This is a genomic window from Aquitalea magnusonii, assembly GCF_002217795.2.
Classification (GTDB): Bacteria; Pseudomonadota; Gammaproteobacteria; order Burkholderiales; family Chromobacteriaceae; genus Aquitalea; species Aquitalea magnusonii_B.
The window spans coordinates 1667992-1725662 of sequence record NZ_AP018823.1 but is presented as its reverse complement, the minus strand read 5'-3'; the positions used below and the strand labels follow the sequence as shown (position 1 = coordinate 1725662).

Genomic DNA, 57671 nt, shown 5'->3' with positions numbered 1-57671 from the left:
CAGGGCTGATGTGGCGGCTGCCAGCGCAAACATGGTGCAGACAGCCGGGCCGCAGACAGCATAAATGCAAGCACCATGGCATGACTGGATGACAATCCGGCATGCCAGACTGCTTTCATGCTGATAACATCCCACCTGCGAGGCCACCTAGGCGGCATGGCAACACCAACCAGGAACTGGCTGCCCAGCATGCGCAAGCCAAGGCCAGACCATCACCAGACAGGTATCATGATGGCCGGGCAGGCAGACCACACCAGACAGCTTGACTATCAGCCACCAGACCAAGCGCAGGAAAACCGCGTCAACCACCAGCCAGGCTGGCTGACACGCCACAATGACCTTCCTGCCCTTGGCACACAGACAGCACCGGCTGTTGCAGGAGAATACCGTTCATGAAGTACATGATGCCCACTGTTTTCATCGTGGATGACGACCCGGCCGTACGCGACTCACTGGCCCTACTGATCATGGCGCAGGGCATGCGCACCGTCACCTTCGCCAGCGCGATGGAATTCCTTGAAGGCTATACCGAAGGCGAAGTCGGTTGCCTGGTGCTGGATATCCGCATGCCGCAAATTACCGGCCTGGCCTTGCAGGAAAAGCTGGTGGAACGCGGCCTGAGCATTCCCATTGTCTTCATCACCGGCCACGGCGATATCGAGCAGTGCCGCCGTGCCTTCCAGTCCGGTGCCATCGACTTCCTCACCAAGCCGATCGACCAGAACCGCCTGATCGACAGCCTGCGCAAAGGCATTCGCATGAGCATCGACCAGTTGCAGCAGGATGAAGAAACCCAGGAAGTGATGAACCAGCTAGACCGCATCAGCGGTCGTGAACGCGAGGTACTGGAGCTGGTGGCCGACGGCCTGTCCAGCAAGGAAATCGCCCGCCAGCTCGACCTATCGCCGCGCACCATCGAAGTACACCGCGCCAACCTGTTCAGCAAGCTGGGCGTAGACTCACTGGCCGACCTGATCCGCTTCTATCTGAAAGCACTGGAAGCCACCGGCAAAAAACGCAGCGAAGAGTCTTTTTTGAACGAAACCGCCCCAAGGCAGTAGAATCGCCCACATGGAAAGACTGTTCAAACATGTCTGCCTGGTGGCAAGACACAGCAAACCGCAAGTGGTGGAATCGCTGCGCACCCTGGCCGACCATCTGGCCGCTGCCGGCGTCACCGTATTCGTGGACAAGGAAAGCGCCACCCAGACCGAGGCAGGCCCGCATCAACTGATCGAACGCAGCGACATGGGCAAGCTGGCTGACCTGGTGATCGTGCTGGGCGGGGATGGCACCATGCTGTCCATTGCCCGCCAATTGGCCCCTTACCGGGTACCACTGGTCGGCATCAACCAGGGCCGGTTGGGCTTCATGACCGACATTCCGCGTCATGAAATGCTGGAGGCCATCGATGCCATCCTGGGCGGCAATTTCGTGCCGGAAAACCGCATCCTGCTGCAAGCATCGGTAATTCGCGAAGACGCCGAAGTCGCCAATGCGCTGGCCTTCAACGACATCGTATTCAGCCGCGGCGCCGTGGGTTCGATGATCGAATTCGAAGTCTTCATCGACAACCAGTTTGTCTACAGCCAGCGCTCGGACGGCCTGATTGTCTCCACCCCCACCGGTTCCACCGCCTACTCGCTGGCCGCTGGCGGCCCCATCCTGCACCCCACGCTGCAGGCGATTGCGCTGGTGCCCATCTGCCCGCAGTCGCTCAATAACCGCCCCATTGCGGTGAACGACTCCTGCGAAGTGGAATTCATGCTGACCCGCGGCCTGGACGCGCGCGTGCATTTTGACGGCCAGTCGCACTGCGACCTGATGGAAATGGACCGCGTGCTGATTCGCCGCTACCGCAACCCGCTGCGCATCCTGCACCCGGTGGGTTACAACTACTACGACATGCTGCGCCACAAGCTTCACTGGGGCGAGCGCCTGCTCTGACACGCACATACCATGCTGCTATCCCTTCTGGTCAAAGACTTCGTCATCGTTGACAGCATTGCGCTGGACTTCTCGCCCGGTTTTACCGTACTGACCGGTGAAACCGGGGCTGGCAAATCCATCCTGCTGGATGCCCTCGGCCTCTTGCTGGGCGACCGCGCCGAAGGCTCGCTGGTGCGCGAGGGAGCCGAACGCGCCGAAATCAGCGCCGAATTCGACAGCCGCCAGCGCCCGGAAATCAAAGCCTGGCTGCAGGAAAACGCCCTGTCCGGCGATGACGACATCGTGCTGATCCGCCGTGTACTGGACAAATCCGGCCGCTCGCGCAGCTTCATCAACGGTCAACCGGCCACCCTGGCCCAGCTCAAACAACTGGGTGAGTTTCTGGTCGACATCCACGGCCAGCACGCCCACCAATCATTGGTGAAAGCCGAAGCCCAGCGCGAACTGCTGGATGCCTACGCAGGCTGCAGTTCACTGGCCCGCGAAGTGCATCAGGCCTGGCAGGAATGGCAAGCCGCCCGCAAAGCGCGCAGCGATGCCGACAAGCTGTCACGCGAATCCGAAGTGGAACGCGAACGGCTCACCTGGCAGATCAACGAACTGAGCGAGCTGGGCCTGCAGCAGGATGAATGGGCGGGCCTCAACCAAAGCCATTCCCGCCTGGCCAATGCCGCCGAGCTGGTACAAAGCGCGCAGTACGCGGTGGATACCCTGTCCGAGATGGAGGGCAACTGCCTGTCCGTGCTCACCCAGGTACAAAGCCGCCTGAGCAAGCTGGCCAACCTCGACCCACGGCTGGCCGACACCCTGTCGCTGCTGGATTCGGTGGATGCCGAACTGCGCGAAGTCGTCTACAGCCTGCGCGACTACGCCAGCGACATCGACGAAGACCCCGGCCAGCTGCAACAGGTGGAAAGCCGCATCGACAGCCTGATGAGCATGGCGCGCAAATACCGCGTGCAGCCGCAGGAACTGCCGCTCAAGCTGGCCGACTGGCAAGCCCAGTTGGCCGCGCTGGAAGCCTCCACCGACAGCGAAGCCCTGGCATTGGCCGAAACCGCCAGCCTGTCGCGCTACCGCACCCTGGCCGAAGCCCTGTCCGGCAAGCGTCGTCAGGCCGCCAGCGAACTGTCCGCCCGCATCAGCAAGGAAATGCAGCAGCTGGCCATGAGCAGCGCCCGCTTCGCCATCGAACTGGCGGCCCTGGCCGAACCCGGCGCCCATGGCCTGGAATCCATCGAATACCTGGTGGCAGCCAATGCCGGCACCAGCCTGCGTCCGCTGGCCAAGGTGGCCTCCGGCGGCGAACTGTCACGCATCAGCCTGGCCATGCAAGTGGTGATCAGCCAGGTGGCCAGCGTACCGACGCTGATTTTCGACGAAGTGGATGTAGGGATAGGCGGACGCGTGGCCGAAGTCATCGGCCATATGCTGAAGCAACTGGGCCAGCGTTATCAGGTACTGTGCATCACCCACCTGCCCCAGGTGGCCTCCTGCGGTGAGCAGCACTGGCAAGTCAGCAAGCGCGAAGAAAAGAAACGCGTGGTCAGCCGCATCACCCCGCTGGATGCCGAGCAGCGCGTGCTGGAAATCGCCCGCATGCTGGGCGGTGCCGAGCTCACCCAGACCACCCGCCAGCATGCCGCAGAAATGCTGGAAATGAACCGCGCCACCCCCTAGCCAAAACGGCCTGGGGCGGTTATGATTGCGTCCTCTTCGCCAATGGTGCCAAGCACCGCTGGCCTGGATACTGCGGAGGTTTGGGTGAGTGGTTTAAACCAGCAGTCTTGAAAACTGCCGACGGGAAACCGTCCGTGGGTTCGAATCCCACAGCCTCCGCCATTAATTGCCATTAAGGCCCTGATTTTTCAGGGCTTTTTTTTCATTTAAAAATACTCAGTATGCCATTAAGTATGCCATTTACCATCAATGTTCTTACACACCATTGGACGTCAAGTTGATTTTGAGTTGCGTCTGAAAAGTTGTGGTTTAGCAACATGCGCTGGTGCCTTAGGCACTTCAGCATGTAGTCATCAAGAACGACCGCCAAATTTTGTTGATGCTGACGCACATTTTCGGTGATTTACCCCATCAACAAAGTAAGGCTATTCGCACTCAGCGCCAGCCCGCCATGCCATGGCAAGATCTTCCCCAGTTTTATGTCGATCATTTCAAGGCACGAAAAACCTATGACATCACACGCTCTACCCTTCTGTTCCTGATTCTGACCGCAGCACGCTCGGGTGAAGTGCGCGGGATGACCTGGAGTGAAGTCGACCTGAAAGCTAAGGTCTGGGTCATTCCTCCAGATCGCATGAAAGCAAAAGTTCAGCACCGCGTTCCATTGAGTGATGTCGCCATTGAAATTCTTCGTCACCAGATAGGACTACATCAAGAACTGGTCTTCCCCTCGCCTCTAGATTCAGTTGTCTTGTCAGACATGGTTCTCACGGCATACCTGCGGCGCGTACGCGCTCCCAGCGATGTTGAGGGGCGGGTTGCGACGGCACACGAATTCCGCTCAAGCTTCCGTGACTGGTGCAGTGAGAATGGCTTTGCGCGGGACCTAGCAGAACGCGCATTAGCCCATACAGTGGAAAACAAGGTCGAAGCCGCCTACCACCGTACTGACCTGCTTGAGCAGCGACGCCCCATGATGGACGCATGGGCCTCATTCATCACAGGAAGATGACTTCGCAACACTCAGCTACATGGTAGCTCATAATGGAAGAATATAAATTTCAATTAAAAAACAATAACATAGATAATAAATTAGGAAAAACACTGTGGCAAAAGCAAAAAAAATGGGTTGTGTGACTTTCAAACCAACAAAGTGCAGAGTATTGTAAAAAACCAGCTTAGCTGGCGATTTTTACTTTATCCAAACAGGAGTGAGCATGGATCTCACAGCGACAAACGGGCTTTTAATGCCGGACATCACCTATCTTTGCAACACATTCGCCGACTCAATCGAGAGTAGGTGGCCAGCGGTCCAAGCCATAGAAACAGATTCCGGACCTACCGCATCGGAAGCAGCAAAGGAAATTTACAATCAAGTTCAGAATCACATCCAAAAAGCAAAAAAAGTTCTAGAACCTATTGTTAGTTTTATAAAAAACCGCCAGCAGGCCGTAAATCTCTGTTCTCGCATTTCGTTGAGTGTGAAGCGTATTGGTACGCACCGTGCTCAGCGCAGTACCCGTCGTAGCTCTACCAAGCGTGCAAAACCATCGGGTTCATCCGACTCCGACGGAGGCCCCGCTGCGTCAGACACATCTGATCGACGTATCTTCTGCCGCACCTCCCTTCCGCATTACCTCAGTTTTTCCAGTAACACCGCAGTAAACTCCTCTAGTAAATCAATAGCACACTCCAGCAATGGCTATTTATGCCATGCTATTTCCACGCTACTCATCTGGCTCTATTACTTAGCTTTAATACCATTTCAATTCGACATACCAACCTCGTCACGCATGGGGGTGAGTCATGTCCGACGTCCCCCAGTATTGAGTAGCACGTGACTTTAGAGTCCAATCAACCCCATATGGAGATTGGACATGAAGAAACGTTTCACCGAAGAACAGATCATCGGCTTCCTGCGCGAAGCGGAAGCCGGCATGCCCGTTGCACAGTTGTGCCGCAAATACGCCTTCTCAGAAGCCAGCTATTACCTTTGGCGCAACAAATTCGGCGGAATGAATGTCTCCGAGGCCAAGCGTCTCAAGGAGCTGGAAACCGAGAATGCGCGCCTGAAGAAACTCCTGGCCGAGACCATGCTCGAGAACGAGATTGCCAAAGAGGCCTTGCGAAAAAAGTGGTGAGCGCACCGTCACGGCGGGAGTTGGTGCGCCATCTGGTGGGCAAAGGGCTCAGCGAGCGTCGATCGCTCCGTCTAGCCGACATGAGCCCCAGTTCATTCCGCTACCAACCCGCCACCGACCGTAATGTCGCCTTGAAAGCGCAGATCATCGCGCTCGCGCAACGGCACCGTCGCTACGGTGCTGGCATGATCTATTTGAAGCTGCGGCAGAGCGGCATGGTGGTCAATCACAAGCGGGTGGACCGGCTTTATGCTGAGGCAGGTCTGCAAATTCGCCGGCGTAAGCGCAAGAAAATTCCCGTGGCCGACCGTCATCCACTGGCTCGCCCTTTGGCGGCCAATCAGGTTTGGTCGATGGACTTTGTGTTCGACCGGACGGCGGAGGGGCGTGTCATCAAGAATCTGACGGTGGTCGATGATGCCACGCATGAGGCAGTCGCCATTGTTCCGGAACGTGCGATGGGAGGCCTGCATCTGACCCGCGTCCTTGACCAGTTGGCGAAGACACGTGGCTTGCCCAAAGCCATCAGGACCGATAACGGCAAGGAATTCTGCAGCCGAGTGATGTTGAGCTGGGCCCACGCTCATGGGGTTCAGCTCTTTCTCATCGAGCCGGGCAAGCCCAATCAGAACGCTTACATCGAATCCTTTAATGGGCGTTTCCGGGATGAGTGCCTGAACGAACACTGGTTCACCAGCCTGCGCCAGGCCCAGGTTGTCATCGAAGCCTGGCGAAGGGAATACAACAATGAAAGGCCGAAGAAAGCACTGGGTGGTTTGACGCCGGCAGCCTATGCCGAATCATTTGCGGAGAAATCAGGTAAATTAAGCTTGGACTCTAAAGCCCCCTGCTACTGAAAGTGGGGGGACGTCGTACCGTTATGCCCTGTACCGGACACCTGCTTCTCGGTACCAAACGGATTATAAGTAGATCCCAGTTTACTAGTTACTACCCACGAAGCGCCACCTAAAAATAATCGCGACTAAAATATCCACCCTTCCCACACCTGTACGTATCTACTATCGATAAAATTCCTGCAGCAATAGTAGCAGAGACAAGAGCACCCATGCTATGTCGTTTTACAAGATCAAAGGTTATAGGGTTAGTCTCAAACCCGAGAAGATTAAGAACTGGCGGCATCACAATAAAAAAAACTACAACCCCACAAGCAAATATAGATCCAAATAGAAATAAATTTAATAAAAATCGCCTAATTAAAAAAAACACCACTTTTAATATCACTTTGTCACATCTTTTATTGCATTTAAAAATAGTCACGCCTGAAGTGCCCATCACAGGCACGCAAGTATGTTTCATACGGAGAGAGTATTGATGCCACAATTAACCCGCAAAATATAACCGCATTCACATCTGCTTTAATAGCACTCCATGATGTTGGTTTTGTTTCATATCCAATCCAACTCAAAGCTGGAAGTAAAATAAAATATCCAAAAATAATACACAATAGAAAAATAAGTGAAAAAATAATAAAATTTAATATGAATTTTATTAAAAAATATTTAAGTATTTTTAACATACCTGCCTCATTTAAGGATGCTTCCTGTTTTCTCACTAGTAAATTCTTGTAGTAGATTACCGCCCAACGTACCTCCAAATCCCGGTATCGGACTTGGCCCTTGCCACGACTGTAAAGCCAATAGAGCCGAATAGATTATAGATAGAGGAACAATGTATCCCCAGGCCACATCCACTACAAATTAGTGAACATTAATTTCTCAATCTTTCTATCACATAAATTTCTTTACATCATTCCAAGACAAAACGATACCAATAACCACAGCAGTCACCATTAACCCTATCTCTCGCCAAATTATTGGCAGCAAATCAGGAAAGTTCCATTGCGGCAAAAATACGCCAGAACTTAACCAATGAAATACCGGACCCAACAACCACGCAACGATAAGGCCAATATTGCTCAACAAATAAAAAGAAGATGCATAGAGAATAAACTTCTTAAACATTTATCTTCCTCCATTTATTTTCGACTGACCCCAATCACCAGAGTATTCCTGTAACATACCGCCAATTCCTGTTCCAAAAATTTCCGGTGCTGGATTCTTTGGATTCCATCCCATGATGCCATATGGACCGACCGTCACCCAATCCGGCCTATACCACGGATTAAGGATAGCATTTCCATTCTTAGTAATAATACTACCTCCAGCGTAACCAATAGTACTACCTAAAGCAGCACCTAGCATACCTGGCATTGGAGCTTCACCTCTTACAGAAGAACCAACATAAGATGTAAGTGCATTAAACCCAACGGTCCCACTAAGTGTAGCTCCTGTAGTCCACCAACCAGCGGCACCACTCAATGCAACGCTGGACCAATCTATACTCTGTCCCGGTTTGGAATTGAAAATTTGATAACCATAATTTACACCAGCACCGAGCATTGCACTTATGGACTTTCCTACTGCCGTAGCTTCTGCGGAGACAGTTAACCCCCCACCTGCCGGCAAAAATAATACAGCTTCAGGATTAAACTCTTTCAACGGCTCTGACGCAGCCAACCGTTTAAAACTGAGATCTTCCAATGCTTTTTGGGTATCGCATGCAGCTTTATTGGCTGGCCCACACTCGGCTTTAGCTTTTTTGTAGGCTTCGTTTTCCTTCTCTGTAAATAACCAATTATTCGTCACCTCATTAAATGCTGTCCCTGCACCTGCCGTACCTCCCACTACGCCACCAGCAGCAGTACTGGCCAGCGTAACCAGGCTGTTGTATAGCGCCGGGTTATTCTCCAGCGTGATGCCGTTTTCTTTGAGCAGGCGGCTGGCTTCGACTGCGGTGAGGCTGCCGGTCAGGCGGCCTGCAGCATACCGCCAACCCCTGCGCCAAGAGTTGCCGAACCATAATCAGTCAAAATATATTAAAAAAAATCTTTAAAAAAATAAACAAAGAGAAATATAATGCAAAGCCAATAAACTATTTTCTCTAATTTATTAAATTTTTTATACCTTGTCTCTATAGGCATAATTCACCTCTTGCAAGTAGCACAAATCGTTACAGACGGATTATATGTGTAACCAGGAGTACCGACACCAAGCTCAACGCCAGTCGCACCTCCGATGGCATGCACTATATTCCCACCGACACCTACCGACTTTAAAAATGGTATAGGGACAAATGCGGAGAAAGACCACGCCCCTCCCTGAATAAAATTATCAACGTCCATTCCATTTTTTGCCCCAAATACATATCCATTTACAAATGAGAAGCCTGGCTTTGGCATACTAGACCAGTCCGTCCCTGCAATCGGTCTTGACTGACCATATGAATAATATATTGCACCCGTATAATTATTGACCACTTTGGATACATTACCAATCAATGGAATGTACCCAGTCGATGATGAATAATCGGGCTGCGGCAGTAGTTGATTTGGGGGATAGTAAGCATCATGGTCTTTGCTACCTATCACAACTGTATTCGCATTTTCTCGACTACTAAAATCACCATTTACATTAATCGCAATTTGTAACGCTTTGTCGTAATCAGCTTGACATTGTTGTGTTTTGCATCTCTTCTTGCCTTCAACGATAGCAGCCACTTGATGTGCCAGATCGTTATTCGTCACCTCATTAAACGCCGCCCCCGCCCCGGCACTGCCGCCCACCACCCCACCCGCTGCACTGCTGGCCAGCGTAACCAGGGTGTTGTATAGCGCCGGGTTGTTTTCCTGGGTGATGCCGTTTTCTTTGAGCAGGCGGCTGGCTTCGACTGCGCTGAGGCTGCCGGTCAAGCTGCCTGCGGCACCGGCTGCGCCACCGGTCAGGCCGCCGATGACGGTGTGCAGGCCAATGCGCAGTTTGCCTTGTTCGCCCCAGTCCTGATTGATTTGTTCGGCTTGGGCAAACAGTTGTTGGGCTTGTTGCTCCTGGCCGTCGGCGTGGGCTTGTTTGGCTTGTTCGATCAGTGCATTGGCTTGTTTGATCTGGGTTTCGGCGTATTTCCCTACCGCACTGCTGGCCTGCTGCCCAAAGGTTTGGGTAATCAGTGTTTGTGCGTCGATGTCTTGCTGCACTTTGTCGGCGTCGAAGATGCGCTGGATGCCGCTTTGCGGGTCGCCGGTGCGGGCGGCGCTGTTGCCGGCGATGCCGGCGATGCCGCTGATGCCGCTGATGCCGCTGCGGGTGTCGCTGCCGGCGCTGCCACTGTCGTTGCCAAAGCCGATGCCAGAGCCGGACGGGCTCCACATGCCTTGCAGGTTCATCGATGTGCCGATGTTGAGGCTGCTGCTGCTGGCGTTGTAGTCGGCCTGGTTGTGCAGGTCGGTCATGGCAAGCTGGCCGCCTGTTGCAAACTGGTTGTTGTGGTCCTGCACGGCTTGTTCGGTGCTGCTGATGACGCCGCCGGTGAGGGTGGTGTCGCCCTTGACCTTGACCTTGAAGCCTCCATCGCCCGCCAAGATGCCGCTTTGTTCGCCTACGCTGACAAAGTCGCTATTGACCTTGCTGTTGCTGGCACTGATGCTGCCGCCCATCATGCCGTAGCCAACAGAGAGGCTGCCGCCAACGCTTTGTTGCTTGCTGTCGTAGTGATTCTTGTCTTGCAGGCTTTCAATGCTGAGATTGCCGCCGGCATCGGCGCTAATCTGCTTGCCAGCGACGACCGCGCCTTTAAGCGCCAGGTCGCCGCCGCTGCTCAGGCTGACGTTCTCGCCGGCATTGAGATGGGTGTTGTTGTAGCTGACGCTGTCGCCATCGGCATGGCCCCGGCTCTTGGAGACGCTGGCATTCAGCATCAAGCCGCTGGTGCCGAAGCTAATGCCGATACTGCCGCTGCTGCCGGAGTTCTTGCCATGCTGCTGGTCGGCATCCTGGCTGGCCTGCAGCTGGATGCGGTTATCCGCGGCCAGTGCGATATCCTTGGCTGCTTTCAGGTCGCTGCCTTGAATCAGGATATTGCTGTCCTGGCCAGCGCCGGTGGCGACCAGATTGATGGAGCCTGCGGCAGTGATGCGGCTGCCCGCACTGGTATCCGACGACGATTCACTGTGTGATTTGTTGCTGCTACTGCCCACCGAAATGCTGATGTTGACACCGCCGGCTTTGTCAGCATTGCTGGCATCGCGGGTTTCTGGTTTGCCATCAGCACCGGTCTTGCCGGTTGCGATCTGGTTATCCTTGCCATCAATGGTGGTTCCCTGACCGGCTTCCACCGCTTTGTAGGCAGAGTAGGCCGACATGCCTGTACTGGCTGCGGCCAGCGCCTTCATGCGGGAATCGCTGGTATGGCTGGCTGCCTTGGACATTTGATCGGCGGTCTGGATGGCATTAACCACCGGACTGGAAAGGGCGAGGATCAGCCCGCTTTGCTTGAACCCGGTGTCGGTGACGTTCTGCGTGGTTTCCCGTGCTTCGGTGATGGCAATGTCTTTGGCCCGGATATTGACGTCGCCGCCGCCATTCACGCCCGTGGCCAGTACACTGCTGCCGGTCTGGGTGTATTTCTGGCCTGCTATCAGGGGTTCTAAGCCGGAACCCCGAAACACATGCCAAATTCAGCCAAACGCTTTTCAACAGAGGGTGTTTTGACCGCAGAAACCGCGTTAGCCGGCGCGACGGCCGGCGAGTGGGAACGCCATGACGGCCGTTTCGAGGCCACCTTGCAGCCCAGCTGGACGCAAGAACAAGCCATTGCGTTCGAGGTGGCCACCGAGAGCATCACGATGGTGATCGGCATCCTGCAAGGCGAAATCTACGACGCTGGCCAAGACCACGACAAGGTGTCCAGCCTCCGCACAGAAGTGTCCCATCTTAATCAAAGAGCACCTGCACCGTCATTACTGCTTCACCATCAACTGAGACTTGGCACAGTCTTCCCGCTTCAATAGGCAGAATTGACCCCACCATTAGCTCGGCGACCTCCTTGGCCTTTTCAGTTGAGTAGCCAGGAACGATTTTCTGAATCTCCGCAGCGGTTGCGTTGGGCGGAACGTTCTGCGGCGGGCAGCGGAGCACTATTGGCTTGCCTTTGTGGTTTGCTTGAATTCCAGGCGTGGTTTGGTCGTCGATTCCCTGTAGAACGGTGTCTCCACTAAACTTAAGAACGTATTTGTCATGAGAGAAATTCCCCTGAAGAACGCATAGTTCCGATTTAACTGAATCTTCACCTATCCGTAAGGCGGATGATTTGCATGCAGACTTGTTGGGAGTGGGCCGAATGACAAGCATCTCGTCGCTACTTGCGAAGCTTGAATAGGCCAATGCAATAAAAACGGCAACGAAAAAAGTAAACATCTTTGTAAATCGAAAAATCATTTCCTTATCCTAATCGTTATCGCTACAACGGTGTACCGAAAGCGTCCCGCCCCAGTCCCTAACGTGACATGCCCTTGTCCCGTTTCTGTTCCTTCTCTTGCACGATGCGCTCAAGGAAGGCTGCTTGCAACTTGGCAAACGGCTCCCCTCCTCGGGCAATCACTTGAATTAGGTCTCTCTGCTACTCCGCCAGTTTTTTCGCCTTGCCCCACTCGACCTTGAGCGAAGCCGCCTGCTGCTTGGCGTAAGCCTCAGTTAGATTTAAAAAACCTGGCTGGCTTATTTTGTCATGTCACTTTTACACCGGATGGCCGCAAGTCCCGATTTATGCAACAAAGCCCTTGTAACAGATACTGCCATGAAAACCAAGGCCATTGACTGGAGTCCAATCGCTAAAGTATCACTTCCTCCGTGAGCTGTTAAACCATATTTCCCGCGCCTGGTTAAGGCTAGGCTCATTTGCCCCTCCCTCCATATTCGGTTTTTTAAACTGAACCGGATCATCTTCCCAAAGACAAATTGGACATATCTCATAATCTCCCAAAACGGAAATTGTGCGATTGCCACAGCATGGGCACTCAACCATTTCTACAGAACTGTTATTCATTGATTTCTCCAGTAATTTAAACCGCCACTAGGCTTAAACATGGTCTTGGGGGCTCCTGAGGAGTTTTTGACAGCAAATACATTGTTCGTCGGGTCGTAAATTAGTACATCTCCATTACCCCTCACCTTTGTCAGTGCACCCGGCGGCGGGGAGCTTACAAAGCCTTGAGCAGCATCAACATATTCAGATGCATTTTTATATTCGGGAAACTCATTTCTGTGTTTTGCCCAATGTGCAACAGCATTGCCTGGAGCGGAAAGATTTTTGGTGGCAGACCAATCGCCTATCAGTGCATTTCCTTGATTATCTACTGTTATTTTTTTGATTGTTCCAAGCCCAACTGCCAATATAGATAGTTGCTGATTACTGATTCCCAGTCCTTTTGCATAGTCAGCAGCCGCATCAGCAAGAACCCCTTGTATCGGATTACCTGATGTCCCAGTTAACAGTGCATAACGCTCTTGTTCACTCAAAGGATGTCCGAAGAGTAGCTGTTCAAATCCAGCCCTCTTTGCATTGTCCATGGCATAGAATTGCTTTTCAAATGGGGTCTGCAAGCTTGGATTCTGACGAATTACATCCAAATAATAGCGAGTGTCAGTTTCTCTTGGAGTTTTGCTGTTACCAAAAGCCAAGTTTGCTACATCAACACCGCCCTGGGCCAAGTTCTGGATTTGATTATACGCAAGTGCCGCATCATTAATCTCTCGCATATGACTATCCAAACAAGATCTTGTCTGGCAGGCGCGCATAGCTTCTGAGTTGGCATCTGATAGTTTTGTAGCCTCGTCAACTGCAGTCTTCACACAACCACTATCATGCACAGCCCGACAAGCGGCCACTTTTTTTGCCAAGTCAGCGATCTGCTGATGCTTGAGATAATTATTTGTAACCTCATTGAATGCTGTACTGGCCCCCGCAGTGCCACCAACCGCTGCACCAGCTGCCGTTCCAGCCAATGTGACTAAGGCATTGTAAAGTGCGGGATTATTTTCTTGTGTAATACCGGAGGACTGAAGCAAGTCAGCGGCTTGTGCTGCCGTCAAACTCCCCGTCAAGCTGCCTGCAGCCCCTGATGCACCACCTGTCAGTCCACCTATAACGGTGTGAAGCCCAATACGGTAAGTACCGTTATCGCCCCACTGATCGCTGATCTGTTTGGCCTGAGCATCAAGACTGTCCGCTTCAGCATCATTCCCCTCAACCCGGGCCTTAATTGCCTTGTTCTGGATAACATTGGCCTCTTTCATCTTGTCGGCTGCATAGTCCCCCACCAGTTTGCTCGCCTGTTGACCGAAGGTCTGGGTGATCTGCGCTTGTGCGTCCACCTCCTTCTGTACCTTGTCCGCATCAAAGATCGGCTTAAGGCCAGTCTGCGCATCTCCCGTGCGGGCGACGGTATTGCCCGCCACGCCGCTGATGCCGCTGCGGGTGTCGCTGCCGGCGCTGCCACTGTCGTTGCCAAAGCCGATGCCAGAGCCGGACGGGCTCCAGGCACCCAGCGCGTTCATGGACGTGCCGACATTGATGCTCTCGCTGCTGGCCTGGTATTCCGCATGGTTGTGCAGGTCTGTCATGGCGAGCTTGCCGCCCGTTTCGAACTGGTTCTTTTGCGCCTGCACGGCCTGTTCGGTGCTGGTGATCACGCCGCCAGTGAGCGTGGTATCGCCTTTTACCTTGACGTTGAAGCCGCCATCGCCCGCCAAGATGCCGCTTTGTTCGCCTACGCTGACAAAGTCGCTATTGACCTTGCTGTTGCTGGCACTGATGCTGCCGCCCATCATGCCGTAGCCAACAGAGAGGCTGCCGCCAACGCTTTGTTGCTTGCTGTCGTAGTGATTCTTGTCTTGCAGGCTTTCAATGCTGAGATTGCCGCCGGCATCGGCGCTAATCTGCTTGCCAGCGACGACCGCGCCTTTAAGCGCCAGGTCGCCGCCGCTGCTCAGGCTGACGTTCTCGCCGGCATTGAGATGGGTGTTGTTGTAGCTGACGCTGTCGCCATCGGCATGGCCCCGGCTCTTGGAGACGCTGGCGTTCACCATCAGGCCACCGGTGCCGAAGCTAATGCCGATACTGCCGCTGCTGCCGGAGTTCTTGCCATGCTGCTGGTCGGCATCCTGGCTGGCCTGCAGCTGGATGCGGTTATCCGCGGCCAGTGCGATATCCTTGGCTGCTTTCAGGTCGCTGCCTTGAATCAGGATATTGCTGTCCTGGCCAGCGCCGGTGGCGACCAGATTGATGGAGCCTGCGGCAGTGATGCGGCTGCCCGCACTGGTATCCGACGACGATTCACTGTGTGATTTGTTGCTGCTACTGCCCACCGAAATGCTGATGTTGACACCGCCGGCTTTGTCAGCATTGCTGGCATCGCGGGTTTCTGGTTTGCCATCAGCACCGGTCTTGCCGGTTGCGATCTGGTTATCCTTGCCATCAATGGTGGTTCCCTGACCGGCTTCCACCGCTTTGTAGGCAGAGTAGGCCGACATGCCTGTACTGGCTGCGGCCAGTGCTTTCATGCGGGAATCGCTGGTATGGCTGGCTGCCTTGGACATTTGATCGGCAGTCTGGATGGCATTGACCACCGGACTGGAAAGGGCGAGGGTCAGCCCGCTTTGCTTGAGCCAGGTATCGGTGACGTTCTGCGTGGTTTCCCGTGCTTCGGTGATGGCAATGTCTTTGGCCCGGATATTGACGTCGCCGCCGCCATTCACGCCCGTGGCCAACACACTGCTGCCGGTCTGGGTGTATTGCTGACCTGCTACCAGCGTGACATCGCCAGAGATGGCACCAATGGTGCTCCCGGTGGCCTGGGTCACTTTGGTGCTGCCATCCTGGCCCTGTTCGCGGCTGCCGATGGTGATGCCAAAGCCGCCACTACCCATCAGGCCGGATTTTTTCTCAACGTGATGGTTGATGTACTCGTCAGTGGAGCGGGCTTCCTTGAGCGTCAGATTGCCACCCGCTTGCAGCAAGGTGCCTTGATCGCTGACCACCTGACTGCCGGTCAACGTCATGTCTCCACCGGCAACTGCTTTGACGGTCGTACCGGACACGCTACTACCTTTGGCGGTAGTTTGTTGGTCGTGATAGCGCTCGTCGATGGTCTTACTGGAAAAGATGCCTTTTTCCGTATGGTGACCCTGCCAGTCAACCGTACGTGTTTGTTGGCCGCTGTCCAGAGCAATGTTCTGGCCAGCCTGCAACAGGACTTGCCCTTTATCGCTAGAAAGATCCGCTGCTACGGCCCGGATGTCGCGACCAGCCACTACCGCCAGATCGCCTTGTGTATGAATGGTACTGCCTGCCTGATCTGTGGCGGCACTTTGAGACCAGTTGCCGCCATCCCAGAACAGGTTGTGTTGCTGAGAGGTATCTACTGTATTGATGGCGACATCCTGGCCAGCCTGCAGCAGGGTACTCCCCCCTTTTGCTTGGTTTTGCAATTGGGCCCCGGATAGGGTCAGGTTTTGCCCTGCCGAAACCAACATTTGTCCGGCACCGCCATCTACATACAAACCTGCAACCCGATCAACCGTCGTTTGTTGCAGCATCGTATTGCCACTACCCTGCTGTTGGCTGAAGGTGGTGCTAGCGACATTGATATCCCGACCGGCGGTCATCGCCAGGCTGTTGCCCGCCTGAACCGTGCCACCCTGGTTATTGATATCGGTGACAGCATTCAGTGCAACATCCTTGCCTTGCAATCGCCCGCTCAGATTACCCAGTGTGTCGGCATTGACGGCCAGCAACTGACGTCCGGCAATTGCCCCTTGATTATCCAGATTCTTGTTGAGATTGATCCTGACCTGATCAGCAGCCAGAATCGCACCGTTGTTCGCTAGGTCGCCAGGCTGCATCTTTACGTAAACCTGCGGTACCAATACTTGTTGGTGCTGTCCATTGGGCAAAGTCACTGTCTGGGCAACCAGCCAGACAATATCACTAGTGAGCAGGGCCATCTGCTCGGGCGTCAACGCAACCCCAGGCACCAGTTGATGGGCTGCCGCAAAGGTTTTGCCACTGTCCATGAGTGCACGATATTGATCTTCATCGCTGGCATAACCGGTCAGGAAGCGACGGCCAGTGAGTTGTGCTACCTGATCCCGAATCAGTTGCTGCTCGTAATAGCCATCACCCAGGCGTTTCGCGGTGGTGGCTGGATTTGCGTTGAGCCCGTTGAGCAAGTAATCGGACCCCAGCCATTGCTGCTGATTGGTGAAGGCCGGGTCGGTCTGTATCAGCGCCGCCACGCCATTGGGCGACAGGCTGAACAAGCTGTTGCTTGGCAAGTGGACATTGGGAGAACTGGTGATGATGGCTCCGGGGATGCCGCCGGAGCCGGGCTGCACGATCACCGTACCATTGCTGGATCCGCTGACATTGACAGTATTGCTACCAGGCTGCGGTGCCGCCAAAGGATTGGGACCGGTGCGCCCCTGATCCAGGTTGTTAGCGCTACCGGCGTTGATCGTCAGGCTGGTATTCCCCTGGATGCTGGCGGCCACGCTACCGATGGTTTCCCGGATATCGGCTTGCGGGTTGGCAAATGCACTACCAGCGTAGGTATAACTGGTGACATCAAAGTGGTGATCCCGATACAGAGTGGCTGCGGTATTCACCACCTTGCTACTGCCCACACCATTGCTGGCACTGTCAATCAGCAGATTTCCACCCGCAGCGATCTGGCCATAGCGATTGTCGAGCAACTGGCCTGGCTCCAACACCATATCGCCACCGGCACGAATGGAAGCAACAGCACCGGCATTGCTGGCCAATACATCATCTATAGCCGTGTGATGACTTACACGAGACCGTTCGTTCAAAGCCTCTTGTGTCGGGCTCTGTGTTCTGTTGACAATGGTGTGTGTTGGATCCGTCAGTTGATAGGGCCCGATCAACAACACGCAATTGCTACTGCAGCTACCGTACTGCGTGTCATAGCTTACGGCATCAGTCTGGTAGGAAAAATAAGGTGCTCCACCTGTGCCGCCCTGACCATGTAGCAGAGCAAAGGGGTCAAAGCCGTTAGGACTTTGGTCCGGATTGATCACACCATCCTGACGCAGGGTGTAATAAATAGTTTGGGTTTTCGGCTGATCGATGTTGATGCGCCAACGTTCTCCGGTCATGCCCCAGCCACGACCATTAGCAAAGAAAAAACTGCTGGTTTGCGGGCTGAGTTTGACCACCGCACGACCCAGTACCTTCCCATCCGGTGTGATTATCTGGTCGTTACTGACAATGTCGGCGGGGTCAACAAAATAGATTTGGGAAGCGCGATAGTTGGCTGAGGCATGAAGATCACCACCATTGTGGCCATTTCCTTGCCAGGCAGCCAGATTCATGTTGACGGTCTCGTCCAAGCTAGCCTGTTGGCTAATGGCAACCCGCAACCGCTCATTACGGACAGTGTCGGCACTGATCGCCATATTGCCCTTGGATTCAATGATAGCGGACTGATTGTCGACCAAAGCCGCACTGCCGCTGACCACTCCGTTCGCATCTACCACACCGCCAATTGCCATGGCACCATCGCTGTAGATCAACGCGTTTTCACCATTGGTGAGCCGGGTGGTGCCGATGGCCAGGTTCTGCCTGCCGGCGATAACGGCAGATTTGCCGTTTTCCTGCAGGTTATCGATCTGCGTGGCAGACAAGCGGATGTTGTCGCCGTATATCCTGCCGGAGCCGGCATTAAGAATTTGCTGTCCGGACTCTATCGACAGTGTGCCGCCGTCGATCAGGCCTCGGTTCTCTACCAGGCTATTGGCGGTCAGTGTCAGGTTGCTGGCACTGATTTCACCTTGGGCAGCATTATGAATATCATTGGCCTGCAACTGAGCCGAATTGCCCGCGCGTATTGCCGCCTGATTGTCCAGTCGCCCCGGTGTGCTGATGCTCAAATTGTGGCCGGCCTGAACATCTGCCTGCACTGAGAGATCTTGCAGCACGGACAGGCTCAGGTCTCGCCCTGCGCTCAGTGAACCGACGCCGGTCAAGCCGTTGGCGGTCAGCGCCAAATCCTGGCTGGCGGCGACGCTGCCGCCGTCCTGGCTTAGCGTGGTCGTTGCAAGGCTGATGGAACCGCCTGCTGCGATCTGTCCGCCGGCATTGTTGGTGGCACCACTCAATACGAGCTGTGCCGCCGAGTTGGTGAGGATGCTGCCCTGGGCATTATTCAGGCTATTGGTCTGCAGCGTCAGGCTGCCGGCCTGTATGCCCAACTGGGTATTGCGAGTGGCACTGTTGTCAACATCCCCAGCCGTCACCTCCAGATGCTGACCACTTTGCAGCAAACCCTGCTGGTTATTCAGCGCGCCCTGGTTCAGTTGTACCGTCAAATCGCCAGCGGATTGCAATTTACCTTGATGATTGTCGAGTGATCCGGTGCTAATGCTTGCCGTCCCCTCGCTCACCATCTGGCCCTGGTTGCTGACACTGCTTTGAGCTGTCACCTGCAGACCGGTTTTGCTGCCGATGTAGCCCGCCGCGTTGTCCAGGCTACCGGCCTTGAGCGTAAGTTGTCCGCCGCTGACCATACCCTGCGCGCCGCTATCCAGATTGCGAAGCTGTGCGCCCTGAGTGTCCACGGACAGGGATTGGGCGGCTTGAATGGCCCCTCGTTGATTCAGCAAGGCGCCGCTGTGAATGTCCACTTGTTGGGCGCTAATGGTGGAGTCGGTATTGCTCAGCTCTCCACTCTGTACTGTCAAAGCAGCGGCCTGAATCCGGCCGGCATTGCTATTGGTCAGTGTGGCGGTCGACAAGGTCATGTTGCCGCCGGCCAGTATCCCTTTCCCGCTGCCGCTTTCGGTATTGAGCAAGTTTTGACCTTGCGTGTTGAGGCTCAAGGCATTGCTGGCCGCAATCACCCCCTGCTGGTTATTCACCGCGCCGGTGGTGGCCGATACATTCGTGCCGACGATACTGCCCTGGCGGTTGTCCACTGCACCGCTGTTGATTGTCAGCTGAGCCGCGTAGACCTGACCGGCCTGATTGTTCATCGCACCGGCTTGCAGTTGGACATCACCCTGACTGCCAAGCTGGCCCTGGCTGTTGTCCAGTGTGGCACTGGTCAATTGCAAGAGCCCGCTCGATGCCAGTTTGCCGCCAACATTCAGAATACGATCGGTTTGAATATGCGCAGACGCTACGTTCAAACTACCACCGGTGTTATCCAGTTGACCACCACGGACCTGAAGGTTACGAAGCGCCATGGCGCCATAGTTGCTCAGCCCTTGGCTGCTGCTCAGGTCGATGCTGCCATTGGCAAGCAGACTCCCCTGGTTGCTTAACAAGCCCGCTACCGTGATTTCTCCATCGGGCAGGACCTCGGGCGCAACGGGTACGGTGGAAACGGCCGACGAACCGCCCGGCGTGACGGCGGGTAGATCCATGGTGACCGTGCTGCTGGATCCAGACTGCCCAGTCCCACCACTGCCCGAAGAATCCGGAATCATGCCGAGATTGCCGCTGCTTTGCATGCTGCCAGCAGACAGCGCTAGTCCCTGGCTGCCGGTTTGTCGTAACTGGCCCGCATTGGTCAAGGTGTTGGCAGCCAGTTGGAGCCGCTGTCCACTGACAATGCCCGTCGCTGCATTGCTGACGTCAGAGGCTTGTGCTTGAATTTGGCGTCCCGCGTTGATCACACCTTGATTGTTCAGAGCACCAGTAGACACTTGCATGTCCTTGGCTGACGACAGCGTACCGCTATTGTTCAGGGCCGTTGTCTGGACTGACAACGCACCACTCTCCTGGCTGGCAATCCTGCCGCTGTTGTCCAACCAGCCATTGGCTTGCAGCGTCAGGCCATCTTGCTGGGCAATAAGCTCGCCCGCATTGCGTGCGCCTACACCCTGTTCCGTGGCCAGCAAAGTGATCTTGCCGGCATACATGCCCCCCAACGCCGCCACGTCCAGCGCATAGCCTGGCACCGTACCCGTCGACGTGACGCTGCCCGACACTTCTCCATCCGCAGTCAAGGAATTACTGCCGACAACCACTTTCAATTGCTTGGCCCATAAGCCGGCATTCAGCTCGACGGCGCGCGCCAGTACCGTGGTGTAGTCGCTCTGGTTGTCGTTCAGCCCGCCCCCACGACTTGGACCATACCCGAACCAACACGATACCCCTCAAGACTACCTCCAGACAGAACGGGAGTGCCTGCGGCAAAAGTAGTACGACTGGCATTCAGTACGCTGACACCATCAAATACCAGGCCCGCCGGGTTGGCGATAATAAGGTCCGCTCTTGCGCCGGCGATCTCCAGAGTTCCTTTGATGATTGACGGGTTCTGGCTGTTGACTTGGTTGACGATCACCCGCGCATTACCGGTGCTTAGCCAAGGGTTCCCGCTGACCCAACCCGCGCTTTGTGTTTGTACGGAGGCGCGGCTATTGTTGAATACTGTTGCCGCCGTGGTGGTATTGAACTGGCTATACTGATTCATCGAGATCCCACCAGTTGTCGGGGTCTGGATATTGATCTGCACCGAGCCATTGGCCGTATTCAACACCGTAGGGCGTTGTGATGCCGGGGCGGTGGGGTCGGCAGTAATCTGTGCGAAGGCGGGCTGTCCCAGCGACAGCAACATTGTGACCACCAGCGGGCGCACCGTCCAATAAGTAGCCGATGACTGGGATCGCACTCTCAAGCCCCGCTGTCCGGCTACAGATGAGGCAATCTCAGGTACTGCCATGAGCATAGCGCGCAAGGCATTGAAAACGAGACGATAGCACTGCTGATTCATGATGAAGGTCCAAACAATTCGAATAAGGCGTCAGTTCAAAAGCTGGTAGTGAGGTTGACCCCCCCCGTAGTGCGCGGGGTTCTAAGATGCTCGGGATAGCCAAAAGGCTGGCTGACAAACAAGTCGTATGACACACCGAAGCATTGGCCTCTAACACCTAGCGTTCCACCCGCTAGGCGTTGCCCTTGCAACAAGGCTGCAGAAGGCCCGCTCACGCGGCCATAGTCGTAACCCAGATAAAACTCCATTCCGGCCTTGAACCAACCCAAATCGTTGCGCAGAAACCAGCCGCTTTCCGCACTCAACTGGTTCTCGCCGTTGTAACCGCGAACGGTATAGCGGCTGCCTATAGAAAACCTATCCTGAGGAATCAAAGGGGTATCGTTCCATTGCCCACGAAAGCTGGAATTCACGTGAAAAGATTCCCCAGCTAGACGAAATGGCACTTCTAACTGGGCATCCGCCAGATAAAGGCGCATGCGGGAAGTGCCTTCGTTGAAGGCCTCTTCCGGTGCGGGCTTGGATTGCAGCGCGCCCGTGCCCTGGCGGTATCTGAGATTGGTATCCAGGGTGGCGGCCCCCAGATACTCCCGATGGCTCAAACCGAACTCCCATCCCGCCATCCGCCGCTGTTGCACGTCAATTTCGGCATCATCAATGTAGCTATTGGCGGTTCGTTGCCACCCTTTGAGCGTCATGGACGTCTTACGTACGGCATCCCGATAGATCACGCGTGAAAGTAACAGCTCGTTGTTCTCGCTTTTGCCGTGGTACATGTAGCTCTGATAGGCCCCGGCAACCGATTGGCGGTACTCGTTATGGCTGAATGTCATGCCCAGCAACCAGTAGCCGACTGGCAGGCTGTAATGCAGCGTGTCGCTCCAACTTCCCCGATCTCCGGACTGCCCTCCGCCCAAGGACTGGTTGTGGGAGGCGTAGAAAAGATCATTAAGGGTCAACAGGTTGTCGGCGGATACGGTGACATTGCCTTGGTACAGCCCGGTAGACTGACTACCGCCGTCGTCAACCGACAGGGTCAGCCGATAAGGAATGCGCTCTTTCCACTGTATTTGCAGGTCACTCTGATTCGGTGCGGCATCCGGTCCTGTTGCCGGCATGATCTGAATATCCGCATCCGTGGTGGGCGTACGCTTGAAGTTCTCAAGGCCCTGCTCGATGTCGCGAACATTAAGAATGTCGCCCTCTTTTGCTGGCATGGCGTTCCACAGCGTGGCACGCGGCGAGGTGCCGTCGGCAAAACGGATGTGCTGTATCCGGCCCGGTAAAAACGTAAAGGTCAGTACACCTGTGGAAATATCCTGCGGTGCCAGCAAAACGCGTGACGTTACATAGCCGCGGCCAATCAACGCGTTTTGCATACGATCCTGAAGCTGACTGATAGCTTTCTGGCCCAGGCAGCGGCCCTCCAGGGCACCGTCATGAGCCTGCACAGCGGTGAGCAGCCAAGAGAATGCCGAAGCCTGATCCCCCACCACTTTGAGCTGTTGAATCTGGAAACAAGGAAATTCGTTGGCAGGAAGGGGATCCATTGCACTACCGGACATACCTTGCTGGAGGCGGACATCGGGCGCGATCTCCTGCTCTTGGCGCAGGCTGCGGGTCCGTTCTTGCTGACGAAGGAACTCCTGATCAGAGAGTGAGGTGGCGATAGCGTTAGGGGGGGAAAAGCTTACTATTAGCAGTAAGCTGCAGGTGTACAGAGGACGAAATACCATTTGTCAATTATTACTAATATTTTTTAATTAATTTACATTTTAAATGACATTGATATGTGGGGGTCAAGCGATCGCGGTGAGCTACATGCCAATCACTCTCAGTTAAAACAGACTGGGCAAAGAATAAAAAATTGAAATACCCACCGCGGCTGGCACAGCAAGTGTCTCTACGTGGAAATACGGAAACATCCAGAAATGTTGTTAAATGGCAACATTTTTACCAACAGATCCTGACAAATGTCTGATGCCTCATCTGGTTTGACCTTTGGAGAAAAGGTGGACTAGAGTTGTGCCGTGATCCGCCATTACCTTGACTCAATCAAAAACCCTTCTTTGCCCGAAGCAGGGCTTTATCGCTCTTCATTTCAGGTAGGAACACAGATGCCCAAACTCTTCATCACCGTTCCTGCCCTCCGCCGCACGGCGGATCATTAAGCGTTGCGCGCACACTTGGTGCTGGATGCTGCTCGAAATGAGCGTATGACGGTCAATCAAGCCGGAGAACTGGGCTGCTATCTCGAAACAGCTTGGCAAGGCGCGGTCCGGTCGTTCAAGTCGCCCCCGAACAAACTCTTGCAGGCCAAACTGGTGATGGTAGATCTGTTGAGCCAGTGCCTAGCGGAAGCCGATGCCATGACTATCACTGAACAGCAATGGCAGTGCCTTTGTGATGGTTTGAACTGTGCCGATGGTGTCTGGCAGCGCTTATCGGCCAACTCGCTGCTGGAAGCGATGCGCAGTATCCGGCAAGCCATTAGCCACGAAGACTAATCATTTAGCATTAAACAAGGTATGGTTAGCCTTTTAGCCCTGCCTCCGTATTTCCAATGCCCAGTGACAGCCAGATCGCTACAAAGAGACGCTGGTACCGTGAAGATGATAGGTGCCCCAATTGCATGAGTGGTCGAATCACCTTTCGCAGAAACCAGCAAGATGGCCGCGTTTTCTTTGGATGCTCCAACTACTATCGGTCTGCTTGCAAGTTCAATGCCGATATCCCTGAAAGACCCGGCTATGTCTACGTACTGGCCAACCCGGGCTATCATCAAAACGGCGTACCCATCCTCAAGATTGGTTACACCACCAACACGATGGTGGCGAGCCTGGCACAGATCAACAGCACAGGGGTGCCATTCGAATTCCAGGTGAAATATCAGGAGATAGTGTGGAAGGCATGGGCGACCATGCATCAAGCCCACAAGTCCTTGCACACCAAACGCCTGAATCCTGACAGTGACGAACGGGATTTTTTTGTCTGCACCATTGAAGAGGCGATCGCTGCCGTTAAGACTGCGGTCCAAGGAGATATCAGCTATAGAGCCGAGCGACCGCCAGTGCCTGACAAGGATGACGACGATGTCGACTCAGAGGCCTTGCAGGAGCCGGATGCTGCCGAGCAGGAGGCCGCAAGAAAAGCATGGTCCGAAAATACTCGAACAGATACTCCTGGTTATGTTTATGTGCTCACCAACGAGGTCTACCACTATCAGAATGCACCTCTCCTGAAGATTGGCTATACCGGCTGGGAGCCTCAGAATCGTGCCGATGCTTTGTATCATTGGGAGCATAAATCCCGTAACTACCGGGGCGTACCCCAGCGCTTTAACGTTGCTTTTTTCGCTCGCTTCGAGCATGCATTTGATGCTGAACAGCGGGTCCATGAGTTATTGAAAGCATCTCGCGTGAATCATCGGCGCGAGTTTTTTTCCTGCACGCTGGAAGAGGCAAAATTAGCCATTCAGGCTGAGCGAGATCGTGAAGTACTCCAAGACATCCCTGCTAAAATCATCCTCGACTCAAGTCCCGTTCAGGTTGAAAAGCAAGAGCTAGCGCCTCGCCCTGCACCTGCACCTGCACCTGCACCTGCACCTGCACCTGCACCTGCACCCATCATCGTCGCTCCCGTACGTCCTGAGCGTCCACCATTGGTGCTCTCGCCGACCACCAGCCATCATGTATCCCCCAAGCACTGGCGCCCTACCCGTCGGCAGGTCATTGCAGGCTTGATCCTTGCCGGCTTTGTTTCCGCAGTTGTGCCTGGCTATCATTTCTTATCCAATTGGCTCTCATCGTTACAGACGCCAGCCGCAACACAAGCACCAGCGCCGGCGCCGGCACCCCATCCCAAGCCCAAAAAAGCGCATGGGCATCCCAAAAAGAAGAAGAAAAAACACAAAACAGCAAAGGTTACACCGCCAGCCGAGGGCACACCCGAACCGCCCCCCCAATACGAGACACCTCAGCCCGCCGATATTGCGCCCTCCAATCAAGCGGGAGACGCGACTCCAGGCTGACGACGTGCACAATGATACCGAGGATCCTAGTTTCCCAGCAGGAATGGGCCATTTCCTGGTCCTGCTTGCCAAAGGTATCAAGCTAATTATTTTCAGACCTATATCACCCCCTTGAATCAGCACAGCGACTCCCGCCTCGGGGGTCTTTTATGCCCTGGCCTCCGTCTTGACGGGGGCCATTTTCATTGGAGTGATCTATGTCCCATCTCATCGAATCCATGGCCTTTGTCGGGGCCACGCCCTGGCATGGTCTGGGCAATCCGCTTTCTCCCCAACAACCTTTGGAAGTGTGGCTGACTGAAGCCGGCATGGACTGGCGTATCGAGCAGAGTGATGTCTTGTTCAACGTAGCCGACGACGGCATGCACATCCGGCCGTTTGCTGATTCCAAGGTGCTGTATCGCTCCGACTCTCTGGCACCACTGTCGGTGGTCTCGCCGCGTTACAAGGTGGTACAGCCGTCGGAAGTACTGGAGTTCTATCGCGACCTGGTCAGCGCCGGTGGCTTTGAGCTGGAAACCGCTGGGGTATTGAAGGGGGGCCGTAAACTGTGGGCACTGGCCAAGACAGGGCAGGAAGCCCTGCTCAAAGGCGGTGATCGGATGAAAGCCTATTTGCTGCTAGCCACCAGTTGTGATGGCACGCTATGCACAACCGCCCAGTTCACGTCGGTACGGGTGGTGTGCAACAACACCCTGCAGATGGCAGTGAAGGATAGAACCGGCGCGGTGAAGGTGCCCCACTCCACTGTGTTTGATCCGCAGTCCGTGAAGGATGCGCTGGGCCTTGGTCTGTCCGCTTGGGACCGCTTCATTGGGAACATCAAGCAGCTGTCGCAGCGCTCGGTTTCTCCTGAAGAAGCCTGTCAGTTCTTCCGCGAGGTGCTGGATGAGCCATTGGCGGAGGGTACGGAGGATGCAGTCACCTCGAAGGCACTGCAGCAGGTGTCGGCACTGTATAGCGGTGGTGGCATGGGTTCAATGCTAGCCGGTACTCGTGGTACGGCCTGGGGGCTGGTGAATGCGATGACCGAGTATGTGGATCATCGCCGTCGTGCTCGCAGTCAGGACTACCGGCTGGATTCCTCCTGGTTCGGTCAGGGTGCGCAACTCAAGGGCAAGGCGCTGGAACATGCACTGGCCTTGGTGGAGTGATGCCATGGCCTCCGTGCAATCCATTGCTTTGACCGCTGCGTGTTTAACGGCAGGGATGCGGGACTTCTGCTCCTGGAACGGCTTGGGTGTGGCATACGACGGTCCGGATGCCGAGCGCAGCCTGCTGGTGATCTGGGGTGCTGGCTGTCTGGAGCTGCATGACGAACTGGTGCAGTACGCGCCGATGGTGGCAGCCCTGGCAGATACCTTGTACGACCAGCTGAATCAGGCTGCACCGGGGGTGTGGCATTACGAAGTGACCGAAGCCCTGGGCAGTGCCATTGCCGAGTGGATCGTCTTGCATAATGGCCAGCCCCCTTCCCTCGATTGGGTCAAAGCCTGCCTGGTGCGGCTGGCTGGGGAATTCATGCTGCGTGGCCAGCCACAGCAGTGGCCGGCTATTCGTCAAATCCTGTTGACGCTCTCTCCTGAGCTGCCGGTAATCGTGCCGGTAGCACCATCGTGAATCTACGGTTGGTCTGATGTTGGCCTGATTCTGTCTTGTTGGTTCTGTTGTCCTGCCCTGCTGTCGTTTCTCTTGTTTCTACTCTCCCACAGCTTCCCCCTATCAAACCTATCGCCCGGTCAGCCTTGCTGCCGGGCTTTATGCCTTTATAAGGAGTGTTTTGCCATGGCTGAACGCTACGCACAGGCCATTCGTCTGGCCTCTACCCTGAAGTTGTCTCGTGATGAATGGCTGCGCATCCGGCAGCTGGGCATTGGTTCTTCCGATGCCGCCCCGTCCATTGGGCTGTCGCCCTACAAATGTCCGCTGTCACTGTGGCTGGAGAAGACGGGTCGCAAACAGCCGGAGGATCTGTCGGAGAAAGAGCCTGTCATCTGGGGCACGATTTTGGAACCCATCCTGGCCCGGGTGTATGCCGAGCGTACCGGTCGCAAGGTACGGCGGGTGAATGCAGTACTGCAGCACCCGAAGCACCGTTTCATGCTAGCCAATCTGGACCGGGAAGTGCGCTGTCCGGAGGAAGGCTGGGGCATTCTGGAAATCAAGACCGCCAGTTATCACTCAGCCCCGCAGTGGGAGGAAGGCATCCCGGTGGCCTATCAGTGTCAGGTACTGCATCAGCTGGCGGTGACTGGCCATGACTGGGCTGATGTAGCAGTGCTGATCGGTGGACAGGATTTCCGGATTTATCAGGTGAATCGCGATGAAAACAAGATCGCGGATCTGATCGCCCGAGAAACGGTGTTCTGGCAGCACGTGGTGCTGGACACCCAGCCAGCACCGGATGGGTCGGATGACGCGGCGTCAGCCTTGTCCTGGCTATTCCCACGTGATGATGGTCAGACCATCGATCTGTCGGAATCGATTGAGGGAAATCGACTGTTCTCAGCCTTGTTGGCAGAGCGGCAGCGTAAAGAGGATGCAGAGGCCAAGGAGGCGGCCATCCGGCAGCAGATCCAGAACGTGCTGGGTCATGCCTCTGCGGCTGTGTTTGAGTCTGGCCGTATCACCTGGAAGCGCGCCAAGGATCGCATTGCGCCTGATGTCGAACGCTTGTCGCAAGACCACCCCACCCTGCTGGCCCAGTACAGCAAGTCCATTGCCGGTTCCCGGCGCTTTGTCATTCAGACTGAAAGGAAAGCATCGTGATTAAAGGTCTCACCATTACCCCGCCCGTGATCGGGCGTATCAGCATTGGCAAGCTGGTGCAGAAACAAGAACGCTGGCTGCCGGAGAAAGACGACAGCTTTTCATTGACCACCCAGGTGCAGAGCCGGGATGGCTGGTTGCTGCATCCCTTGCACCAGGCGCTGTCGGAACAGGCACAAAACGGCAAGATCCGCGCCATTCCGATCCAGCTGCTGTTCAACGACAGCGAGCTGAATCTGCGTGCCGAATACAGTGCCTTCGACCGGAATAATGGGCGTCCGGTGTGTGTCGGTAACGGAGAGACAGCACGACGGGTAACCAGTCAGGGCATGGAGGAGATTGGCTGTGCCGGACCAGACCGTTGTCCCTTGGCCAAGGAGCTGGGCTGCAAGCTGTATGGTCGGCTCAACGTACAGGTGGAAGGTCAGCAGGATGAGCTAGGCAGCTTCATCTTCCGCACCACCGGCTACAACTCGGTGCGTACCCTGGCAGCACGGCTGAAGTATTACGAAGCAGCCAGTGGCGGTAATACCAAGCACCTGCCGCTGCTGTTACGTCTACGGGCCAAGAGCACCACTCAGTCGCACCGTACCCCGGTGTACTACGTGGATCTAACCTTGCGCGATGGCCAGACCTTGGCCGAAGCCGTCAGTACTGCACGCAAGGTAGCAGATGAACAGCTGGAAGCTGGTATCGACACTGCCGAACTGGAGCAAGCCGCCCGGCAGTTACTGCAGAACGGCCAGTTCGAGGATACCGAGGAGGAAGTACCGCTGCTGCTGGAGGAGTTTTATCCAGCAGTGGAAGGTGCTGGTGAACCGGAAGAGAAGCCGAAGGCGATGTCTCGCCCTACCCGGCTCTCTTCCAAGTTGGGTACCGTTAAGACGGCTTAGCCAGCCGGTTGGTCAGTTGTTCCACCATCGCCAGCACCATCTCCCGATCTGCACTATCCAGGCGGGCCAGCATCTGTGCCAAGTGCTGCGCCTGCTCGGCCGGGCGGTTGCTGGACTCCACCAGCAAGGCTGAAGCATCGCAGTGGAACAGACTGGCCAGTTCCAGCAGGCGGGCCACGGTCGGCATTACCAGTCCCCGCTCCATACGGGATACCGCTTCATTGCCGATCTTCAGTTGTTCCGCGACCTGTTCTTGGGTCAGTCCGGCGTCCTGCCGTCGTGCCGCAATCGCTTTGCCAACACTCAGGGACAGCGCGTCCACCTTTATTTTTGCCATCTTATTCTCCATTCCACTCGAATGGTGGCAAATCACCCCATTGACATGAACATCCCACAGGGATGATTATCAACCTATGCGGATGAATTAGCGCTTTTAAAGGCGGATTTGTCTTACAGACAAGGGGCGTCAGAAACACACCAGACGCCCTCCTCTGCCCAGACCAACCGTACGACTAGATCTCTCTTGGAGAAGAACCATGAAACACACGCTGATCATCGCGGCCCTACTGACCGCTGCGTCCTCAACCGCCTTCGCTGCCAAGGCTGGGGTAGGCAATTGCATTTATCCGAAGCACGACAACACCGTCGTGTACGAACAACCCAATACCGCACCGACAACCCGTATGAACAAGGTCGGATTGTTTGCGTTCACGGTAAAAGCAGTAGCACCCGGTGGTTGGGTTCGCCTGGAAACAGTGCCCAACTATAGCCTGCCCACGACGTCCCCCCGGTATTGAGTAGCACGTGACTTTAGAGTCCAATCAACCCCATATGGAGATTGGACATGAAGAAACGTTTCACCGAAGAACAGATCATCGGCTTCCTGCGCGAAGCGGAAGCCGGCATGCCCGTTGCACAGTTGTGCCGCAAATACGCCTTCTCAGAAGCCAGCTATTACCTTTGGCGCAACAAATTCGGCGGAATGAATGTCTCCGAGGCCAAGCGTCTCAAGGAGCTGGAAACCGAGAATGCGCGCCTGAAGAAACTCCTGGCCGAGACCATGCTCGAGAACGAGATTGCCAAAGAGGCCTTGCGAAAAAAGTGGTGAGCGCACCGTCACGGCGGGAGTTGGTGCGCCATCTGGTGGGCAAAGGGCTCAGCGAGCGTCGATCGCTCCGTCTAGCCGACATGAGCCCCAGTTCATTCCGCTACCAACCCGCCACCGACCGTAATGTCGCCTTGAAAGCGCAGATCATCGCGCTCGCGCAACGGCACCGTCGCTACGGTGCTGGCATGATCTATTTGAAGCTGCGGCAGAGCGGCATGGTGGTCAATCACAAGCGGGTGGACCGGCTTTATGCTGAGGCAGGTCTGCAAATTCGCCGGCGTAAGCGCAAGAAAATTCCCGTGGCCGACCGTCATCCACTGGCTCGCCCTTTGGCGGCCAATCAGGTTTGGTCGATGGACTTTGTGTTCGACCGGACGGCGGAGGGGCGTGTCATCAAGAATCTGACGGTGGTCGATGATGCCACGCATGAGGCAGTCGCCATTGTTCCGGAACGTGCGATGGGAGGCCTGCATCTGACCCGCGTCCTTGACCAGTTGGCGAAGACACGTGGCTTGCCCAAAGCCATCAGGACCGATAACGGCAAGGAATTCTGCAGCCGAGTGATGTTGAGCTGGGCCCACGCTCATGGGGTTCAGCTCTTTCTCATCGAGCCGGGCAAGCCCAATCAGAACGCTTACATCGAATCCTTTAATGGGCATTTCCGGGATGAGTGCCTGAACGAACACTGGTTCACCAGCCTGCGCCAGGCCCAGGTTGTCATCGAAGCCTGGCGAAGGGAATACAACAATGAAAGGCCGAAGAAAGCACTGGGTGGTTTGACGCCGGCAGCCTATGCCGAATCATTTGCGGAGAAATCAGGTAAATTAAGCTTGGACTCTAAAGCCCCCTGCTACTGAAAGTGGGGGGGACGTCGTAATCAGGCGCGTGGTTGGCAAAGACTTGGAGGCAGCACTTTTAGACCTGCGTAATTCAAAACGGTATCACGAAGAAACCCGTGAGTTCGTATCCCTCCTTGAAGGGCGGCGAGTCCTCTACGAAGGACTTGATATGGAATTTCCGCCCAGAGTTCTTGAGTCTCTGAGTCTAATACGTGAACGACTCACTCAGACTAGGGCACGTGTGAATCCAGATACACAGCTGTTTTCCGCGCTAACTACATTGCAGAAAGTCATCAATGACTTTCTTCGGTCCATTGGAAATGGATACGGATCTCACCATCTTGCGTTGCGATAGCGGCGACCCCGTTTGGAGAAAGTTTGCCGATGAACTCCAAAAGTTGCGATCCGAAATTGTCATCATCGTGAAGGTACTCTCTGGCGATGCTGGATATGGGCTGCGCTGGTTGTGAAGCGAGGACTATGAGACTCTGAGCAGTCGCTCATGGCTGATGGGGCGATGGACCGCTTCGGCCGAACTACTGTCTGCCAGGCTGACACATCGGCTGTTGGTCGGCCTAACCAGCCTTTCAACAGATGAGCAGAAAGGGCTGGTTTACACAGAAATCCGGACATGCCCTACCCAGGTAATGACAGAGCCACCCACCCCTCACGGGGCCGGTGGCTCTTGTTTTATGCCCTCAGCGTGGGCAGTTGGCGTGGCATCCGTGGCGATGGCTACAATCTTGTCTGTGGCTTGCTACTTCAGTGATCCTGTTGATCCTCATCCCAGTACCAGATCGTCGACCCATAACGAGAATCGGTAAAATCGGGCATGACCTCGCCTTGTGAGAAGCGACGACGGCTATCTGTTTGTGCCAGGGTCCACCAGTAGCCCGTGCGTGGGCAGGGCTGTTTGGCCTCTATGCGGCCACGCTGGATGGGTTGGCTGATGGGGTCACTCACCAATACCAAGGGGTGCCAGATAGCCTCTTCAGGAACACTGACGGCCTCCTCCAAGTAGTCCTCTTCTTTTATCGGCACACCATCCATTTCAGCAAAAGCGCGAGCGTACTCTGGCAAATATTTTTCCAGATGAAAGCGGAATAACGGGTGCATCAGCCGGCCTTGCTGAACAAACTCAAGATGCAGATGCTCCAATCCTTCGCTCAGCACTTGCTGGGGGACCCACACGCCATTGCGAGGGCAGACTTCCCCTGTTTTGCAACTGAGAGAGTAGTCCACCTCATATTTGGGATACTGCTCCAGGACGGGGATCAAACCGCGAGCTTGCCAAAAGCCAAGTGAATAAGTGGCTCCCTTTGAAAAGCCTTCATTCCGGCCAGAGCAATTGGTTTGCTCATTCCCCCACAACTTTCCATGCCGATAGGCATTGCCCAGTGCCTGCGCACCTACACCGCATAGGTTGGACATGTGCTCAAGCGCCATATTCCATGCGCGGTCCTCTTGCTGGGTGCGCCAGCCATATATATTCTGCTCGGCCAAGCCTCTGAAGTCGCGATCAGTGTCCGACAACTGGCCATACATTGGCATGTAGTCGCCATAGCGCACAAACTCGATGCGGCGCCGGATTTCCTCGGCATGGCTCAGATAGCGCGACACCCAACCGTCCAGATTGCCGATACCGTGGCCATCGTGCTTGGTCAACAGGCGATTGAACAGGTCTGCAAAGTCCTCGGTCGCCTGAGCACAAGCCTCGTAGTAGGGAATGGAAGTAAGGTAGTTCAGAAACCACGCTTCACGGTTGATGTCTCTCATTGCTTATCCAAATGTTGGGGAATCTCGATGACGATGCGCGCGGCTTCTTCCGCAGTCCAGTCGCTGAAACCCCAGTTGGTAGGGTATGGCCCCTTGATGTGAGGGTCGTTGATGGTGTCGCGCAAGCCGACTCGAACTTCTTCACCCAATATGTCCTTGAAATTGACACGGGTATCGATACGTCCGCCTGCGCTGACTGCCTCGCCGGTGGCCGGGTCGATGTTTGGCAGGGTTTTCTTGAATGTATCTCCTTGGGGGTAGAACAGGATTTGTTCGCCACCACCGGGCAAGTGATATGGACAACCATCGATTTCTTGCGAGGCTGCTGGCCCTTTCCAGCCATGTACCGTTTCACCTGGTTTCAGCTCATACACTACGTATTGTCCGTTCTGGTTCCAGTGCGGCCACACCACCAGCTTTTCGCGCCAGTCGGCTCGGCTCTTGAGCTGCTTGAAGGTTTCCTCACTAACCCAGAACGTACCGCCTCCACCGCTGGTAGGATCGACTACCCGGTATAGTTTTGCCGGGCCTTTTATGGCGGCTGGTATGATTTGACCCTTCTCAAATGTTTGTACTTGTCCCGGAGATAACTCTGGGTAATTCTCGCCAACAGATCTACGGGCAAGAACTCTATTGCGTAGCTCTATGGCTATGTCACCAGCCTCCTCCTTTGTTGGAGCGGGATGAGGTAATTTTTGATTAACTGTCTTGCGCACCCACTTCGGCGGATCCTTTTCAATCAGGATCACCGCGCTTTTCTGTGACATCGGTGCAATCCAGCCTCGGTTGATGGTGCGGCTATCCACAATCAGAGCATGATCTTCCAATCGCTTGCCTGCCGTCTTAAGCACTGTCTTCAGCGGCTGTACTGCCGACTGCATGCCATCCAGCACAGGCTTGCGAACCTTATCCAGCATGGCCAGAAATTCATCGATCTGATCTGCGGCACGGGGGGAACAATGCCATGGATGCGTTTTAACAGGGTCTGCAGTTGCTCCGTGGCCGCAGCGAACGTTTTTTTCAACTGTGACGCATCGATTTTATCCGCCAGTTTGATGAGCTCCGTTCCTGCGAAGCGAATCAGATTGGGTACTTTGCTGTCGGTTGCCCAGCGAACCAGGCGCGAGTCTTGCAGAAACTCGATGATCTTGGGCAGGGCCGCATCGACGGCTTTCGAAGTCGCCTGCGCCAACTTGGTGGCATTGGATAAGTCCGCAGCGTCTTTGACGAAGCGGCGCAGGTATACAAAAAGGATGCGTACCACGCCCTTGACCACCGTACCAGCCTCGGGAATCAGGCCGATCAGTGCCAGTGCAATAAATAGCAGGATCAGCTTGTCTTTGGGTTTTTTGTAGAGCTTGATCAGGTTGGCTACCAGATCCCGCAGAGTGGTCGCCACGCCTACACCGGGGATCAGCGAAATGAGCATGTCTGTGCCCACTTGGCCAATACTGCGATCGTCTTGGAAATCCCCTTTCAGCGTTCCCCATACCCACATGCCAAAGCCGGTATCGTCGGGTTTCTTCGCTCCCCGGAGCACACTCCATGCATCTAGATCCGACATCAAATCATTCCTGTCTTGTCTTGTGCCGCATATTGGGCCGCTTCTTTTTCGATCTCGCCGTGACTGCTGGCCATCAATTCGTCCAATCCGCCTTCATGCAGCGGATCTTTTGCCGCCGGGTCGTTGTGAATCGCCCCGGCTTCTCTAGACACTCTTGAGCCGTTGGAAATATTGCTTCTCAAACTCTACCGGCGATAGCCCGTTTGCGGAACCATGCCGGCGTTTCGGGTTGTAGAACATTTCGATGTAATCGAAGATATCCCGCCGGGCCTCCTCCCTGTCGTGATAGGTTTTGCGCTTGATGCGCTCCCGCTTCAGCAACTGGAAGAAACTCTCTGCCACGGCATTGTCGTGGCAGTTCCCACGCCGACTCATGCTGGGCACCAAGCGATGAGCTTTCAAGAAGTCCTGCCAATCGTAGCTACTGAACTGACTTCCTTGGTCGGAATGCACCAGTACCTCCTGCTTGGGCTGACGTCGCCATACCGCCATCAACAGGGCATTCAGCACCAGCTCTCTATCGATACGTGACTGCATCGACCAGCCAATCACCTGCCGCGAGAACAGGTCCAGCACCACCGCCAGGTACAACCACCCCTCATGCGTGCGGATATAAGTGATGTCGGTCACCCAAGCTTTATTCGGTTCATTCACGGTGAACTGGCGTTGCAGGTGGTTAGGTGCCACCACTGCCGGGCGGCCACGGTAATGCCCAGGACGCCGGTGGTAACCCGTCTGCGAACGTAAGCCTTCCTGCTTCATCAGCCGTGCCACACGATGTTTGCCGCAGCGCTCACCCTGAGCCTGCATGTCGTCATGCACCTTGCGATAGCCATAGACACCGCCACTTTCGAGCCATGCCTGCTTGATATACCCCAGCAAGCGCTGGTCTTCTCGAGCTCGCGGTGAGTACGGTGACGCTTTCCAGGCGTAGTAGCCACTGGGATGCACCGACATAACACGACACAGCCGTCGAATAGGGAACTGCTGCGCATGGGCCCGGATGAAGGCATACCTTACCCGGACTCCTTGGCAAAGTATGCGGCGGCCTTTTTTAGGATGTCGCGCTCCTCGGTGACCCGTTTGAGCTCTGCCTTGAGACGTCGTATTTCGGCTTGCTGGTCTGCGGGTTCGGCCGGTTGGGCGCGCTTGGGGTCGAAGCGTTTCAGCCATTGATACAGGCTGTGGGCAGATACGCCGAGGCGGCTGGCGACTTCGGCCACAGGGTAACCACGCTCGGTTAGCCAATCGCGCATGAAAGCGTCTGCGGGCGTGCTACTGGCGTCACATTCATACTCGACCGCAAGTTGTGTTCCGTATTCGGCAAACCGCTTGTTTTCAAGCTTCGCCAGCCGGTTTTTAAGTCCGAAGCGTGCCATTAGTGAAAACTCCCGCACTGTTCCAAAGCTTCGATACGGGCTTCGCGGTACAGCTTTGCCAGTTCCCGGCTAACGTCGGTTGCGCTTGCCAGCTTGGCGCGTGCGTATTGCTTGGGGACGGGGGGGCCACGTCATCTTCAACACTGGCGCGGCCCTGCGCGTCTTCGGGCTGCAAAAGTTGATCGTTATTCATGGGGGTATGCTCCAAAATCATTTACGTTGTGCAGATAGGGCGGCATCAATTTCGCGATTTACGCGCCTGCGCACTTCGTCTTGTGCGTAATGCTCTTGAACGTCGGAAACGTTCAATTGCTGCGCCGTAAGGTGCGTCAGCACTTGCAAAACCGACGGGTAAAATTCAGCGTTGCGGAATACTTCGCAGGCAATCCACTTCGATTCGAGAATGACCAACGTTGATACGCATCCAAGCTTCTTAATTTCGCGGTCAATGTCTTTGAAATATTCTTGGTTATCCATTTTCAATTCCTCTTCAAACTTCGTTGCCTGTTGCCCACAATCAGCCAGCCCGGCCAATCTGAAAATTTCAATCTGTCAGTAGCGAACGCCGGGGCGAACAGCGAACACCCCTAAAGGGTGTGTCTTCGGTTCGTTCGGTAGCCCGGTGCGAACGTGTTCGGTTGTTGTTCGCGTTCGTTCGCTTGTTCGCTTTGTCCGGGCCTGCCTTTTTGAATGACTTTGGCTATGCAGGCTTCGACAAGCTGCGCAGCCAGCCCGGCCATCCTTGGTCTGCTATGCCGCTAGTGGAGATTGTGACGGAGGGGGGAACGTCAGCATATTCAATGTCCATTGCCTCAAGGCGCTGCCGCCGTAGCGCCTTTTTCATGCTGCCAACCAGGGATGAGCTTACAAAATAGCGCTATTTATAAATATAAATTGTTTAAAGTGATTTAATTGTCATTTTTATGCCATTATGTTTTCATTGCGGGGAAATTCATTACAAAATTCAGGGATATACTCAATAACATTCAAAAAAACCGTGGTTGCCATCGCTATTGCTGCATCGCTTTCTGCATGTGGAACCATGAATAACTATCTGGCTGAAAAGAAAATTTCGGTTGAGTACTATCGTATTTATGATATCCAGACCTCGGCAACACGCCAGCAAGTTGCCAAAGCGGCTAGCAATGGATTGGGCAAGAATGTCAATGGAGCCCAAGAGGCCATGCCAATCGTCACGAGCAGTGAATTGCCTGAGAAACCTGGCCGGATTGATTTGGTAGATCCGTTTGCCAATGGCAACCTGGCTGGTCTTGCCGCATTTGCCGGCGGTGCCGGTGCCATTTCCATGAAGGTTGCCAAGTGTAATGGCGCGGTTTGGACCAGCCATGCCATCCGCAATATCAGTGGCAGTAATAATCTCAATATCTATGCTTGCCTTTACCAGTACAAGTCTGGTTTCCAATTGAATGAATACGCTGTCTTTACCAAATCGGAAGGTGGCCTGATGCAAATCAGCCGTGATATGGCCAACTCCATGGTTGGGACACCAGAAGAGTGGACCGAAAAAACACTGCTTGATGTGGTGAGAAATATCGGAGCAACAGTGAAGTCAAAAATTTCTCTCGTTGATGCCCAACCTGAAATTGCTGGCACCCCTTGGCTTGATCGTTAATCAGCCCAGGCATTCATTAACCATGCATAGCAAAGCGCAGCCAGGCTGCGCTTTTTCATTTCTGCCGCCCCGCCGACAGTAACTGCACTCTTTCCACCATGCATTGCCGGTACAGCGCTGCCCGTTGCCGGTAGCGCTGCACGAGGTCGTCCCAGTTATTGCTGTTGGGTAGCACAATAGTCGGCAGCGGACGGGTCAGGCCGGGTGGTGGCGATGGTCAAGCCCCAGCGCAAAAGTAGTGCCGCACCTGCGCAGTCAAGCCTGTTGGATGAGGTGCTGGCAGACCATCGGTCTGGTGGTCAATATGCGCGCCAGCACCGCCGTGGGCTCTGGCCAAGCTGATGTGGCAGCCAGCACGCTGGCTGTTGTTTGCCGACCAGCTTCCCGCGTCATGATCGGGGCCGACAAAGCGAGGACACGCACGGCTTTGTCCGCGCATATCGGTAGATGAAGGTGACGCCGGAAGGATGCGATATCCAGCCGCAATCTTGCATGGGCTTGTTACATGCTGAATGGGGCCATACCCAATGGCTAAGCCAGTCTCAGAACCACCTCATGGCCAGGGCTGGTTTGCGGCGATAGCGGCCGGCTGTTACTGCAAAGGTCAGCGCAGTCTGCACCGGAGGCGGCTGAACCTGCCGGTATTGAGCAGTTGGCGGCTTGAGCGGAGTTTACCTCCTGCGCTGCCGGCCAGAACGCGGTGAACTGTTGCGCAATGCTGTGTTCAAGCTCACGGCGTCGCTGGTATTGCGCACGTTTATTGGCGGGGATGTCTGCCAGTGGACGTTCTATACCGCTGGTTTTGAGCTGGAAGTGCCTATCATTGAGTCTGCAGCCGCCCAGCATCATCCAGAACGCATCGTAATCTGCCTGAATGGCAGTGTAGCGATGCCAGGCCGCCTGGTGTACATGAGAGCGGTTGCTGACTGCCAGTACAGTATCTATGCCCATTGGACGCGCCAGCGCATACAAGGCCTTCATCAGCAATACCTTGGGCATCAAACCATGCAGATCCTTGGTGACCGCGCGAAAATGTTCCCGCCCGCCTTGATGCCTTGGTCCCTGCAAACAGCCGATATAGATTCTGGCCATCTTTTCCTGATCGGTGCCAAAGGAAAAGGCTAGCGTGGCCAGGTGGTATCGGCTGGACTCCTCCTCCAGTGTGAGCATCAGCTCACCTTCTTTATCCATTGTTTGCGTCAGTGAAAGCTTGATGTGGTAGCGCATGCCACTCTTGCCTGCTATCGAGGCCATTCGCAGCACCTGATTTTGCAGCAATGACGAACGCAACGCGGCAGGCAAGCGCTCCAGGAACAAGGAAAAGTGCTGATGCAGCAGTTGCAGCTTGTTATGGCTGTCATAGTCTGCACACAAATAAGGACGCTGCAGTTTGTGCAGCCATTGCCGCTGTTGCGGCAGCGCTGCGGCCAGCTCCGGCTGTTCTTGCAAGAAGCGGAACCATTGTGCCGAGTGAGGCAGTTGAATCAGTGCGCGCAACAGGAACTTGGTGCGGCGCAGAAGGCAGATCTTGTTTCTGTCATGGCCATACAGATAGGTGGCATTCCACAGCGTGCTCAGCATAATTCGCTCCTTTGTGGGAAATATTCCCGCGTTTTTCAGAACTATACGTGGGAATTTTTCACACATCAATAAGCATGCTAGAATTGTCTGAACATTTTCTGCGTCCACAGCCATGCCCGATACGCCACCTGTTCCACATACTGAACGGCAATTTCTCAGCACCATCGAACACATGCTGCAGCCACTGGTTCGGCTCCTACTGGATCATGGTGTGAGTTATCCATTACAGATCGAGCTGCTCAAAGCCAGCTATGTGCATGTCGCGGACCGTCATTTCAGGCTGCAAGGCAAGGCGCAGACCGACAGTCGTATCAGTCTGATAACCGGTGTGCATCGTAAAGATGTCAAACGCCTGCGCAGTGATGGGCCGAAACCGGCAGCTCTTGATGCACCACTGGCGGCACAGGTACTTGGACGCTGGACAGGTGATGCCCGCTATCTTGATGAGCAGCAGCAGGCGCGCGTATTGCCACGCTTTGCCCGCCCTGGGCATGAGGTGTCTTTTGAAACCTTGGTGCAGTCAGTCAGTAAAGACATCCGTCCGCGAGCGCTGCTAGATGAGTGGCTGAATGCTGGAGTGGTGAGCCTGGATGAAAACGATGGCGTTCATCTGCATGCGAGCACGGCGGTACCCTTGGCCAGCACCCAGGACAAGCTTGAATTCATGGGGCGCAATGTACATGACCACCTGGCCGCCATCGGGGCCAATTTACGTGAAATGCCCTCCCCCTTCATGGAACGCTGCGTGTTCTATGACGGACTGACACCAGAACAAATCTCGGTCTTGCAGGCAGTTGCCACGCAACGCGCAATGGATGCCTTGCACGAGGTAAACCGGCTGGCGCAGCAAATGCTCGAATCAAATGGCGATGAGGTAGAACAAGGCGAGCGCTTTAATTTCGGGGTGTATTTCTATCATGAGGCCTCCGATGAACAAGCTCGCTAGGCTTAGCCTACTGATGCTCGCGCTAATGGGAGGCGCGGCAATGGCGGCACCGGTGTGTGAAATCGATCCGGTTTCACACAAGATACTTGTGCTGGAGAGTGATACCGGCCGCGGTGGCATCGGCGGCACTGGCAGCCCGGCCACCCCGGCATTGTCCGCCAAGGGCACAGGTGGCATCGGCGGCAGCGGTGCGCCGACCCCCCCGGCACTGGCTGCCAATGGCAGCGGCGGCATCGGAGGAACTGGCGCACCAGTCCGGGTACCGTTCGCAGGACGCGTAATGTTTGCCCACGGAACCGTACTGGCGGAAAACAGTGTGGGTGGAGCACGCAAGCTCAGCTCAGGCCAACCGGTCTGTGAAGGGGACAGTATCGATGCCGGACAGGACAGCCTGGTGCAACTGGCGATGGCAGATGGAGGCCGACTGGATTTGCGTTCACATAGCCGCTTGCATCTTGATCGCTTTGTCTTCCCGGACAATATGGATGGTAGTGAGCGCTTCTCGGCCACATTAGCCTGGGGCAGCGTACATGCGATTACCGGCAGCATCGGCCATCTCCACAAAGAGCTGTATGCCTTGCATACACCGTTGGCACAGATTGGCGTGAGGGGCACCTCGCACGAGGTCTTTCATGTTCCACGTGCTCAGCCTGGCGTGGCAGCAGGCACCTATAACCGGGTACTCACCGGTGGCACTACGCTAAGCAGCAGTTCCGGTTCGCTTGACCTGGATCCATCCCAGTCTGGATTTGTTCCTCTGGGAGGCGGAGCGCCACAATTGCTGCCGCATTTGCCGGCGGCGCTTATCCACTCAACCGTGGCTCAGACAGTGAGCAATCAATTGAATAGTGCGGATGATGCGGGAGCGGCTGCCATTTTTCTGAAGCCACTGAATAAGATTGTACAAAATGTCGACACAACAACGCAGGCTCCGAGAGGCTCAGCCTATGTTGGCTCAAGTCAGGACCTGGACGGGAATGAGGTTAGAGTCGGCGGAGCGATCAATCATCGCCGCAATCGATCAGTCATTGTGCTTGATCCAATATGGGGTTTGCCATCTGCAGTGGCAGATACCAGTAATGGATTTAACTTCTTCACCACAGATGTAAACATTTTGTACGATTTTGGCTTCGCCAAAGTCGATGGCGTCGATGTCATTTGGGGTCTGTATGGGGGTGGTAATGATGTTGACCCTAACAGTGGTGCCATCCGCAATGTCGATTTTCATCATTTTGCTTATGCGCCAGGCGGCATCACCCACAGCGCCATATTGAATAATCTGTCTGGCACAGCGACATTCGGCAATCTGGTCGGTTCTACCATACTGACAGATGAAACCGGCGGCGCGGGAGGAAAACTCAATGCCTTGCAAATCGGCGTGCAATTCGGACCACAAATCAGGATTACCTCATATCAGCTCAATGCAAATGATAGCCAGGCGCGCACATGGGATGCACAGTTCAATGGCTCCGTCGACTTATCCACGTTCCGGGCGGGCAAATTACCGCTGACAGTGCAATGCAGTGGCACCGGTTGTGGGAGCGGAACAGGAACAGGTAGTGCTGCCGGGGTGATTATCGGCAACTCCGGCAAAGGCATCATCACCAGTTATGGTCTGCAGACCAATACCGGACAGCAAGTTGGTGGTGCAGCGGTAGTAAGCCGCCCATGAAGGTATCGGAAGCAGAGCACCGCAACCGTTACCTGATGAGACCTCCCTGGATACGACTACTCTGGTGCAGCGCGGGGATGCTTGCAGCAGCGCAAGCAATGGCTGGCATATGCGAAACGGTGCTGGATAGTGCCGAGGCAGATTGGCGTGCAGGTCGCATCACCGAGGTAGTCCACCAATTGCGACAGCAAGAGCTGCAATGTGCCGATAAGCCCAGAAATAACCTCGTACTGGGTGAAGCGCTCCTGCTGGCTGGGCAGCCCGCAGACGCCTTATTGCCACTGGAGCGTGCAGTCACGCTGGACCCGCAGGATAAGGCAGGGTGGCGTGCGCTAGCACAAGCATGGTTCATGCTGGGTGATAACGAAGCGACACTGAAGTCCTTGCAAACCTCCCCGTCCGCCCCTGTGGGACTGATGAGAACGGAAGGTATCCATTGGGGTTTTAGCGTAGAAGAGATGCGTGGGTACGATAGCAATGTCAATCAGGCAACCGATGCAACTTCAATCATCGTACCGGGACTGGGAAATGTACGCTTTCAGCTTAATCCTCTGTCACGCCAGAATGGCGATGGCTATTGGGGCAATGCCGTGCATGCCCGTGGACAATGGGTGTTGTCACCGACGATGGATGTGAATCTGAGTGTGGGTGACACGCGCAGAAACTATGACCGCCTGCACGTTTTCTCCACGGAAAATCGTAATATGGCTGTCCGGGGCAATTATTCCACGGCCATCGGTGACTGGTCTGCCGGGATGCAATATGACCAATTATTTCAAGCAGGCCAACAGGTGCGCACATCCCTGACTAGCAGTTTGAATTGGCAAGCAGTGCGCAACTCCCCAAGCTGGCCAATCATTGGCCTGGATATCGGCAGCTACCACTATATGGGCAGACAGCCACCCATGGATGGTTTTGTCGAGAGCGTGCTGAGCATCAGCAATACCTTTCCACTTGGTCGCAGTTCTATTGGCTGGGCATTGCTGGCCGGACAGGACGAGGCTACGGTAAGACGGGCCGACGGCAACCGGGAGATGGTCGGAATGCGGCTATTGGCAACCGGTCCACTGTTCAGAAACCTAGAATGGTTCGGCTGGTTTGGCCGCGTCGATAGCCATTATCAACATAGCAACCCGGTCTTTATGGAAAAACGGCACGAAATTCTCGAAGATCTGACCGTGGGGCTAAATTGGACCATTTACCGCGGACTGAGCATGCGCGCTCAAGTATCCGCCTCTCGCCAACGCTCCAATATAAAGCTTTTCGACTATCGTCGATCTGATGCAAATCTTGGTCTGCGCTACGACTTTGGTCGCTAAGCGCAGCCCGCATGGCATTGCTCAGGACAGTCCGTTTTCCAGCAGCGTCAACATCTGCACAGGCGGGTTTGCCGCACGGCTTCAGGCATCTGCGTTCAGGTAGCCGGTTATCGCACGCCAAACCCGCTGCTGCAGCATGGCGGCATCGCTTTCACCCTGTCGCCCGGCACTGTCTATCATGCCGTGTGCGATGGCAACCACGTCACGACTCGCCAGCTCTATATTCTGCACTTTGGGTGCGTCGTCCCGTGTCAGCAGGGTGGCAATAACGGTTTTGGCCAATGTTTGCACACTGGAATGCTCCACCCCCATCCTCAAGACAGATTCGGCAAGATCCAACTGCAAGGCCAGCCGGGGCCGCCGTAACTGATAAGCCACGGCGGCGGCAATAGCCAACTCAATACCTTCTACCCAGCGCGTGGCAGACTGCGCCACAGCCAGTTCCTGGCCAAGCTGTGCCATCTCGCGCGTGGCCAGTGCCACGGTGATGGCTTCCTTGGTGGGAAAGTATTGATAGCAGGATCCGATGCTGATACCGGCGCGCTCGGCAATACTGTTGGTTGTGTAGCCTTCCAGGCCGTACTCTTCCAGAATGTGAGCTGCCGCATCGAGAATGACGTTGACTGTTGCAACCGAGCGGCGCTGGGTCGGGGATTTGCGGGGCGTTAGACTGTGTTGGGGATTGAGCTGTGCCATGGTGTGAATGCGAGTACAAAAAGTGAGTGATTACTCGCAATATAGCACGGTGTATTTCATCCTCAGGAAGCCATCGTGAACCATTCCGTTTTATTGCACCGCCTGCCATCCTGGCTCGATCGTCAGGTCACCCCGCGGCGGCTCTGTCTTGCTATGATTGCTGCTGTATTGCTGCAGTTGGCGATGATGCCGCTTGACCGTCATCTGCATCTGGTCAGCCACGGACTGGGCAAGCCGTCGCTGATTTTTGGTTCCAGCGCAGAAATGCTACTGCGGCAGTTGCAAGCCTTTGGGGCTGATGGTCGCCGCACACTGGCACAACTCTATGCCATTGATCTGGTTTTCCCCACTGCCCTGGCCCTGACAACCATTCAGGGCGTATGGCTGGCATTCCGGCGCGACCTGCCGGATGTCGCCCTGCTGCTGGCCGCTATTGCCATCGCATTCGACCTGCTCGATCTGCTGGAAAAAATCGCTTCATTTATTATTCTGGCGCAGTTTCCGCTGATCGAAACCGGCTTGATGCGCTTTACTGTGACAAGCACATCCATCAAGCTCATCTTGCTGGCAACCATGTATGTCGGACTATTGGCTGCCCTGCTGTCCTGGCTGTTCCGGCGCAAGGGCAAAGCCGTGCAAAAAGCATAGCGAGCTGGCAAGCGCCCCTGCCAACCGGACTGCCCACATCACGCGGATGCCATTTGGCCTTCCTGGCAAGGTGGCGTATGGCATCAAATTGAAGCAATGATAAGCAAGAGAAAGGAAAACAAGATGATTGTACGGACCTGGCACGGCTGCGTGCCGCTCAAACATGCTGCGGGCTTTCATGCTCATTTGCTGCAGACCGGGGTAGAGCATGCGCTCAGTATCGCCGGTAATCTGGGAGCGGAATTCAGGCAGGAAACCCAGGGGGAATACGCGCATTTCTTCCTGGCAAGCTATTGGGAAAATATCGATGCGGTGAAAGCATTTGCCGGCGATGACTACCATGTCGCGGTGACATATCCGGATGACGAACAATTCGGTCTGATATCCGACCCCTATGTCTTCCAGCACGAAATATCATCCATCGTGCCTATCGTCTGATTCCGCAGCACTCGGCGGCGGCTGTACTGCCAGATGGCAAGGACAGGGCTGCCAACTGGCAGCGCGCCAGCCGGGCAGCCTGCGGTTTGCCCGGCCTTGCTGGCTAATGGCGGCGGTTACGCCATGGCTGCCGGACTGGCATGCAATTTGCATTATCAGCCTGTATACAATCAGGAGCGTCGATCATGCAAATACCCGCCATCGCCAGCACCAGCCAGGCTTCCAGGGTTTATCAATCAATGGCCGCCACACAGGACAACCGTGCAGGCACTGCCGCCCAGGCGGCAAGTTTTGCCGACGTGGTCAGCATTTCATCGGCCGGACGCGCGCAATTGGCGGCAGATTCCAACAGCAGCAGCAGTTCCTCCGTCAGTCTGGATACGAACAAAGGCCAAGTGGCACTCAGTCTGGATGCTTATTTTTCCTCGAAACCTGCCAGCCAAGGCGCGGAACTCCCGCCGTTGTTAATGCCTTCCCAGCGCAATATCGATGCCTTGACTGAGCACATCAATCAAAAATTCCCAGCTTTCCTGTCAGAGAACGGCATCCCGGCCGCGCCTGCCAGCATTCATTACGATGCTTATGGACAAGCGCAATTTCCAGCCGATTATCCGTATGCCGCACAACTGAAACAGGCCTTGCAGGACAACCCTGGAATGGAGCGGGAATTAAGCACAGTTACCGCGCTGAACGAATTCAAGAACGCACTTGATGAGAGCCAACCATTCCAGCAGGAATATGCCGCCGCCAGCAGTCAGGCGGCAATCGATAAGGTCATTGCCAAATATGCCCAGCTCTTCAGCAACGATCAGCAGTCTTCAAGCTCTATGCTGATTTTTGACGATAGCGGCCAGATGCGCATTGCCAGTACCACCAAGATGGCTACGTGAATGGAATGAAAACTGTCTTGCCCGCGCTGGTTAGTCCTGTGTTCTCGCGACTGCGGTGCCGCTATCCAGCCCGGCACCGAGGGGCATTCCGGCTTGTCCGCTTGCATCTGGCGGCCTGGCCTGTAGCGAGAACAAGCTGCTGTTCATCCTGCATCATGCTTGGCAAGCTGGGCTGACTGCGCCACTGCCTTACGCAAGCTCCAGCACGCAAGCACACCCCACAGCACCGCCAGGGCATTGCCCAGGGCAAACAGCACATGAAATATCTTGGGTTCGGTGAAGCAGCCTTCCAGATGGTTTTCCCCCAACAGCATGGACAAGCCGCACAGGAGCAAGGTGGCATTGCGTTTGATGGTCAGATCCGGCTGCCGGGCGGCCCAGGCAAAGATCACGGCAACAAACAGATCGAAGAAGGCAATCTCACGCTGCCAGTGTGGCGACATCGGCCAGGTGGTGCCGGCTGCGGTCCATGCCGGCAGAACAAGGTGGGATGCGGCGGCACAGACGGCGATGCTGGCCCACAGCCGCAACAGGATATCGAAACGGGCCGAAGCGGCATGGTATGGCATGGGTATTTCCTGGCGGATGATCGGTGGAAGCCTGCGCCGGCCTTGTCCGGGCCGAACCCGGCAATGCTGCCGCATGGCATGCGTGCGCTGCACATGAATGGCATATAATAATACTTATATGTCATTATTAGCGATTTTATCCTGCACCCGCCATCATGAAACACCTCACCCTGCTCCTGCTTGCCCTTCTTGCCTGCCATCCCCTGTCCAGCAACGCAGCCTCAGCCAATGGCCATCAGCCAGATGAAACCCAGTTGATCGAACATGGCAGCTACACCAATAAGGATGGCAACACGGTACATCGGCCCGCCCACACCACCTCAGGTCAGGCACCACAGGGAGCCACTGCCAAGTGTCGTGATGGCAGCTACAGCTTCAGCCAGCACCATCGCGGTACTTGCTCACGCCACGGTGGCGTCAGCGCATGGTTGCGCTAGACGGCGCAAACAGGTTTCGCAGTCAGCCGCGCACGGCCGTGCGGCGGGTGGCGCAGCAAAACCAGCGCCGCCCGTCTTTCTGCCGCAGCTTGCGCAGCCAACGGGTGGCGGAAACAGGCGACGCAGCTAAGCTGCGGGAAAGAAAAGTCGATGAAATGGCCCGTACATTGCCTTTGCGGCAACGCCAGGCAAATCGAAATGAGTCTCTGAGTCAGGTCTCAGATCTGCCACACCGGCATCGCGACATCGCGCCAGGACAAAAGGCCATTCGGCTATACGGGCAGCCACTGCCCCAGCTGCAAGTGATTGCAGCCTCCCTGCGACGGCCTTTGTCTTCTTGTGGTCCGGCTTATTTGCTAACCAGTTGCACCCCGTGCGACTTGCGCTCGGTATCGTAGCGCAACGTAATGTAAACCTCCGAAACACCTACACTGGTGAGGAAGTTTTTGACATCCACCGCACGGGCCTGGGCTGCGGCCTTGGCATTACCGATATCCCCCCGGTAGCAATGGCCGCGCACGATAATGGATTTGCTGGCCTTCAGCTTGGGCAGTTGGCGCAGTAACTGCCCCTTGCCTACCTCATCCAGCTTGGGACTCAGTTTGTCGAACGGAATAAAATCAGGATCGATGGCCATATTGGCATCAATCTTTTTCTCCAGCGCTGCCTTTTCGACAGCAGCTTTATCCAGCGCAGCCTTGGTGACCGGATCCAGCGCACGCGACTGGTTGGCAGCACAGCCTGCCAACATGACCGAAAGCAGGCCGCACAACAGCAATTGCTTCATGGCGAAATTCCAGAATTGAACAGAACAACAGCCCACTCCCTTGCGGGAGCGGGCACTACACCACCTAGTCTGATCAGGCAATCGTCTTGTTGCTGGTCAAGTCCCAACCAGCGCTGACATTACCGCCACCAGTGCCGTCTGCACGTTTTTGCTGTGTATAGGTCCACTTGATCTTGCCATAAGAGAAGCTGACTTTTTCACTGGGGAAGCCAGCGTCGTTGGCAGCGCCGCTCGGGCTTACCTTGGAAATCAGCACTTGTTCCATCTTGATTTCCAGGTATTTCACCTTGTCGCCACCAGCACGGCACAGCTCGATGGTGACATCCTTGATGTGCTTACCGGTGCAGCATGCTTCGTAGATCTTCGGGCTGGCTTTATCCAGGAAGTGGGTGATTTCAAAGGGTGCGTGGTTGACACGCTCAGCGGTGGCACCGCCGGCAGAGCTGGCCGTAGACTGCGCCGGCTGTTCCAGACCATGGGCAAAAGACAGGATTTCAATCCAGTCCTTGTGCTTGTCATCAGTACTTTCACCGGGAATGCCATCAATTTTCAAAAATGCATCAAAAGCCATTTATTTACCTTTCTTTTATGAATGATATGTGGGTCAGGCCCACCAACAATAATCAACCCGCAGGCTGAGGCAACTCTGCGACAAGTCGCAGGGAAATTGTCAGTTCGTCCAACTGGAAATGCGGACGCAAAAATGCTGCTGCACGGTATACGCCGGGCTTGCCAGGAACTTCCACCACATCCACGCGGGCTTCGCGCAGGGGGTATTTGGCCTTGGCTTCCTGACTGGCGGAGTCGTCCAGCAGCACATACTGCGCCAGCCAGGTGTTCAGGTAGTCCTGCACGTTTTGACGCGAGGCAAAGCTGCCAATCTTGTCGCGCATGATGGATTTCATGTAATGCGCAATGCGCGACACGGCAAAGATGTACGGCAGTTGTGTGGACAGACGGGCATTGGCATTGGCCGCGTCGGTATTGTAGGTTTTGGCTTTCTGCACCGACTGGCCGGCAAAGAAGGCGGCGTAGTCCGTATTCTTGCAATGCACCAGTGCAATCAGGCCAAGATCGGACAGCAGTTTTTCCGTGCGGTCGGTAATAGCCACTTCAGTGGGGCATTTAAGCGCCACCTCGCCACTATCGGTTTTGAAGGTATGCGCAGGCAGGCCTTCCACCAAACCACCGCCCTCCACCCCCCGGATGGCGGCCAGCCAGCCATATTGGGCAAAGGCATCGGTCAGGCGTGCGGCGTAGGCGTAGGCGGCATTGGTCCACAAATATTTGTCATGATTGGTGCCATCGACGTTTTCTTCGAAGTCGAATTCTTCGACCGGCACATTGTCGCGGCCATAAGGCAGGCGGCCCAGCACATGCGGCAGCACCAGGCCGACATAGCGCGAGTCTTCCGATTCACGGAAAGATTTCCACTTGGCGTACTCAACAGTGTCGAAAATCTTGGCCAGATCGCGCGGCTTGCCAATGTCGGCAAAGCTTTCCAGACCAAACAGGCCAGGTGCGGCAGCCGAGATCAGCGGTGCATGTGCCGCAGCAGCAACATGGGATAACTCTTCCAGCAGGTAGAAGTCTTCCGGGTGGCGGGTGAATTCGAAGTCCCCCACCAGCGCGGCATAGGGTGCGCCACCAAAAGTGCCGTACTCGTCTTCGTAAATCTTTTTGAACAGTGCGCTCTGATCAAACTCGGAGGCGGCCTTGAAATCCTTCACCAGCTCTTTTTTGCTGACGTTAAGCACTTTGAGCTTGAGCTGGGTGCTGGTTTCCGAGCTTTTCACCAAGTAATTCAGGCCACGCCAGGATGCTTCCAGTTGCTGGAAATCGGCGTGATGCATGATGGCATTGAGCTGCTCGGAAATAAGGGCATCGATTTCAGCAATGCGGGCATCCAGGCTGGCGCTCAGGTCTCGCGCAACGGTGACGCTGCCTTCGAGCACTTGCTCAGCCAATTCGGCAATCAGGTCACGCGCATGGCTGCGCTCACTGTCGCTGCTGGCAACGCGGCTTTGCTCGATAATGCTGTCCAGCAGGCTTGAAGTTTGTTTGTCGGCTACCAGGGGGCTGGCGACACCTTGCAGTTCTGCGCTCATCTCATTCCCCTGCCTTGTCATTGCTGCCGGATTTGCTGATTTTCTGCAGCTTTTCGGTGTCCTGCACGATGTCTTCAAGCAGGGCTTCCAGCTTGTCGTTACCTGCCATCTTGTTACGCAACTCGGACAGACGCTGACGGGCCTCAAGCAGCTTGTTCAGCGGTGCCACCTGCTTGGCCACGTTTTGCGGTTCGAAATCGGCAAGAGACTCAAAATTAAGCTCAACGCCCAGTTGGCTGTCATCATCGACCAGCTTGTTGTCTACCTTGAACTGCAGACGCGGTGCCATCCCTTTGAGAACTTCGTCGAAATTATCGCGATCGATCTGCACAAACTTGCGGCTGGTTTCCTTCAGCTTGGCCAGCGGCTCTTTGCGGTGGCCGGAATAATCGCCCAGGACGCCCATGACAAAGGGCAGCTCCTTGGTCTCGATGGCATCACCGATTTCAACGTCGTAAGTGATCTGCACACGCGGCGGACGGACGCGCGACAGCTTTTTCTGTGTACTTTCATTACCCATGATGAATCCCCATATAACCGAAAATGTTCACCAAACCATTAAACAAGACTGCGAGACAGACTGGCCATCACGTCACAAAGCTGGGCCAGTGAAAACTGAGGATCACTCAGGCGTCGGCTGAGGATGTAAACCGCCTCGGCATACGACTGGTGACTGCACCAAGGTGCTTGTTGATCCGTCACATCGATGATGTAGCGGGCGTCCAGTTGCTTACCCCAACACTGCGCCAGCATTGGCGCGGTCAGTGTGCCGGGCACCAGCGCCAGACAGTTGCGCTCCGGCTGGCGGATGATCAGGCATTGCACCGGCATGTCGGATAGGCTGCAGGTGGCCGCCGCAAACAAGGCCAACCAGGTGGCTACCGCCAGCATGTCCTCGCCTTCACCTTCCGGCAGCGGCAGCAGGTAAGTCTGCGATGGCAGGCTGCCATGGAACTTGCGCAACAACTGGCTATGGAACACGAAGGAAAGCAGCAGTGAGGCCAGATCCATCTGGCAGCTTATGGCCAGTTGATCAGACAAATGGCGGCATGGCGTTAGCGACAAATGCCGTCCCAGCAGTTGTTCTGCCAATTCGGTATCAGCCAAAGAGCCGGCACCAAACAAGGATTGCTCCTCCAGGTACTGTCGGCACGCCACCATCTCAACCGCATTGTCGATGGCATTGCTCAGTTGCTCTTGCAAACCGCTATAGAACAGTTCATTGGACAGCATCATCACGCCCACCGGCGGGCGAGGCATGTCGGAAGGCAACAGGGATGCCGCCACCAAGGGATACAAGCGGCCACTCTCGTCGCGGCTGGGCTGGATGACGCCAAGCGCCAACCAGGCACCATCCGGCGTGCGGGTAAGAAATGAAGATGCCGGCATTTGCTGGTAACGCTGCCTTGCGCTGTCATCGTCCAGCAGCACCAGACTGTCGGCAATGACATGGTCCAGTTGGGTTGCCGCAGTGTGCGTGGCATTGATGCGGATGAAATCGCCACGCCGCGGTAGCTTGCCAAATACGCAGAACTCCCCTGCAGTCACTGGCGTGCGCTTGAAATTGAAGGCCATTTAATGGTCGTCCTTGTTACAAAGTCACGCGCTCAGGCAGGCTTAGTTTGTAAAGCTTGATCAGTTGCAAAGGATTGACTCCACCAACCATACGGAAATTGAATCGGACAAGCTGGCCATCCGCGCCCTTGCCTGCGGGCCAGGAAAGCAGGACCACATCACTACTGTCTTGCGAGACCTTGGCCGCAGCCAGCAAGCGCATCAGGCCCATGCGACCGGACTGGTTGGCAATCACGCTGGCAGCGCCGCTGTAGGAAACCACTTGAATACGCGCGCCACCGGCGTTGTCACTTCCCGGCCAGTTAAACGGCTGCCATATTTGAGGGCCATTGCGATAGCGCAGCTCCTGGCCATCCACCACGATGGATATTTCGGACAATCCCGGCGTGGGCTGCGGTTGTAGCTCAAAGCGGCTGTTTTCCCCGTCCTGCAACTGGGTAGAGGCCAATGCCCCCAGCCGGCCTGCCGCAGAGAGGAATTCCGGGTTGAAGCGGATGCCCTGCTCACCCCAGGAACGGGGGACAAGGGTGTCGCCCTTGCGCTGTACCAGACCACTCAGGTATTTGTTGATGAACTTATCCAGCACACCGTCATTGGCTTTGACAAAGCGATTGATCTCGGCCACAGACGCCACGCTACCGGAGTCGGCAAACGGATATTTGCCGGCCAACTGCTTCCACTGCGGCAGCACTTCGTTGGCCCAGGCCTGATTGATGTCCTGCTGCACCGGCCCCAGCATCGCGGTATAGGACTGCGCCAGCGGGCGTACCAGCATGGGCCGCACCATGGCTGCGGTATCGGCAGGCACCTGGCTGAGCAGGGAGTTGTCAACGTAGGAAATGGTATCGGCCAGTTCGGAACCAGAGCCATTGAGCGTGGCCTGCATGGCGGCACGCGCCTGCGGCCCCGGCTCATCGGAAGAGGCAATGGATGCCACTTTGGCCTTCAGCTTGGCCAGTTGATCCAGATAGCCGTTAATGGGCGGGTTATCGCCCTTGACCAGTTGCGCCACCCCGGCAAATGCCTGACCCACTTCGCCAAACTGCTTGTCATTGGGCTTCTTGTCTGCGCTGTCGCTACCGCCCTTCAGGAATTCGGTGGTTTTTTCCAATACCGACTGCTTGGCGTTTTCCAGTGAGCGGTTGAGTTCCGAGGGGTTGTCCCAGGAAGTTTCCATGGCAGCCCGCGCCAGAATCAGCTTGACCGGGGAGTTTTGCTTGTCTGACAGGCGGGTCAGGGCCGAGGCAGACTGGGCCGGGTTGCTGAAATCACGCACAGTCACCCCAGGCAGGAATTTCTTCCAGGCCGCAATGTACTGCTTGCGGTACAACTCCATCAGCGCGGCACGGTTCTTTTCGACATTGCCGTCCTTGCCAAGGTTATCCTGCATGGAAGATGCCAAGACCCAGTCATCACCGCGGATCTCGCCCTTGCTGGCTTCGTCGATTGCCGCTTTTACATAACCGCTCCAGGCTTCACGGGTAAACATGCCCTCCACCATCTGGCTGCTGGCCATGATGTCCAGATCATGATTATCCAGAATGCGTGCCACGGTCAGCGGGGCATAACGGGTATTGGCGCGAGCACGGATTTCGTTATACACCCGCTCTTCGGCTGACAAGTGCTTGTAAGAACTGCGCAGGGTCTCCCGGACTTCACTGATCAGCCGAGGATCGTTGTCAATCAGCGGCAAGTCACCGGCCTTGATCTGGCTGACATAGAAGGCCACCAGCTTTTCAGCAACCGCCATGATTTCTTCAACAGAATACTGACCACGCTGGCTTTCCAGATAAGGCCGCCAGTAACGGGGAATCTGGTCGATCAGTTGCGGCTCGTCCATGCGCTTTTGCTCATGCAGCATCAGATAGGTTTTCAGCGCGTTGTAACCTACTTCCAGCTTGGCGGACTGGTTATTGGCCGGGCTGGCCACGCCATTGGTGCCAGCAGGCTGCTCGGCAGGCGCACTGGCATCCAGCATGGCTGCCGTCGCTTTTTGCGCCAGGTAGTCATGATTGCCAAGCGCGCCGATGACGATATTTGGCAAACCCCGGTGAGGTTTGACCGGGTGCGGACGTGGCTTGGCATGCACGGGTTCCGGCTTGCTGACCTCAGGCTTGGCGGCTACCGGTTCGGGCTTGGCCGCCACCGGCGCGGGCTGCTCCGGTTGGTTTTTGTACTGCTTGATGGTTTCTTCCAGATTATGCTGCACTGGCTGCAGCATCACCTGGCGCAGGCCGGCAAAGTATTCCTTGCGCAGGCGTGCTTCCAGCTCGTTGCCCTGATACAGACCCCAACCCAATTGCCAAGGCTCGCCATTCTTACGGTAGTCCTGAAATTCTTCCAGACGCTTTTGCAATACCAGCAAACCACGCAGCTTGTTGTAGAGCTGACTGGAGGCGATCATCTTCTGCGCCTCACCCCGGTCTGTGGCAACTTGGCTCAGCAGGCGCTGATTACCGATATACGTCCACGACCACACCCCTGCAACACCGGCCAATAGCAGCACGCCCGCGCACATCGCCAGCACGCGCAGCCGACCGCCACGCGGTGCTGTCTGCCGGGAAATAAGGTGCTGGTCGGGAAACAGCACTTCGCGGAAAAAATCGCGCAGGAAGAAGCTGTAGGACGACGGTGCCTGCTTGCCATCACGGCCCACGGCACTCAGGTCAAACTGACCCTGCACCCGATTGGCCGCCACAATGCGCGGCACGCCCTCTTGCAAGGCGCTGGTGAAATAGAAGCCTCGCAAGAGCGGGCGACCATGGTAGGGATCCTCTTCATGCAGCAGGCGCATGAATTTGACCACGGCCTCTTTCAAGCCATGAAACTCGATGGGGAAAGCAAAGTGTGCCGGGCTGACCTGGCTGCCGCGGTGCTGAACCAGCTTGTCTTCGCCCAACTGCACCAAGCCACGGTACAGCAACTCGAACTGTTGTCCGGTCACCGTGGCGATATCAAAGCCCTTGCCCTGCTCGGCACTGAGCGTCACCCCCCACACCCGCGCGCGTTCTTCCTCATCTGCATCCTGGAAAAACTGGGAGAAACCACCCAGCAGATCGAGCTTGGTAAACACCAGATACACCGGCACCTGCACGGTGAAGGTATTGCACATCTCGTCAATCCGTTCACGCACCTGACGTGCATAGGTGCTGAAGCCTTCGGTATTGTGCTGTGCCAGCTCGGGCAGGCTGATTGCCACCAGAATGCCGTTCACCGGTGCTTTGGCACGATGCTTTCTTAGCAGCTTGAGAAATTCCAGCCACTCGACGCGGTCTTCAGACTGGGTGGCATAGCGGCCCGCCGTATCCAGCAACACCCCTTCGGTAGAAAAGAACCAGTCACAATTGCGCGTGCCGCCCACCCCCTGGATGCCGCTTTTGTCACTAAACGGAAAGGTGAGGCCCGATTGCAGGATGGCCGAGCTTTTCCCCGCCGCGGGATGGCCGATGATCATATACCAGGGCAGCTCATACAACGCCGCGCTGCCGCCAGACACACCAAGCTTGGATTTCTTCAGGGTTTCAACCGCCGCCAGCATTTTTTGCCGCAACAGCGTTACTTCCGCCCGCTTGCCGGCATCGGCACCAATCACGGCATCGTCAGCCTGCTTGCGCAGCATTTTCTCCAGCAGACTGCCCGCGCGACGCGTTACCAACTGCCCCACCAGCAAGGTCAGTACCCACAACAGCATCACACCGATAATCCACCCCAGGCGCGTTTCCGGTGAGGACAAACCCAACCAGGGACCAACAAACCAGATGAGCAGAATCAAAATCAGGAAGCCAATCGCCGAAGCGACTTTCCCATGCCGAAGCCAAGCTTGCATAACCACCACTTATCGAAAATTGAAAAGTTACCTTTTACCCAGCAACACCTTTAACGACCCGGTCTGCTCGATGTGTCCATAGTCTTTGAAACTCCAGTTTCCACCCCAGGTCAGCCCTGCTCTCTGAGCCTCTTCGCCCAGCGCCTGATAGGCTTGCATCGCCCATGGATCACGCTCTGAAATCACCACCTTGCCAGCACGGATCGGTGCCAGATCGACTGCCAGTCCGTATTGATGCTTGCTCTGCCCACCCTTGGCCTGGGTAACGTGATTGCCCTGTGCCGCAAGTGCATTCTGACGCTCCGGACTGCGATAGCCCTCCAGCAGCACCATGCCGAATCCACGCGCCCGCATGGCCACCATCACCCGCAACACGGTCTGCACAAACGCCGGGTTCATCCGACTCCAGTCACGGTTGGCATGGGCGATGTCCAGCGTTGGCATCTGGTTTTGCACATCATTGAAAGCAGCAGGTGGCAAGGGGGGTGGCGGAATCAGTTTTTCTTCCAGCAAGGTCTGCTTGATGCGGTCAGACTGCTGATAGTCCTGAGCGACATAATCGGGCTGCTGGTAGTAGCGCCCCCCCATCACGAACACAGCGAACACCCCCACGCCCACCAGCAACAAGGAAAGCAACGGCCAGGTCAGCCAGTTGTAACGATGCTGCAGCCTGGGCTTTGCCGGCGACGGCGCCACAGCACTGTCCGGTTCAGCCAGGCTGAGCCCTTGCGGGATGGCTTGCTCCATCACGGAAGCAGCAGGCTTGTCGACCAGCCACAGGCCAAGCTCTGGCCTGCGTAAAAAAAAACGCCAACCCACCCATGCCATCGTCAACACGATGGCAACTATCAAAACCGGCAACACGATAGCCAACTGCATCTTCCATTCCAGCATCTGAACTATTAGTATTTCATTTAAACTATAATCAAAGCAACAAACAAATGATTTATCGCATATTGTAATGTACTTTTTTATGAATTTTGACTAGTTGAAAATACTAGTAAAATATGAATCTTCCACTGGAAATCATTTGGCTGCAGAATTCGCCCCATGTTGAAAAAACCGAGAACGAGAACCTTGCAAAAACTGCTGAAAGCCTTGCCAGTACTGGCATTGGCTGCATGTGGCGGGCCCAAGATGGTGAGCATCACCGGAGAGGGAAGCAAGGGCATGAACCGTGACGTGCAAGGCAAACCACTGTCGGTGGTCGTGCATATCTACCAGTTGCGCAGTGCCGATGCATTCAATCGCATGACGATGGACGCTTTGCTGGCCGGCAAGTCCGAGGCCGAGCTGCTAGGCAAATCACTGATCAGCAGCCGGGAAGTTACCCTCATTCCGGGAGGCAAACTGGCCGAGCAGGAAACCATCAGCGAAGAGACGCAATTCGTTGGTGTGGTTGGCTTTTTCAGGCAGGCCGACCCCACATACTGGCGCTTGCTGTACACGGCAGATGCCATCAAGAGTGCTGGGCTTAATTTCAAGGCAGCAGATTGTTACCTGCAGCCGGCCCGGACAAAGAATACCTCGATCCCCGGACAGCCAGCGCAGCTACCAAGCACTTGCAATATCCATTTGCGCTAAAAAAATGGAAACACCGCTTCAGACTGTCTCAATTTAACAACATCTGTTACGACATATTTAATTCTTGATTTAATTAATTCAATTGAAATAGTCTGGTTAATAAATATGACAAATGATAATTATACTAAGTAAATTTACTCAAATATTGTCCACCACCACTACCCCGGTAGTGAAAATGCGATCGCTGGCCGCTGACCACCGCAGCCAGAAACGAAACTATTGACACCGTGAACGTGGCCATCACGCCGCACAGGCAGCCATATTCTGAGCATGTAAGGTTTGAAATCCGATGCAACAAGCCAAACGGATTCTGTGGGGCGAAGGCATGTTCCTGCGACCACAGCATTTCCAGCAGCAATCTCTTTTCCTGGAGCAAAAAGCCACGGCCTTGCTGCAGAACACACGCCGCCACCAATGGGGAATTACACAATTAAAGTTGGATGAGCAGGCACTCAAGGGAGGGATGGTGCATCTGGATGAGCTGGCCGTGCTGTTTCGGGACGGCACGCTGTACCAAGCACCCGCGCATGCTGCATTACCCATGTCACGCGACCTGAATGCCCTGCCGCAACTGGGCATCAAGACCAGGCTGTATGCCTGCCTGGCCGACATGCAATCCTATGGCGGCAATACACGCAGCGGCACAGGCAGTGCCCGCCCCACCCGCTTTATCAGCCAGCAAAGCGAATTGGGTGATCTGTACACCCAGGCGGTGGATGCGGATGTCAGCACACTGGAACTGGACATCCGCCTGATGCTGGAACAGGAAAACCGCGACGGCTACGACGCTATCGCACTGTGTGATCTGGAAAAAAACGCCACCGGGCAATGGGTGGTAGCCAGCGAGTTTATCCCGCCGCTTACCACGGTAAGCGCATCGAATGATCTCCAGCAGATGCTGCGCCGCCTGCTGGATATCCTGCTGGTGAAAAGCCAGTCGCTGAGCGGCAGCCACCGCGAGCGGGCTAAAAGTGTTGTCGAATATGGCTCTACGGATATCAGCTCGTTTTGGCTGCTGCACAGTGTAAACCGTAATTTTGCCCGCCTGCGCCACCTGTCCTTGTGCCAGCCGCTCCATCCGGAAGAGTTGTACGTGGCGCTGGCCGAGTTTTGCGGGGAGCTGCAAACCTTCTCCACCCTGTACAGCCTGGCCGACATCCCGCCCTATCGCCACGACCAGCTACAAC

The 57671-nt window shown here is 55.4% G+C and carries 52 protein-coding genes, 1 tRNA gene and 1 pseudogene (2 of these 54 only partly in view); 28 read left to right on the top strand and 26 right to left on the bottom strand.

Annotated elements, in window-relative coordinates:
* The 7 genes from msrA to DLM_RS08245 form a co-directional block, all read left to right on the top strand.
* Positions 1–9: the end of a peptide-methionine (S)-S-oxide reductase MsrA gene (gene msrA / locus DLM_RS08280; RefSeq protein WP_089083514.1), read on the top strand. Its footprint begins 525 nt before the window's first position; 9 of the gene's 534 nt are visible here — the last part of the coding sequence; its start codon lies off the left edge, out of view; it ends in the stop codon at positions 7–9.
* A 383-nt stretch (positions 10–392) separates the two neighbouring features.
* Entirely contained in the window at positions 393–1061 is a 669-nt protein-coding gene (locus tag DLM_RS08275) for a response regulator transcription factor (RefSeq protein ID WP_089083515.1), read from the top strand.
* A gap of 10 nt (positions 1062–1071) precedes the next feature.
* The gene (locus tag DLM_RS08270; RefSeq protein ID WP_089083516.1) at positions 1072–1947 is read left to right on the top strand and encodes an NAD kinase; all 876 of its coding nucleotides are present in this window, start codon (positions 1072–1074) and stop codon (positions 1945–1947) included.
* A gap of 12 nt (positions 1948–1959) precedes the next feature.
* Complete coding sequence (gene recN / locus DLM_RS08265; RefSeq protein WP_089083517.1) at positions 1960–3630, top strand: DNA repair protein RecN; 1671 nt, start codon at positions 1960–1962, stop codon at positions 3628–3630.
* Positions 3631–3704: 74 nt separating this feature from the next.
* Positions 3705–3792, top strand: a tRNA-Ser gene (locus tag DLM_RS08260).
* A gap of 217 nt (positions 3793–4009) precedes the next feature.
* Entirely contained in the window at positions 4010–4642 is a 633-nt protein-coding gene (locus tag DLM_RS08255; RefSeq protein WP_089083518.1) for a tyrosine-type recombinase/integrase, read from the top strand.
* 865 nt (positions 4643–5507) lie between these two features.
* A protein-coding gene (locus DLM_RS08245) for an IS3 family transposase (RefSeq protein WP_420000705.1) occupies positions 5508–6628 on the top strand; the annotation gives its coding sequence in 2 pieces (ribosomal slippage) (positions 5508–5766 and positions 5766–6628; 1122 coding nt in all).
* A gap of 407 nt (positions 6629–7035) precedes the next feature.
* On the opposite strand, the gene DLM_RS23020 is transcribed toward DLM_RS08245, so the two are convergent.
* From DLM_RS23020 to DLM_RS08235, 4 genes are all read right to left on the bottom strand, one after another.
* On the bottom strand, positions 7036–7344 hold the full coding sequence (locus DLM_RS23020) for a hypothetical protein (RefSeq protein ID WP_145985809.1): 309 nt from the start codon (positions 7342–7344) through the stop codon (positions 7036–7038).
* A 175-nt stretch (positions 7345–7519) separates the two neighbouring features.
* Positions 7520–7753 carry a hypothetical protein gene (locus tag DLM_RS08240; RefSeq protein WP_089084274.1) on the bottom strand — a complete coding sequence of 78 codons (234 nt, stop codon included), beginning with the start codon at positions 7751–7753 and terminating at the stop codon, positions 7520–7522.
* Positions 7754–8437 carry a hypothetical protein gene (locus DLM_RS23015; RefSeq protein WP_145985808.1) on the bottom strand — a complete coding sequence of 228 codons (684 nt, stop codon included), beginning with the start codon at positions 8435–8437 and terminating at the stop codon, positions 7754–7756.
* A gap of 338 nt (positions 8438–8775) precedes the next feature.
* Positions 8776–11052, bottom strand: coding sequence for a hemagglutinin repeat-containing protein (locus DLM_RS08235; protein WP_145985807.1), 2277 nt, complete (start codon positions 11050–11052; stop codon positions 8776–8778).
* 60 nt (positions 11053–11112) lie between these two features.
* Between DLM_RS08235 and DLM_RS23010 the strand changes: the two genes are divergently transcribed.
* Positions 11113–11274 (top strand): hypothetical protein, encoded by a 162-nt coding sequence (locus DLM_RS23010; protein WP_231960133.1) that lies wholly within the window; start codon positions 11113–11115, stop codon positions 11272–11274.
* A 283-nt stretch (positions 11275–11557) separates the two neighbouring features.
* Here DLM_RS23010 and DLM_RS08225 read toward each other — a convergent pair whose 3' ends face one another.
* The 5 genes from DLM_RS08225 to DLM_RS08205 all read right to left on the bottom strand — a co-directional run bounded on the left by DLM_RS08225 (position 11558) and on the right by DLM_RS08205 (position 23153).
* Positions 11558–12061 (bottom strand): hypothetical protein, encoded by a 504-nt coding sequence (locus DLM_RS08225; RefSeq protein WP_089084277.1) that lies wholly within the window; start codon positions 12059–12061, stop codon positions 11558–11560.
* Between the two features lie 400 nt (positions 12062–12461).
* Positions 12462–12647 carry a CPCC family cysteine-rich protein gene (locus tag DLM_RS24015; protein ID WP_420000714.1) on the bottom strand — a complete coding sequence of 62 codons (186 nt, stop codon included), beginning with the start codon at positions 12645–12647 and terminating at the stop codon, positions 12462–12464.
* Between the two features lie 17 nt (positions 12648–12664).
* Positions 12665–20671: a hemagglutinin repeat-containing protein gene (locus DLM_RS24010; RefSeq protein ID WP_231960223.1), complete on the bottom strand. Its 8007-nt coding sequence runs from the start codon at positions 20669–20671 to the stop codon at positions 12665–12667.
* 80 nt (positions 20672–20751) lie between these two features.
* The gene (locus tag DLM_RS24005) at positions 20752–21417 is read right to left on the bottom strand and encodes a filamentous hemagglutinin N-terminal domain-containing protein (protein ID WP_119313289.1); all 666 of its coding nucleotides are present in this window, start codon (positions 21415–21417) and stop codon (positions 20752–20754) included.
* Between the two features lie 35 nt (positions 21418–21452).
* Positions 21453–23153, bottom strand: a complete 1701-nt coding sequence (locus DLM_RS08205) for a ShlB/FhaC/HecB family hemolysin secretion/activation protein (protein WP_089084280.1) — start codon at positions 23151–23153, stop codon at positions 21453–21455.
* 480 nt (positions 23154–23633) lie between these two features.
* Here DLM_RS08205 and DLM_RS08200 point away from each other — a divergent pair, with 480 nt between their 5' ends.
* The 6 genes from DLM_RS08200 to DLM_RS08175 all read left to right on the top strand — a co-directional run bounded on the left by DLM_RS08200 (position 23634) and on the right by DLM_RS08175 (position 29109).
* On the top strand, positions 23634–23924 hold the full coding sequence (locus DLM_RS08200; RefSeq protein WP_089084281.1) for a hypothetical protein: 291 nt from the start codon (positions 23634–23636) through the stop codon (positions 23922–23924).
* Between the two features lie 125 nt (positions 23925–24049).
* Positions 24050–25447, top strand: coding sequence for a GIY-YIG nuclease family protein (locus DLM_RS08195; protein ID WP_167467065.1), 1398 nt, complete (start codon positions 24050–24052; stop codon positions 25445–25447).
* Positions 25448–25644: 197 nt separating this feature from the next.
* Positions 25645–26601 (top strand): DUF932 domain-containing protein, encoded by a 957-nt coding sequence (locus tag DLM_RS08190; RefSeq protein ID WP_119313217.1) that lies wholly within the window; start codon positions 25645–25647, stop codon positions 26599–26601.
* Between the two features lie 88 nt (positions 26602–26689).
* Positions 26690–27067: a hypothetical protein gene (locus DLM_RS08185; protein ID WP_145985804.1), complete on the top strand. Its 378-nt coding sequence runs from the start codon at positions 26690–26692 to the stop codon at positions 27065–27067.
* Positions 27068–27232: 165 nt separating this feature from the next.
* On the top strand, positions 27233–28216 hold the full coding sequence (locus tag DLM_RS08180) for a YqaJ viral recombinase family protein (protein WP_089084126.1): 984 nt from the start codon (positions 27233–27235) through the stop codon (positions 28214–28216).
* Positions 28213–29109 (top strand): hypothetical protein, encoded by an 897-nt coding sequence (locus DLM_RS08175; RefSeq protein WP_089084125.1) that lies wholly within the window; start codon positions 28213–28215, stop codon positions 29107–29109. Before DLM_RS08180 ends, DLM_RS08175 begins: the two co-directional genes overlap by 4 nt.
* Here DLM_RS08175 and DLM_RS08170 read toward each other — a convergent pair.
* Positions 29096–29446 (bottom strand): helix-turn-helix domain-containing protein, encoded by a 351-nt coding sequence (locus DLM_RS08170; protein ID WP_119313216.1) that lies wholly within the window; start codon positions 29444–29446, stop codon positions 29096–29098. The two genes, DLM_RS08175 and DLM_RS08170, sit on opposite strands and share 14 nt — an antisense overlap.
* A 199-nt stretch (positions 29447–29645) precedes the next feature.
* Here DLM_RS08170 and DLM_RS23005 point away from each other — a divergent pair, with 199 nt between their 5' ends.
* The 3 genes from DLM_RS23005 to DLM_RS23310 all read left to right on the top strand — a co-directional run bounded on the left by DLM_RS23005 (position 29646) and on the right by DLM_RS23310 (position 31526).
* Positions 29646–29906: a hypothetical protein gene (locus DLM_RS23005; RefSeq protein WP_145985803.1), complete on the top strand. Its 261-nt coding sequence runs from the start codon at positions 29646–29648 to the stop codon at positions 29904–29906.
* Positions 29907–29953: 47 nt separating this feature from the next.
* Positions 29954–31074, top strand: a protein-coding gene (locus DLM_RS08160; RefSeq protein WP_119313267.1) for an IS3 family transposase whose coding sequence is annotated in 2 segments (ribosomal slippage) — positions 29954–30212 and positions 30212–31074 — 1122 coding nt in all. Because the reading frame shifts where the segments join, the coding sequence is not laid out codon by codon here.
* Positions 31075–31352: 278 nt separating this feature from the next.
* Positions 31353–31526 (top strand): hypothetical protein, encoded by a 174-nt coding sequence (locus DLM_RS23310; RefSeq protein ID WP_167467064.1) that lies wholly within the window; start codon positions 31353–31355, stop codon positions 31524–31526.
* A 292-nt stretch (positions 31527–31818) separates the two neighbouring features.
* Here the strand turns inward: DLM_RS23310 and DLM_RS08155 are convergent, their stop codons facing one another.
* The 6 genes from DLM_RS08155 to DLM_RS08135 all read right to left on the bottom strand — a co-directional run bounded on the left by DLM_RS08155 (position 31819) and on the right by DLM_RS08135 (position 36252).
* Entirely contained in the window at positions 31819–32832 is a 1014-nt protein-coding gene (locus DLM_RS08155; protein WP_089084128.1) for a hypothetical protein, read from the bottom strand.
* Positions 32829–33749, bottom strand: a complete 921-nt coding sequence (locus tag DLM_RS08150) for a hypothetical protein (RefSeq protein ID WP_145985802.1) — start codon at positions 33747–33749, stop codon at positions 32829–32831. Before DLM_RS08150 ends, DLM_RS08155 begins: the two co-directional genes overlap by 4 nt.
* Positions 33689–34396 (bottom strand): hypothetical protein, encoded by a 708-nt coding sequence (locus tag DLM_RS08145; RefSeq protein WP_089084130.1) that lies wholly within the window; start codon positions 34394–34396, stop codon positions 33689–33691. The genes DLM_RS08150 and DLM_RS08145 overlap by 61 nt, the downstream gene beginning before the upstream one ends.
* Complete coding sequence (locus DLM_RS23305; RefSeq protein WP_167467063.1) at positions 34396–34548, bottom strand: hypothetical protein; 153 nt, start codon at positions 34546–34548, stop codon at positions 34396–34398. The genes DLM_RS08145 and DLM_RS23305 overlap by 1 nt, the downstream gene beginning before the upstream one ends.
* A protein-coding gene (locus DLM_RS08140) for an IS3 family transposase (protein WP_420000713.1) occupies positions 34541–35652 on the bottom strand; the annotation gives its coding sequence in 2 pieces (ribosomal slippage) (positions 34541–35454 and positions 35454–35652; 1113 coding nt in all). Before DLM_RS08140 ends, DLM_RS23305 begins: the two co-directional genes overlap by 8 nt.
* Positions 35653–35985: 333 nt before the next feature.
* Positions 35986–36252 (bottom strand): hypothetical protein, encoded by a 267-nt coding sequence (locus DLM_RS08135; RefSeq protein WP_145985801.1) that lies wholly within the window; start codon positions 36250–36252, stop codon positions 35986–35988.
* A 565-nt stretch (positions 36253–36817) separates the two neighbouring features.
* Between DLM_RS08135 and DLM_RS08130 the strand changes: the two genes are divergently transcribed.
* Both DLM_RS08130 and DLM_RS23645 read left to right on the top strand, forming a co-directional pair.
* The gene (locus tag DLM_RS08130) at positions 36818–37408 is read left to right on the top strand and encodes a hypothetical protein (protein WP_089084294.1); all 591 of its coding nucleotides are present in this window, start codon (positions 36818–36820) and stop codon (positions 37406–37408) included.
* A gap of 228 nt (positions 37409–37636) precedes the next feature.
* Positions 37637–37852, top strand: a pseudogene (locus tag DLM_RS23645) (IS5/IS1182 family transposase); the annotation flags it as partial.
* Positions 37853–37939: 87 nt separating this feature from the next.
* Here DLM_RS23645 and DLM_RS08125 read toward each other — a convergent pair.
* Positions 37940–38989 (bottom strand): VirK/YbjX family protein, encoded by a 1050-nt coding sequence (locus DLM_RS08125; protein WP_167467062.1) that lies wholly within the window; start codon positions 38987–38989, stop codon positions 37940–37942.
* Positions 38990–39101: 112 nt separating this feature from the next.
* On the opposite strand from DLM_RS08125, the gene DLM_RS08120 reads away from it, so the two are divergent.
* Genes DLM_RS08120 through DLM_RS08110 form a run of 3 tightly spaced genes read left to right on the top strand, consistent with a single transcriptional unit; the run spans position 39102 to position 42926 of the window.
* A complete protein-coding gene (locus DLM_RS08120; protein ID WP_167467061.1) occupies positions 39102–39935 on the top strand; it encodes a DUF6502 family protein in 834 nt (277 codons plus the stop codon).
* Positions 39919–41607 carry a FecR family protein gene (locus DLM_RS08115; protein WP_089084297.1) on the top strand — a complete coding sequence of 563 codons (1689 nt, stop codon included), beginning with the start codon at positions 39919–39921 and terminating at the stop codon, positions 41605–41607. The genes DLM_RS08120 and DLM_RS08115 overlap by 17 nt, the downstream gene beginning before the upstream one ends.
* Positions 41604–42926, top strand: a complete 1323-nt coding sequence (locus DLM_RS08110; RefSeq protein WP_089084298.1) for a tetratricopeptide repeat protein — start codon at positions 41604–41606, stop codon at positions 42924–42926. Before DLM_RS08115 ends, DLM_RS08110 begins: the two co-directional genes overlap by 4 nt.
* Before the next feature lie 81 nt (positions 42927–43007).
* Here DLM_RS08110 and DLM_RS08105 read toward each other — a convergent pair whose 3' ends face one another.
* Entirely contained in the window at positions 43008–43622 is a 615-nt protein-coding gene (locus DLM_RS08105; RefSeq protein ID WP_089084299.1) for a TetR/AcrR family transcriptional regulator, read from the bottom strand.
* A 75-nt stretch (positions 43623–43697) separates the two neighbouring features.
* Between DLM_RS08105 and DLM_RS08100 the strand changes: the two genes are divergently transcribed.
* The 3 genes from DLM_RS08100 (at position 43698) to DLM_RS08090 (ending at position 45598) form a co-directional block, all read left to right on the top strand.
* On the top strand, positions 43698–44270 hold the full coding sequence (locus DLM_RS08100; protein ID WP_145985800.1) for a hypothetical protein: 573 nt from the start codon (positions 43698–43700) through the stop codon (positions 44268–44270).
* A 123-nt stretch (positions 44271–44393) separates the two neighbouring features.
* A complete protein-coding gene (locus DLM_RS08095) occupies positions 44394–44708 on the top strand; it encodes a hypothetical protein (protein WP_089084313.1) in 315 nt (104 codons plus the stop codon).
* A gap of 185 nt (positions 44709–44893) precedes the next feature.
* On the top strand, positions 44894–45598 hold the full coding sequence (locus tag DLM_RS08090) for a hypothetical protein (RefSeq protein WP_089084301.1): 705 nt from the start codon (positions 44894–44896) through the stop codon (positions 45596–45598).
* A 143-nt stretch (positions 45599–45741) separates the two neighbouring features.
* Here the strand turns inward: DLM_RS08090 and DLM_RS08085 are convergent, their stop codons facing one another.
* Positions 45742–46167 carry a hypothetical protein gene (locus tag DLM_RS08085; RefSeq protein ID WP_089084302.1) on the bottom strand — a complete coding sequence of 142 codons (426 nt, stop codon included), beginning with the start codon at positions 46165–46167 and terminating at the stop codon, positions 45742–45744.
* 155 nt (positions 46168–46322) lie between these two features.
* On the opposite strand from DLM_RS08085, the gene DLM_RS08080 reads away from it, so the two are divergent.
* Entirely contained in the window at positions 46323–46604 is a 282-nt protein-coding gene (locus tag DLM_RS08080; RefSeq protein ID WP_089084303.1) for a DUF3761 domain-containing protein, read from the top strand.
* A 349-nt stretch (positions 46605–46953) separates the two neighbouring features.
* Here DLM_RS08080 and DLM_RS08075 read toward each other — a convergent pair whose 3' ends face one another.
* From DLM_RS08075 to DLM_RS08045, 7 genes are all read right to left on the bottom strand, one after another.
* A complete protein-coding gene (locus tag DLM_RS08075; RefSeq protein ID WP_089084304.1) occupies positions 46954–47391 on the bottom strand; it encodes a hypothetical protein in 438 nt (145 codons plus the stop codon).
* A gap of 73 nt (positions 47392–47464) precedes the next feature.
* Positions 47465–47962: an Hcp family type VI secretion system effector gene (locus tag DLM_RS08070; RefSeq protein ID WP_089084305.1), complete on the bottom strand. Its 498-nt coding sequence runs from the start codon at positions 47960–47962 to the stop codon at positions 47465–47467.
* 52 nt (positions 47963–48014) lie between these two features.
* Entirely contained in the window at positions 48015–49499 is a 1485-nt protein-coding gene (gene tssC, locus DLM_RS08065) for a type VI secretion system contractile sheath large subunit (protein ID WP_089084306.1), read from the bottom strand.
* Between the two features lies 1 nt (position 49500).
* Positions 49501–50019, bottom strand: a complete 519-nt coding sequence (gene tssB, locus DLM_RS08060) for a type VI secretion system contractile sheath small subunit (RefSeq protein ID WP_089084307.1) — start codon at positions 50017–50019, stop codon at positions 49501–49503.
* Between the two features lie 38 nt (positions 50020–50057).
* Positions 50058–51074: a type VI secretion system-associated protein TagF gene (tagF, locus tag DLM_RS08055; protein ID WP_089084308.1), complete on the bottom strand. Its 1017-nt coding sequence runs from the start codon at positions 51072–51074 to the stop codon at positions 50058–50060.
* A gap of 16 nt (positions 51075–51090) precedes the next feature.
* Positions 51091–54846 (bottom strand): type VI secretion system membrane subunit TssM, encoded by a 3756-nt coding sequence (gene tssM / locus DLM_RS08050; protein ID WP_231960132.1) that lies wholly within the window; start codon positions 54844–54846, stop codon positions 51091–51093.
* A gap of 81 nt (positions 54847–54927) precedes the next feature.
* Positions 54928–55779: a M15 family metallopeptidase gene (locus DLM_RS08045; protein ID WP_231960131.1), complete on the bottom strand. Its 852-nt coding sequence runs from the start codon at positions 55777–55779 to the stop codon at positions 54928–54930.
* A 171-nt stretch (positions 55780–55950) separates the two neighbouring features.
* Here DLM_RS08045 and tssJ point away from each other — a divergent pair, with 171 nt between their 5' ends.
* Positions 55951–56484 carry a type VI secretion system lipoprotein TssJ gene (tssJ, locus tag DLM_RS08040; RefSeq protein WP_089084309.1) on the top strand — a complete coding sequence of 178 codons (534 nt, stop codon included), beginning with the start codon at positions 55951–55953 and terminating at the stop codon, positions 56482–56484.
* 289 nt (positions 56485–56773) lie between these two features.
* On the top strand, positions 56774–57671 hold the 5' portion of the coding sequence (gene tssK / locus DLM_RS08035) for a type VI secretion system baseplate subunit TssK (protein WP_089084310.1). It continues 449 nt past the right edge of the window; only the first 898 of its 1347 coding nucleotides appear in the window; the start codon lies at positions 56774–56776; the stop codon falls past the right edge of the window.

What these genes read in the sequence shown, in the direction of transcription:
- tssC (WP_089084306.1), bottom strand. Translation starts at nt 49,499, where the DNA reads ATGAGCGCAGAACTGCAAGGTGTCGCCAGCCCCCTGGTAGCCGACAAA.
- DLM_RS08225 (WP_089084277.1), bottom strand. Translation starts at nt 12,061, where the DNA reads ATGATTTTTCGATTTACAAAGATGTTTACTTTTTTCGTTGCCGTTTTT.
- DLM_RS23310 (WP_167467064.1), top strand. Translation starts at nt 31,353, where the DNA reads ATGACTTTCTTCGGTCCATTGGAAATGGATACGGATCTCACCATCTTG.
- DLM_RS08170 (WP_119313216.1), bottom strand. Translation starts at nt 29,446, where the DNA reads ATGGCAAAAATAAAGGTGGACGCGCTGTCCCTGAGTGTTGGCAAAGCG.
- DLM_RS08115 (WP_089084297.1), top strand. Translation starts at nt 39,919, where the DNA reads ATGAACAAGCTCGCTAGGCTTAGCCTACTGATGCTCGCGCTAATGGGA.
- DLM_RS08275 (WP_089083515.1), top strand. Translation starts at nt 393, where the DNA reads ATGAAGTACATGATGCCCACTGTTTTCATCGTGGATGACGACCCGGCC.
- DLM_RS08150 (WP_145985802.1), bottom strand. Translation starts at nt 33,749, where the DNA reads ATGCTGGATAAGGTTCGCAAGCCTGTGCTGGATGGCATGCAGTCGGCA.
- DLM_RS08200 (WP_089084281.1), top strand. Translation starts at nt 23,634, where the DNA reads ATGACGGTCAATCAAGCCGGAGAACTGGGCTGCTATCTCGAAACAGCT.
- tssJ (WP_089084309.1), top strand. Translation starts at nt 55,951, where the DNA reads ATGTTGAAAAAACCGAGAACGAGAACCTTGCAAAAACTGCTGAAAGCC.
- DLM_RS08080 (WP_089084303.1), top strand. Translation starts at nt 46,323, where the DNA reads ATGAAACACCTCACCCTGCTCCTGCTTGCCCTTCTTGCCTGCCATCCC.
- DLM_RS08085 (WP_089084302.1), bottom strand. Translation starts at nt 46,167, where the DNA reads ATGCCATACCATGCCGCTTCGGCCCGTTTCGATATCCTGTTGCGGCTG.
- DLM_RS08190 (WP_119313217.1), top strand. Translation starts at nt 25,645, where the DNA reads ATGTCCCATCTCATCGAATCCATGGCCTTTGTCGGGGCCACGCCCTGG.
- DLM_RS08075 (WP_089084304.1), bottom strand. Translation starts at nt 47,391, where the DNA reads ATGAAGCAATTGCTGTTGTGCGGCCTGCTTTCGGTCATGTTGGCAGGC.
- DLM_RS08120 (WP_167467061.1), top strand. Translation starts at nt 39,102, where the DNA reads ATGCCCGATACGCCACCTGTTCCACATACTGAACGGCAATTTCTCAGC.
- DLM_RS08090 (WP_089084301.1), top strand. Translation starts at nt 44,894, where the DNA reads ATGCAAATACCCGCCATCGCCAGCACCAGCCAGGCTTCCAGGGTTTAT.
- DLM_RS08045 (WP_231960131.1), bottom strand. Translation starts at nt 55,779, where the DNA reads ATGCAGTTGGCTATCGTGTTGCCGGTTTTGATAGTTGCCATCGTGTTG.
- recN (WP_089083517.1), top strand. Translation starts at nt 1,960, where the DNA reads ATGCTGCTATCCCTTCTGGTCAAAGACTTCGTCATCGTTGACAGCATT.
- DLM_RS08145 (WP_089084130.1), bottom strand. Translation starts at nt 34,396, where the DNA reads ATGTCGGATCTAGATGCATGGAGTGTGCTCCGGGGAGCGAAGAAACCC.
- tssB (WP_089084307.1), bottom strand. Translation starts at nt 50,019, where the DNA reads ATGGGTAATGAAAGTACACAGAAAAAGCTGTCGCGCGTCCGTCCGCCG.
- tagF (WP_089084308.1), bottom strand. Translation starts at nt 51,074, where the DNA reads ATGGCCTTCAATTTCAAGCGCACGCCAGTGACTGCAGGGGAGTTCTGC.
- DLM_RS24015 (WP_420000714.1), bottom strand. Translation starts at nt 12,647, where the DNA reads ATGGTTGAGTGCCCATGCTGTGGCAATCGCACAATTTCCGTTTTGGGA.
- DLM_RS24005 (WP_119313289.1), bottom strand. Translation starts at nt 21,417, where the DNA reads ATGAATCAGCAGTGCTATCGTCTCGTTTTCAATGCCTTGCGCGCTATG.
- DLM_RS23005 (WP_145985803.1), top strand. Translation starts at nt 29,646, where the DNA reads ATGAAACACACGCTGATCATCGCGGCCCTACTGACCGCTGCGTCCTCA.
- DLM_RS08270 (WP_089083516.1), top strand. Translation starts at nt 1,072, where the DNA reads ATGGAAAGACTGTTCAAACATGTCTGCCTGGTGGCAAGACACAGCAAA.
- DLM_RS08180 (WP_089084126.1), top strand. Translation starts at nt 27,233, where the DNA reads ATGGCTGAACGCTACGCACAGGCCATTCGTCTGGCCTCTACCCTGAAG.
- DLM_RS08130 (WP_089084294.1), top strand. Translation starts at nt 36,818, where the DNA reads ATGAATAACTATCTGGCTGAAAAGAAAATTTCGGTTGAGTACTATCGT.
- DLM_RS08105 (WP_089084299.1), bottom strand. Translation starts at nt 43,622, where the DNA reads ATGGCACAGCTCAATCCCCAACACAGTCTAACGCCCCGCAAATCCCCG.
- DLM_RS08240 (WP_089084274.1), bottom strand. Translation starts at nt 7,753, where the DNA reads ATGTTTAAGAAGTTTATTCTCTATGCATCTTCTTTTTATTTGTTGAGC.
- DLM_RS08195 (WP_167467065.1), top strand. Translation starts at nt 24,050, where the DNA reads ATGAGTGGTCGAATCACCTTTCGCAGAAACCAGCAAGATGGCCGCGTT.
- DLM_RS08110 (WP_089084298.1), top strand. Translation starts at nt 41,604, where the DNA reads ATGAAGGTATCGGAAGCAGAGCACCGCAACCGTTACCTGATGAGACCT.
- DLM_RS08235 (WP_145985807.1), bottom strand. Translation starts at nt 11,052, where the DNA reads ATGTCCAAGGCAGCCAGCCATACCAGCGATTCCCGCATGAAGGCGCTG.
- DLM_RS08070 (WP_089084305.1), bottom strand. Translation starts at nt 47,962, where the DNA reads ATGGCTTTTGATGCATTTTTGAAAATTGATGGCATTCCCGGTGAAAGT.
- DLM_RS08205 (WP_089084280.1), bottom strand. Translation starts at nt 23,153, where the DNA reads ATGGTATTTCGTCCTCTGTACACCTGCAGCTTACTGCTAATAGTAAGC.
- DLM_RS08255 (WP_089083518.1), top strand. Translation starts at nt 4,010, where the DNA reads ATGCTGACGCACATTTTCGGTGATTTACCCCATCAACAAAGTAAGGCT.
- DLM_RS08135 (WP_145985801.1), bottom strand. Translation starts at nt 36,252, where the DNA reads ATGGATAACCAAGAATATTTCAAAGACATTGACCGCGAAATTAAGAAG.
- DLM_RS08155 (WP_089084128.1), bottom strand. Translation starts at nt 32,832, where the DNA reads ATGAGAGACATCAACCGTGAAGCGTGGTTTCTGAACTACCTTACTTCC.
- DLM_RS08125 (WP_167467062.1), bottom strand. Translation starts at nt 38,989, where the DNA reads ATGCTGAGCACGCTGTGGAATGCCACCTATCTGTATGGCCATGACAGA.
- DLM_RS08095 (WP_089084313.1), top strand. Translation starts at nt 44,394, where the DNA reads ATGATTGTACGGACCTGGCACGGCTGCGTGCCGCTCAAACATGCTGCG.